The following is a 41,377-nucleotide window of genomic DNA, read 5'->3' on the forward strand; positions in this document are numbered from 1 at the left end:
CAGGAGTGAAATGGCTGGCGACGCGCTGGATACGCGCGCGTCCCTTTGACGTCTGGCAGGGGCCGGAAGCAGCCTAACGCCAGAGCCGCTCAGCGCGGCGCCCCCACCCGGTCAGCAGCTCATATTGCGAGACGCCCGATGCCTGCGAGGCCGCCGGCAGCGCGTAGTCGATCTCCAACCAGTCCCCTTCGGCCAGATGCGGACAGGCCGATACGTCGATCGCCACCAGATCCATCGACACCCGGCCCAGTTCGGGCAGCACCACATCGTCGTGCCTGGCCGCGCCCACGCCCGAAAAGGCACGGCGATAGCCATCGGCATAGCCCAGGTTGATGATCGCCACCTCCGTCTCGCCCGGGGCGATCCAGGTCGCGTTATATCCCACCGCTTCGCCCATCCGGACGCAGCGGCGCTGAAGGATCTGCGCTTGCGGATACACCACCTGCCGGATCAGCCCGCCCATCTTGGCACGCGGCACCCCGCCATACAGCGCCAGGCCCGGCCGTGTCAGGTCGAACGCATAGTCCTCGCCCAGCCCGATGCCCGCCGAATTGGCCAGGCTCAAACGCCGGGCCGCCGTCATGCCCCTGAGCGCCGCGAAACGCTGCCGCTGCGCCTCATTCATCGCGCTGTCCTCGTCCGCGCAGGCGAGATGGCTCATCAGCGTCTCGATTGTCAGCCCGTCCAGCAGGCCGCCCGCAATCGCCTCGGCGGATACACCCAGCCGGTTCATGCCGGTATCGACCATCACGTCGCAGGCACCACCCCCGGCACCGCGCCAGCGGACGACCTGCGCTTCCGTATTGAGCACCGGCCTCGCAAAGCCGCCACGCGCGGCCTCCATGTCCTCCGCCCGTACCCCGTGCAGTACCGAGAGGGTCAGCCCCAGCGGCGCCAGCGCCTGCGCCTCGGCCCAGGTGGCAACGAAGAAGTCGCGGCACCCTGCCGCTGCCAGTCGCCGGGCGACCTCGGTCGAACCCAGGCCATAGCCATTCGCCTTCACCGCTGCACCGCACGCAGCCGCGCCGCTCATCCGGTCAAGCTGTCGCCAGTTGTGAACCAGCGCGTCTCCATCGAGACGCAGGCGAAGGGGCGCGGGGATTTCGATCACCCGTCGTCCCTTACGCCGCTCGCCCGCGTCAGGCCAAGGTGCGAATGATCCCGGAGAAATCGGTGGTGGCCTGCCCGTCGCGCTCGACGAACGCTTCGTAAAGTTCGGTGGCACGCGCGCCCATCGGCACCGGCGCCCCCGCCTCGCCCGCCGCGGCCATGGCCAGCCGCAGGTCCTTCAGCATCAGCGCGGCAGCGAATCCGCCCTGGAAATCCCGATCGGCCGGACTGACCGGGCCGACCCCGGCAACCGGGCAATAGGTCGTCATCGACCAGCTCTGCCCCGACGACACGCTGGCGATATCGTAGAATGTCTGGGCATCGACACCCAGCCGGTCGGCCAGTGCAAAGGCCTCGCACGTTGCGATCATCGTCGCGCCCAAGATCATGTTGTTGCACATCTTGGCGGCCTGCCCCGCGCCGCTCGCTCCTGCATGGATCACCGCCTTGCCCATCGCGTCCAGGATTGGCTGCGCGGCGGCGAATGCCTGCTCGGTGCCGCCCACCATGAAGGTCAGCGTGCCGCCGGTCGCCGCGGCGATCCCGCCCGACACCGGCGCATCGACCGCCAGGAAGCCCCGGTCGACCGCGATCTCCGCCAGCCGCCGCGCTGTCGCCACGTCGATCGTCGAACAGTCGATCAACACGGCGCCCGCGCCGGCATGCGGTAGCACCGCCTCGGTATAGACACGCTCGACATGGCTGCCGGCGGGCAGCATGGTGACGATCGCCTCCGCCCCGTCGACCGCCTCTGCGGCGCTCTCCGCGGCCAGGCACCCGGCCTCGCCGGCCCGTGCCAGCGCATCGGCTGACAGGTCGAACGCGCGGACGTCATGCCCGGCCTTGGCCAGATTCGCGGCCATGCCGCCGCCCATATTGCCCAGTCCGATAAAGGCGATGCGTGCCATTGCTAAAGCTCCTCTCCAGATCCCCCGCTGTGCGGGTGGATGTACGTGTCAGCGGCCCTGCCAGTTGCCGGGGCGTTTCTCCACAAAGGCGGTCATCCCTTCCTTCTGGTCGGCGGTGCCGAACAGACCGTGGAACAGCCGGCGCTCGAACTGCACGCCCTGGGTCAGCCCCATGTCGAAGGCGGCGTTGACCATCTCCTTGTTCGCCTTGACCGCCAGCGGTGCCATGCCGGCGATGGTGGCGGCGGTCTTCACCGCCTCCTCGACCAGATCGGCGGCGGGAACGATCCGCGCGACCAGGCCGGCACGCTCGGCCTCCTCGGCATCCATCATCCGGCCCGTCAGGCACATCTCCATCGCCTTGGCCTTGCCCACCGCATGCGCCAGCCGCTGCGATCCGCCCATGCCGGGGGTCACCGCCAGCTTGATCTCGGGCTGACCGAATTTGGCGGTGTCGGCGGCCAGAATGAAATCGCACATCATCGCCAGCTCGCACCCGCCACCCAGCGCATACCCCGCCACCGCCGCGATCACCGGCTTGCGCGTCCGCGTGAACACGTCCCACCCGGCAAAATGATCGCTGCCATACATGGCGGCGAAATCCATCGCCTGCATCTCCTTGATGTCGGCGCCGGCCGCGAATGCCTTTGCACTGCCGGTGATGACGGCGCAGCCCTGGCTGTCATCGGCATCAAAGGCGCGCATCGCCGCCAGCAGGTCGGCCAATATCTGGGCATTGAGCGCGTTGAGCGCTTCCGGCCGGTTCAGCGTCACCAGCGTGACGGCGCCACGCTGCTCGACGATAAGGGTCTGGTATTGGGACATGGGCGATACTCCGTCAGGCGGGGGTCCATGCCTCTGCCGGGGGCAGCGGCGCGAAGATCTGGTCGATCACATGGTCGGTCACGGCATCGGGCGTGGCGGGATTCCAGCGCGGCGCATGATCCTTGTCGACGATCACCGCGCGCACGCCCTCCAGAAAGTCGTGCCGCTGCACCACCCGCGTCGCCACCGCATATTCCTGCACCATCTCGTCGGCGAAACTCGCCATGTCGGCACCACTGCGCAGCAGCCGCAGCGAGACCTTCATCGCCTGGGGCGACTTGGTCGCCAGCGTATCGCGCTGCTGCTGCGCCCATTCGCCGCCGTCCGCCTCCAGCGCCGCCAGTATCTCCTCCAGCGTGTCCGCGGCGAACAGCCGGTCGATATCGTCGCGATGCGCCAGGATCGCCGCCTCCGGCGCGGGCACCGCCAGATCGGACAGGATCGCGTCCAGCGCATTCGGATCGGCCAGGATATGCCGCTTGGCCTCGTCCAGATCGGCTGCGGGCACATAATGGGTGGCGATGCCCAACGCGCAGCATTCCGCACCGTTCAGCCGGTGCCCGGTCAGCGCCAGAAACTGGCCGATCCGCCCCGGCAGGCGCGACAGATACCAGCCCGCCCCGACATCCGGGAACAGCCCGATCCCGGTTTCGGGCATGGCAAGGCGCGTATTCTCCGTCGCGATCCGCTTGCTGCACGGAAGCGCCACGCCGACGCCGCCGCCCATGGTGATGCCGTCCATCACCGCGACGATCGGCTTGGCATAGGTGAACAGCCGGTGGTTCATCCGATACTCGGTATGGAAGAACGCCCGCGCCGCCGCGCCGTCCCCGGCACCGCTCTCGCTGAGCAGCCGGATGTCGCCGCCTGCGCAAAAGCCCCTGCCCTCGGCATGGTCAATCAGTACCGCACGGATGCTGGCATCGCCGCGCCAGTCCTCCAGCGCGTCCAATATGCCCTGGCACATCTCGGCGTTCAGCGCGTGAAGGGCCTTGGGCCGGTTCAGTCGCAGGCGGCCGACGGCGCCGCTTGTCTGGGCGATCAGGTCGGTGGTCATGCGGACGCTGCTACTCCTCTCATGGTCTTTCCCCGTCCAACGCCCGATCTAGGGTCGGTATCATCGGCCGGGGAAACAATCTTGCGCTCCCTTGGCACAGATGGTCGCGCTGCGTAACCTCCGCCGATCACGCACCGCATCACGGGAGTGCCGCATGACCGATCTTCGCGACCGCGCCGTCCAGATCTACGACGCCTTCACGCACGAGCATCATGACCGCCGCACGCTGCTGCGCCAGATGACGCTGCTCGCCGGATCGGCGGCTGCGGCAGAGGCGCTGATCCTGTCGATCGCCGCCAGCCCTGCCGCCGCGGCGCAGATCGATCCCAGGGATCCGCGCCTCGTCACCGATCGTAGCGTCGGCGCGGAAGGCGGCGCCCCCTCGATCGCCTACTTCGCCGCCCCCCGCCAACCCAGGGCGAAACTCGGCTACGTCCTCGTCATCCACGAAAACCGCGGACTGACCCCGCACATCCAGGACGTCGCGCGCCGGCTCGCCCTGGCCGGCTTCCGCGTAATCGCCCCCGACTTCCTCGCACCGCAAGGCGGCACCCCCGCCGACGAGGACAAGGCCCGCGCGCTGATCGGCACGCTCGACTATGATCTTGCGCTGAAACAGGCTCGCGCCTTTATCGCGCGCGCAGCGACGCAGCGAACCGGCACGGGCAAGGTCGGCGCCGTCGGCTTTTGCTGGGGCGGCGCGTTCGTGAACCGGCTGGCGGTCGCGGCGGGACCAGCCCTGGCCGCCGGCGTCGCCTATTACGGTCCTGCGCCCGATCCGGCGGAGGCTGTGCGCGTGTCTGCACCGCTGATGCTGCATTATGCCGGCAAGGATGCGCGGGTGAACGCAACCGGCGAACCCTGGGTCGCGGCGTTGAAGGCCGCCGGCAAATCGGTAGAGGCGTTCACCTATCCGGGCGTAGACCATGCGTTCAATAACGACACGTCCGCGCAGCGTTATGACGCGCAGGCGGCACGGCTGGCCTGGGACCGGACGACGCGGTTCCTGCACGCCCGGCTTGACCGATAACGGCTGGAATGTTCCACTCTTGTTCCACCGAATCAGGAGCAGAAGCAATGGCCGCCGATCTCACGCTCTACACCAACCCCATGTCGCGGGGGCGTATCGCCCGGTGGATGCTCGAGGAGGTCGGTGCGCCCTATGACACGGTGGTGCTGGACTACGGCACGACGATGAAGGACGAGGCTTACCGCGCGATCAACCCGATGATGAAGGTACCGGCGATCGTCCACAAAGGCGCGGTGGTGACCGAGGTGGCGGCGATCTGCGCCTATCTGGCGGATGCCTTCCCACAGGCCGCGCTGGCGCCCGCACCGGCGGAGCGCGCCGATTATTACCGGTGGCTGTTCTTCGGTGCCGGTCCGCTGGAGGCAGCGATCACCAATCGTTCGCTGGGTGTCGAGCCGGATGCGCAGCAGCAGCAGATGGCCGGTTACGGCACGCTCGACCTGACCGCGGGGACACTGGAGTCGATGCTGAAGGACCGGGACTATATTGCCGGCAGCCGCTTCAGCGCGGCCGACGTGTATGTCGGGTCGGGTCTGATGTGGTACACCGAGTTCGGCCTGCTGCCCAAATCGGCCCCCTTCATGGCCTATATCGGCCGGCTCGCGGACCGACCGGCCCACCGCCGCGCGACCGAGATCGACGATGCCCTGATGCCGGCAAAGGCCGACGCCGGCTGAGATCGTATCAGGATGCCTTCACGCGAGCGGCCAACGCCGCCTTGCGTGGGGGCAGCGTGGCCAGAATCGCCCGGCGTTCCTCCGCCGGCTTGGCGCTCCAGTTCGAGATTTCGCGGATCGTTCGCGCGCATCCCACGCACCACCCGGTATCGCGGTCCATCCGGCATATATTGACGCACGGCGAAGCGAGGCTGACCGGCTGCGGCGCGGTGAAGCTGATGATGTCGTCCAGCGGCACGAAACGCCTCGAAATCGCCTAACGGTTGAGCGAGACCATCAGGAATTCCGGAATCGGCCCGTTCCAACCGACATCGGGTCCATCATCGCGGTCATCGCGGCGCGGACGACGATCACGCCGCTCGTCACGCGGCGGGCGCCGGTCTTCCCGCTCGCGATAGCCAGGCGCCTCTGCTGCAGGACGCTCGTTTTCCGTCGGCCGATCGTCGCGCACCGGACGCTCTTCGCGAACAGGCCGCTCACGCCGGGCGCGGCGCGGGCGATCCTCTTCCTCGGCGGCTGCCGGCAGGTCGAGCGGCGCGATCTTCTGGCCGGTCAGCTTTTCGATGTTGGCGATGTTCTCGGCATCGTCGGGCGTCACGAAGGTGAAGGCGATGCCCGTCGCGCCGCCGCGACCGGTACGGCCGATGCGGTGGACATAATCGTCCGGATGCCATGGCGCATCGAAATTGATGACATGGCTGACACCCTTGATGTCCAGTCCGCGTGCCGCGACGTCGGAGGCGACCAGGATGTTGATGTCACCGCGCTTGAACAGGTCCAGCTCGGCGAGCCGCTGCGGCTGCTCCATGTCGCCATGGATTTCGCCGGAGCGGAAGCCGTGCCGCTTCAGCGACTTGTTCAGCTCGCGCACCGTCGTCTTGCGGTTGCAGAAGATGATCGCGGTACGCATCCCCTCCTGCTGCAGCACCTGGCGCAAACGCTTGCGCTTCTCGGACGCTTGCGCTGCGACCGGTACTACCCACTGGGTGATGTTTGCATTGGTGGTCGCCGCGCGCGCGACCTCGATCGTCTTCGGGTTTTCCAGGAACTTGTCGGCCAGCTTCTTGATCGGCGGCGGCATCGTCGCGGAAAAGAGCAAGGTCTGGCGCTGCTTGGGCAGCTTGGTGCAGATGTCCTCGATATCGGGAATGAACCCCATGTCGAGCATCCGGTCCGCCTCGTCGATGACCAGCATCGAACAGCCGGTGAGCAGGATATTGCCGCGCCCGAACAGGTCCATCAACCGGCCCGGCGTCGCGATCAACACGTCGACGCCCTTTTCCAGCGCCTTGATCTGGTCGCCCATCGACACGCCGCCGATCAGCAACGCCATGGAAAGCTTGTGGTTTGCGCCGTACTTCTCGAAATTCTCGGCGACCTGCGCGGCCAGCTCGCGCGTCGGCTCCAGGATCAGCGAGCGCGGCATGCGTGCCCGGCTGCGTCCTTGTGCCAGGATGTCGATCATCGGCAGCACGAACGACGCCGTCTTGCCCGTCCCCGTCTGGGCGATGCCGATAATGTCGCGCATCATCAGCACCGAGGGGATGGCGGACGCCTGGATCGGCGTCGGCTCGGTATAACCCGCATCCGTCACCGTTTTCAGAAGTTCGTCGGAAAGGCCGAGATCGGCAAAGCTCATGCAGGGGTCCGGAAATAATGGCGCTGGGGGACGACACGGCCCCATGCACACGTTCGTCGCCCGCTCGCGGATTTCAGCCGATTTGTCAAGCTTTGCTGCCGTGCGGCACGGCTCACTTGGCGGGCACGAGCGTCCGGAACCGGTCGATCTCGCAGGCCGCACCCGATCGCATCCGGATCGCGTCCCGATCGGCACAGACACGCCCGTCCGGCGCCGGACGCAGATAGAAGCCGGAATAGAAATCAAGCTGCCGGCATTCCCCGCTCAACTTGGCGCGCACCCTGTTGCCCCCCGCCAATACCAGGTCGACCGAACCCGCCTCGCTGACCAGCGCTCCGGCCAGTGCCGAAGCCGCTATGCATTTCGGCCCCTTGCGCTCCTTCCACTTGGTTGGCGCCATCGGCTGGCGCGCAGCCATGGCGACACGCGGCACGCGCACCACGATACGCTCGCGCACCGTCATCTGCGTCACCCGCACATGCGGACCATCCGCCGCCCCGATCAGGGCGGGCGTCGCAAGCGCGGCGAGAAGGCGAATCGGCGGTCGAATCATGACAGGAAGCCCCCGCATAAGCCCGATCGTTGAACGTCTCATGAACTTCACCTAAGCCCCGGCCGTCATGACCCCTGCGCAAACCAGCCTGATCGACGCACTCCGCCCGCTGCTGGATTCCGGGTCGATCATTACCGATCGTGACGCCGTCAGCCCGTGGGAAACCGACTGGCGCCGCCGTTTCCATGGCCATGCGCCCGCGATCCTTGCCCCGACCACGCGTGAGGAGGTTGCGGCGATCCTGGCCGCTGCAACGGCGCACGGCGTGCCGCTCGTCCCGCAAGGCGGCAACAGCTCGATGGTCGGTGGCGCGACGCCCCCGGCGGACGGCAGCGCGCTGATCCTGTCCCTGCGCCGGATGAACCGTATCCGCCACATCGATCCTGCCGCCGGGCTGGCCGTGGTCGAAGCCGGTGTGATCCTGGCCGATCTTCACGACGCAGCGCTCGCGAAAGGCCGCCGCTTTCCGCTGACCCTCGGCGCGCGCGGCAGTGCCACGATCGGGGGGCTGGTTTCGACCAATGCGGGGGGGACGCAGGTTCTGCGGTTCGGGACGATGCGCGGACTGGTCGCCGGGGTGGAGGCGGTGCTACCGGACGGGTCGATCCATAACGGGCTGTCGGCACTGAAGAAGGATAATCGCGGCTACGATCTCAACCAGTTGTTGATCGGAGCGGAGGGGACGCTGGGCATCGTCACCGCCGCGACGCTGCATCTCGTTCCCGCGATCGCGCAGGCCGCGACCGCCTGGGTCGGCGTGGCGAGCCCGGCGGACGGGCTGGCGCTGCTCCGCCGCCTTCAGGCCGCGACCGACGCGATCGAAAGTTTCGAGATCATGCCCGCCGAAACCCTGGCGGCGGCCGTTGCGCATGTCCCCGGCGCCCGCCCGCCTCTGGCCGGTCAGCACGCCTGGCATGTGCTGATCGAGGCGACTGCCGCCGACCACCAGGGGGAGGCGCCGTCGCATCTGCTGGAGACACTGCTCGGCCGCGCGCTCGAGGCCAATGTCATCGCCGATGCGGTGATCGCCGCCAGCGAGGCGCAGGCGCAAGCATTCTGGCGGCTGCGCGACTCGCTGTCCGATGCGGAACGCGCGCTGGGGCCGGCGACGCAGCACGACCTGTCCGTCCCCGTCGAGGCGATGCCACGCTTCATGATCGAGGCGGCCGCGGCCTGCGATGCGCGCTTCCCCGGCACCCATGCGTCGGGCTTCGGCCATCTGGGCGACGGCAACATCCATTTTCACGTCCGCAGCGCCCCCGGTACCGATCGGGCGCTATTCTATGCGGAGCAGGCACCAGCGATCACCCGGTTCGTCCACGATCTGGTGGTAGCCTGGGGCGGGTCGATCTCGGCCGAACACGGCATCGGCCAGATGAAGCGCGACGAACTGGCCCGGCTGTCGCCCGCGCGTGCCGCGACGCTGGCGGCGATTAAGCGCGCGATCGACCCGGCCGGGCTGCTGAACCCCGGCAAACTGGTCGCGCTTGCGCCTGCGCCCAAGGCCCCATAGACACCGGCGAGCCGCGCGCGGCTCGCCGCCGCCGTTTCATCTTCTGGAGAGTTTTCATGGCCAGCGCGCCGTCGCTTCCGCTTTTCTACAATGGGCTCGAACCGCTTTCGAGCGAGGTGCATGCCAATTACAAGGTGCGCCCGCAGGATACCGCGCCCTTCCTGGTCGGCCAGCACGCGATCCCCGTGACCGTGGACGAGTTCCCGCTGGTACAGCGCTTCATGCCGATCGTCTTCTCGGTCGGGCCGGAGGCGATCCCGCTGGCGCTGATGGGCCTGAACGAAGGCGTGAACGTCTTCGTCGATGAGGACGGCAAGCTGAACGAGACCAGCTTCTACGTTCCCGCCTATGTCCGCCGTTATCCGTACATGCTGGCCCGTCTGCGCCCCGAGGCGGAGGAGCTGTCGCTGTGCTTTGACCCGACCTCGCCGACGATCGGTGCGTTCGACGAGGGCGAGGCACTGTTCGAGGGCAACCAGCCGTCGCAGTTGACGCAGAACATCCTGCAATTCGCCGAGTCGTTCGAGCAGGCGGGTGCCCGCACGCAGAACTTCATGAAGGAACTGCAGGAAATGGACCTGCTGATGGATGGCGAAGTCTCCATCCAGCCGGACGGTGCGGCCCAGCCCTTCGTCTATCGCGGCTTCCAGATGATCAATGAAGAGAAGCTGGTCGACATGCGCGGCGATCAGTTGCGCAAGATGAGCCAGTCGGGCATGCTGCCGCTGCTTTATGCACATCTGTTCTCGCTGTCCCTGATGCGCGACATCTTCGCGCGCCAGGTGCAACAGGGCAAGCAGCCGCAGCCGCAATTCCAGCCTGCCCAGTAAAGGCGGGTCTACCGGATAAGGACATCGAAGATGCCGATCGCCAGATTCAGTCGCTACTCCACGGTCGCGATTGGATTTCATTGGACGATCGCTGCACTGGTGATCGCCAATCTGGCGATCGGCTTCTTCCACGATGCGCTGGCCGGCACGCTTCCCGGCGGCGGCATGCCGATGCACAAGGCGATCGGCATGACCGTCCTTGCCCTGTCGATCGCGCGCGTCGCCTGGCGGATGAGCCACCGCCCGCCGCCCCTGCCCGCCGATACCGCCGGATGGGAAAAGGGCATGGCCCATGCCACGCACTGGACGCTGTACCTGCTGCTGCTCGCCCTGCCCCTCACCGGCTGGCTGATGGTCTCGGGTGCGGAGATGCGCCGGCCGCTCACCTGGTTCGGCCTGTTCGACATGCCCTATCTGCCCGTCGGTACGCAGGCGGGCGCCCTAGGCGGCGGCGCGCATGGGCTGCTGGGGCTAACCATGGCCGCGCTGGTCGCGCTCCACATCGCGGCTGCGCTGCGCCATCACCTGATCCTGCGCGACGATATCATGGCCCGCATGGTGCCGGCGTTGATGCGTGACGGAAAAATGACGGATGGTGTGCGGCGGGGTTGAACCAAAAGCCGGCTCGCCTATTTATACCCTGTACGACGCCGTGTCCCCCCTTTCGCGGTGTCGTATGACACGCTTTCAGCGTGTCTCCTCCCTGAACCTTGGCCACCTCGCGCATCGATGCGCGGGGTGGTTTTTTTTATTCGGCGGCCATCGGGAGAGCGGCCGACAAGGCCTCGTCCGCCAGCGCGGACAACAGGCGCGCGACGAGCGCCACGGTTTCGCCGAACCCCGAACCCGGCTGGTCCAGTGCGGCGTCCAGATACAGGCTGCGATCCAGTTCCAGTTGAATGGCATGGATGCCGCGCGGTGGCGCGCCATGCCGCTCCAGGACATGGGCGCCGGCATAGGGCGTGTTCACCGCCACCGGAATGCCGAAGCGCCGTATCTCGGCCTCGGCCCGTGCCATGAAGCGTGCGCCGGCCGCCTTGCCGAACCGGTCGCCGAGCACGATGCGCGCGGCACCCTCGCCCCCAAGCGGCGGCATCGAGTGCAGATCGAGCAGCACCGCCACACCAAAGCGCGCGCGCGCCGCCGCCAGCAGTTCGGCAAGCGCGGCATGATAGGGCCGGTGATCCCCCTCGATGCGCGCGCGCACCTCCGCATCGGAGAAGCGCCGCCGCCACAGGTCTCCCGCGGCAGTGGTCCGCCGCGGAACCAGTCCCAGCCCGCTGCGCAACTTGGCCGAGGCGCGCGGCTGCGTGCTCCAGTCCGCGCCCGCATCCACCTTCGGATCGCGTTCCTGCTCGCTGCGGTTCAGGTCGATCCAGGCGCGCGGCGCCCTTTGGATCAGCGTCGGCTGCGTGTCGCGCGCCGCGCGCGCCACCATGTCGACGAAACGATCTTCCAGCAGGTGCAGGGCCGCAGGCGGTACGCGCAGTGCATCGACCAGTGCGGGCGGATAGTCGCGCCCGGCATGGGGCACCGACAGGATCACCGGCCCCCCGCGCACCGCGCCCCGATCGCCCGGCATCGCATCAAGGCGCTCGAAGGAAGGGCTCGCCATCGTCTCCCACGCTAGGCGCGACCGTACGCTGCCGCAATCGCTCTGGAATTATTAAGGGCCCCTCCCCTAAGAGGGACGCAGTTACACCGGGGCCCAATGATGATCCGAATCCTGCTGGCCGAAGACGACCAGATCATGCGCGAATATCTGACCCGCGCGCTTCAGAAGTCGGGCTATGCGGTCACCGCGGTGGATCGCGGTACCGCCGCCATCCCGCTGTTGCAGACCGAACGGTTCGACCTGCTGCTGACCGACATCGTGATGCCGGAGATGGACGGCATCGAACTGGCCCAGCGCGCGGGCGAAATGGTGCCGGATCTGCGCGTGATGTTCATCACCGGCTTTGCCGCGGTCACGCTGAAGGCCGGCCAGGCGATGCCCAATGCCCGCGTCCTGTCCAAGCCCTTCCACCTGCGCGACCTGGTGATGGAGGTGGACCGGCTTTTTGAACATGATCATGCCGGCGGTACGATTTAGGGCTTGCGCACCCGAAACACCCCGGCTAATGCGCCACCTCCGGCGGGCGTGTAGCTCAGTGGTAGAGCACTGTGTTGACATCGCAGGGGTCGCAAGTTCAATCCTTGCCACGCCCACCACTTAAAAAGCCTCGGATGTCTTCGGACTTCCGGGGCTTTTTAGTGTCTCCGAAAGCCTGCAGTCCGCGTCTTTGGTAAAATGTGGACCGGATTGCTCTCCCCCGTTCCATCGTTAAGCTGTCCCTGAACTGGGGGGATGGAAAAATGGTCATTCGTGCCATGCGGGCTGGCGCATCGGCAGCCGCGATGCTTGCGGTTGCGGCGGGAAGTATGGCGCTCGCCACCAAGGGGGCGCAGACAGCGCAGACAGCCAAACCCGAAAATATACGCGGCCGCGCGGTTCTTTACGCGCCGGCGCCCGACTGGGTGATCGCACCGCCGGCGACAACCGATGCGCCGCTGCCGCCGGGTGCGCCGGTCCGCGTGCTATATGTCGATCAGCAGGTCCGCGTCACGGCCGACGGGCAGGAGGATTATCAGACCTCGCGCATCAAATTGCTGTCGCCGGAGGGGCTTGGCGCGGGCAATCTGGCGGTCGCATGGTCGCCGGCAAGTGAAGAGATGATCGTCCACCGCCTCGCGGTCATCCGTGGCGGACAGATCATCGACATTCTCGCGAGCCAGAAGTTCACCGTCATCCAGCGGGAGAACAATCTGGAACAGTCGATGCTCCACGGCGATCTGACCGCCACCTTGCAGACCGCAGGGCTGCAGGTCGGTGACGAGATCGTGTTCGCGGCAACCAAACGGCACCGTGACACCGGCCTTGGCGAACGACCGGAGGGATTCCTTCAATTGCCGGTCACCGGCATGCGGGGCGCCTATCGGGTGCGCCTGCTGACCCCCAGGGAAAGCAGCGTCGCCTACCGCGCGACCGCCGATACGCCGCAGCCGGCGGTCCGTGCGTTGGGCAACGAGACCGAGCGGCAATATGTGCTGACCGATCCCGATACGCCAACGGTGCCGGAGGATGCGCCACTCCGCTACCGGATCGCGCGGCTGGTGCAGTTCAGCGGCTATGGCGACTGGGCCGCCGTGTCGCGGGGCTTCGACCCGCTTTACGTCCGTGCAGGCGTGCTGGCCGCCGACTCACCCGTCAAGGCCGAGGCGGTGCGGATCGCCGCGACGACCACCGACCCTGCCCGCCGGGTGGAGGCGGCCCTGCGCGTCGTCCAGGATCAGATCCGCTATGTCTATGTCGGACTGGACGGGGGCAATTACCGTCCGGCCGCAGCGGATGAAACGTGGAAGCGGCGCTTTGGCGACTGCAAGGCCAAGACGGTGCTGCTGATCGCCCTGCTGCGGGAAATGGGGATCGCAGCCGAGCCGGTACTCGTCGCCAGCAAGGGCGGCGACGGCATCGACCAGCGCCTGCCGACGCCCAGCGTGTTCGATCATGTCGTCGTACGCGCGACCGTTGCCGGCAAGCCGGTATGGCTGGACGGAACCCGGCTCGGCGACCGGGGACTCGCAACGCTCGATCCGCCGGGGTCGCGCTGGGCGCTACCGCTGCGCACCGGTGGGGCTGCGCTGGAGCCGATCGCGCCGCGCCCGCCCCGCGTGCCGACGCGCATCGATGCGGTCGAGATCGATGCGTCGGCCGGCTTCGACAAGCCGGGCAAATACCGGCTCCAGCAGACGCTGCGCGGCGACGAGATCTTTGCGATGCGGGCGCAACTGGCCGGGGTCGCGGCCTCCGATGCCAACAAGCTTCTTGCCGCCTATTGGCGCCAGCAGATGCCGGATGTGGAGCCGAGCCGGACAGGCTGGCGCTTCGACGAGGATAACCGCCTGCTGGTGCTCGACATGGAAGGCGAAGGAAAGGTCGACTGGGACGGCGACGAAAAGGACGGCCACATCCATTATCTGTTCGCCGGCGGCTTTACGCCCCCCAGCGAACGCAAACGGCCAAAGGACCAGCCGCAGGACGCGCCCTTCGCCAATGACTATCCGGCCTTCACCTGCTCGTCGACGACGGTAAAGGTTCCGCCCGCGGGCAAGGGCCTGCACTGGACCTTCTCGTCCGGGCCGATGGACCGCAGCCTGGGCGGCGTCGCCTATTGGCGGATCGCATCGTTCGACGGTCAGACCGCGCGCATGGTCAGAAGCTACCGGGTCGACGTGCCGGAGATCAGCGCGGCCGATGCGGCTGCCCTCAATGCGGCGATCCCCGGCTTTGACAACAACAAGTCCTATGTCTGGGAAACAAAGGGCAAGCCCGGCCTTGCAGGGCAGATCGATGCCGCCGATCATTTCGGCAGCTTCGCGGAATTCGCCGGCGCCACACCGCCATGCCAGAGCGATATCGGGCGGGCCAGGACATCCTGATCATCGGAAAAGGGCGGGGTCTTCGGACCCTGCCGAACCGCACCGCGCGATCTTCGCCAGCGGCTTGCGGATAAGATTGGTCGGGGCGACAGGATTCGAACCTGCGACCCCCACACCCCCAGTGTGATGCGCTACCAGGCTGCGCTACGCCCCGACCAGAGCCGGCGCCTCTAGGCCCAGTTTTCGTGCAACGCAAGCCCCAAGCGCGTCAGGGGCCGCAACCGTCGATCGAACGCCCCGCCCGCGCGGCCGTCCATTGCGCGTTCGCCCCGGCAATGGTAGCGGGCACCGCTTAATCGCCTGGCCGTTTCGCGACGTCCATGCCCACCAGTCACGAACGGGTCCGATGTTCATTTCCACCGCATTCGCACAGGCCGCTGCCGGCGCAGGATCACCGGGCGGGTTCGCCTCGTTCCTCAGCCTTGCGCCGCTGCTCCTCGTCTTCGTCGTCTTCTACTTCCTGATGATCCGCCCGCAGCAACGCCGGATGAAGCAGCTTCAGGCCGCCGTGGAGGGCGTGAAGAAGGGCGATTCGGTCACCACCGCCGGCGGCATCGTCGGCCGCGTGACCCGCGTCGAGGACAAGCTGGTCGAGGTGGAGATCGCCCCCAATGTCCGCGTCCGCGTGGTCAAGGCGACGCTGACCGACGTTGCCAATCCGCTCGCCAAGCCCGCGAACGACTGATCCCATGCTGGACTTCCCCCGCTGGAAGGTCACCTCGATCGTCGCCCTGATCGCGGTCCTGTGTGCGCTTTCCATTCCGAGCTTCCTGCCCGAGCGCATCACCAACGGGTGGGGCGCGTTCCCACATCCGAAGGTCAATTTCGGCCTCGACCTCGCCGGCGGCAGCTATCTGCTGCTGGAGGCGGACACGCAGGATCTGGCCAATTCGCGGCTGGAGACGATGCGCGACCAGGTGGCGACCGAAATGCGCCGCCAGAATCCGCGCATCGCGATCGGCGACATCTCCACCCGCGGCGGGCAGCTCAGCTTCATGCTGCGCGATGCGTCTCAGGTCGATGCCGCGCGCGAGCGGCTGCTGGCGATCACCGGCGGCGGCGCGGGGATGACCGGCCAGCGTGAATGGGACATCCAGGTCGTCGACACCAGCCGCTTCGTGCTGAAGCCGACCCAGGCCGGGCTCAATCAGGCGGTCAACACCGCAATGGGCGACGCGACCGAGGTCGTACGCCGCCGTATCGATGAACTCGGCACGCGCGAGCCGACGATCGTGCGTCAGGGCGCCAACCGCATCGTCGTGCAGGTACCGGGGCTTCAGGATCCGCAGGCGCTGAAGGATCTGCTCGGCAAGACCGCGCGGCTGGAGTTCAAGCTGGTCGACACGACCGCGAACCCGGCCGAGCTGCTGAAGGGCAATGCCCCTCCCGGCAGCCAGATCCTGCCCTATCCGGACAATCCCCTGGGCGTGCCGGTGATCGCGGTGACGCGGCCCGTCATCATTTCCGGCGACCAGTTGGTCGATGCCCAACAGACCTTCGACCAGCAGACCAACGCGCCGCAGGTGGCGATCACCTTCGACAGCCAGGGCGGCCGCAAGTTCGCCCGCGTGACGCAGGAGAACACGAACAAGCCGTTCGCGATCATCCTCGACAACAAGGTGATCTCCGCCCCCAACATCAACGAGCCGATCCTGGGCGGCCGTGCATCGATCTCGGGCAACTTCACCGTGCAGACCGCGAACGAACTCGCCATCGCGCTGCGCTCGGGCAAGCTGCCGATCGCGCTCAAGGTGATCGAGGAGCGGACCGTCGGCGCCGAACTCGGCAACGACTCGATCCGTGCGGGCGTGCTCGCCTCGATCGTCGCGGTCGTCGCGGTCGTCATCTTCATGCTGGTGACCTATGGCCGCTTCGGTTTCTATGCGAACCTGGCCGTGGTCATCAACGTCCTCATCATCCTGGCGGTGATGGCGATGATCGGCGCGACGCTGACCCTGCCCGGCATCGCCGGCTTCGTGCTGACCATCGGCACCGCGGTCGATGCCAACGTGCTGATCAACGAGCGTATTCGTGAGGAGCGACGACGCGGGCGCAACGTCGTCCAGGCGGTCGAGCTTGGCTACAAGGAAGCCAGCCGCACGATCTTCGAGGCGAACACGACCCACGCGATCTCCGGCGTCATCATGCTGATGCTGGGCTCCGGCCCGGTGAAGGGCTTCGCGGTCGTGCTGCTGATCGGCATCGTCACCAGCGTGTTCACCGCCGTCACCTTCACCCGCATGCTTGTGGCTTTGTGGCTCCGCCGCACCAAGCCCAAGACGATCAACATTTGAGGCGGGAGAAGAACCCATGCGTCTCCTGAAACTCGTCCGCGACGACACCAACATCGATTTCGTCCGCCTGCGCGGCTGGGCGTTCGGCCTCACCCTGTTGCTGACCGTGCTCGCGGTCGGCGTCACCTTCGCCAAGGGCCTCAATCTGGGCGTCGACTTCGTCGGCGGCCTGATGATCGAGGAAACTTTCCCAACCAAGCCTTCCATGGATCGTCTGCGTAGCGTTATCGACGACCTAGGCGTAGGCGAAGCCAATCTGCAGACGGTGGGCGATGGCCGTACGGTCACTATTCGCCTGCCCGTCCCTACCTCTAACGACGAGGGCGCCACCAACGCGGTCGTGCGCAAAGTTGAGGCCGGGGTAGGCAAGGCTTTCCCTGGTGCCACTTTCTCCCGCTATGACACGGTAACCGGCAAGGTTTCGGGCGAGTTGATCCGCAACGGCCTGCTCGCGGTGGTGCTGGCGGTCCTGGGCATCGGCCTGTTCGCCATCTTCCGCTTCGAATGGCAGTTCGGCATCTCGACCATCGTCGCGATCGTCCACGACCTGCTCGTCACCCTCGGCTTCTTCGCGATCACCCAGTTCGAACTCGACCTGACGATCATCGCCGCCTTCCTCACCATCATCGGCTATTCGATCAACGACAAGATCGTGATCGACGATCGTATCCGCGAGAATATGCGCCGCTATCGCAAGATGGAGATGCGCGACATCATCAACCTGTCGGTCAATGAAACGCTGCCGCGCACGGTGATGACCTCGGTCACCATTTTGCTGGCGCTGTTCGCGCTGCTGATGCTGGGCGGCCATGTGCTGCGCGGCTTCACCGCGGCGATGATCCTGGGCATCGTGGTCGGCACCTATTCGTCGATCTACGTCTCGTCCTCGCTGCTCATCACGCTGGGTCTGCGCGCCGAGCCCAACCGCGAGAAGCCCGGCACCACCGACAAGCGTCCCGTGCCGGAGGCGGAGCGCATCACCCCGCGGGAGGGCTGATGCGCGTTACCCGCGATCCGCTGGCGCCCGGCCCGATCGTCGCGGGCTTTTTGGGCAACGGCTTCCGGGTGGGCGAAATCGCTTACCCGGCGCTGCTCCTCAGCCCGGACTGGCATGAGGACTGGGCGCCGCCGCCGCTGGACGCGCTCACCATCGAAGCGCTGGCGGGACTGACCGCCGAGCGGCCCGAGTTCATCCTGATCGGTACCGGCGCGACCCTGCGCCGCCCGCCCCAGGCGCTGGTCCGCGCGCTCGAGGCATCGAACATCGGCGTCGAGGTGCTGAGCAGCCGCACCGCCGCGCGTGACTGGGGAGTACTGCGCGGCGAGGGCCGCCAGATCGGTGCCGCGCTCTATCCGCTGGACGCCTGACGCCGCGCCACCAGCCCGGCCAGATGCGCGTACAGCGTTGCGGCATTGGTTTCCCAACTGAACCCCGCGACGCTGGCGCGCACCGCTGCCGGATCGGGCGCCTCGGCCAACACCGCGGCGATCCCCGCCGCAAACGCCGCGGAATCCCGCGCCACGACGCGACCGGACGTCGGGCCGGTTACCACCTCCCCCGCCCCACCCGCATCGGTGATGACGATCGGCGTCCCGCAGGCCAGCGCCTCCACCCAGGCATTGGCCAGTCCTTCGGACGAGGAAGCCAGCGCCATCACGTCCGCCATCGCCAGCAGCTGCGGCATGGCCTCATGCGCCACACTGCCCAGCAGCCTTGCCCGGTCGCCGATCCCCAGCGCGGCAATCCGTTCGGTCAGCCTTGCGCGCTCCGGACCCTCGCCCGCGATCCACACGCTGACGCCCGGCAGCCGCGCCACCGCATCCAGCACGATGTCATGGCCCTTGCGCGGGATCAGCGCTCCCAGCGAAACGACCAGCGGGCCGGCGACGCCCGCCGCCCGCTTTGCCGCGGCGCGGGCTCGCGGGCGAAAGCGATCATGGTCGATGCCCGTGTGGTGTACCGCGATCCGCTCCCCCGGCATGCCGAGTACGATCATGTCGCCCCGCATCGCGCCACTGACCGCCAGCATGCCGTCCGCCCCCCGCGCAGCGGCCAGCACCTGCCCTGCGGTAGCGGGCGCGCGACCCCATAGGTGAATATCCGCCCCCCGCGCCTTGATCGACACCGGCACGCCGTAGCGGCGCCCCAGCGCAACCGCCGCCGGCCCGTCGGGGAAGAAGAAGGACGCATCGATGACATCGAAGGGCCGCTCCGCATGAAGCCGGTCCATCAGCGGGATCAACGCCGCGACCAGCGCGCGGACATGCCAGCGCCCGCCCGTTCCCGGCACGGTCGTGAAGCGCGGCCGATGCACCTTCAGACTGCGCCAGGTCTCGTAGCTGGGCAGCGCCGCCATCGCCGCGAAGCGCGTAGACCGTCGCAGCGGCCAGACCGGCAGTCCGATCGGCGCGATGACGCGCACGTCAACGCCCGCACGCCGCGCCAGCCCTGCCGTCTGCCGCTCCACGAAAATGCCGAAGTTGGGCCGTGTCGCGTCGGGAAACAGCGAAGACAAGGTCAGGACGTGCAGCATCACCGCCAGCGTAGCGGGAAAGCGTTAACCGCGCCTACCGTACAGACGTTCACGGGTGGGCAAGTTTCCACCTGACAGAGTGAAGTCGCGGCCATATCGTGGTCCGCAACATACGGGGGATATGTTGCATGAAGTTTCATAAATGGGGTGCGGCGATCGCGATCGCCGCCATGGTGTCGGCCTGTGGCGGTGATGACGGCGGCAGCGGGGCGGGAACGTCCGCAGGCGGCACCGCCTCCGGCACGACGGTCAACGGCTGCTCGTTGGCGGCGCGTCAGCAATGGGCCGCGCAACAGTTGCGCGAATGGTATCTCTTCCCGGAAACGCTACCGGCCAGTCTGAACCAGGGCGCCTACACCACCGTCGAAGAATATATCGATGCGCTGACCGCCACTGCCCGCAGCCAGAGCAAGGACCGCTACTTCACCCACATCACCTCGATCCGCGAGGAAAATGCCTATTACGAATCGGGTGCCAGTGCCGGTTTCGGCCTGCGGTTCACGCTGGATGCCAGCCGGACGCGCCTGATGATCGCCGAGGCGTTCGAGGGCGGGCCGGGGCTGGCCGCCGGCATTGATCGCGGCGCGGAACTGATCGGCATCGGCACCACCACCGGCAATGTGCGCAGCATCCAGGATATCGTCACCGCCAATCGGCAGACCGGACTGGAGGATGCGCTGGGTCCGGACACCGCCGGCACCGCGCGCGTCCTGCGCATCGTCGCCAACGGCGCGACCCGCGACATCAGCGTCACCAAGGCCGATTTCGCGCTTCAGCCCGTATCGTCGCGCTATGGCACGCAGATCATCAACGATGAGGGACGGCGCGTCGGCTATCTGAACCTACGCACCTTTATCAACACCGCCGACCCGCAACTGCGCGCCGCCTTTGCGACGTTCAAGCAGCAGGGCGTCACCGACGTGGTGATCGACCTGCGCTACAATGGCGGCGGCCTGATCGACACCGCAGAACTGTTCAGCGACCTGCTGGCGGGCGCTCGCCAGCCGAGCGAGGTGCAAAGCTACACCAGCTATCGCCCCGACAAGGCGAGCCGCAACACGACGCGCCTGTTCCGGCCCCAGCCCGAATCGATCGCGCCCACGCGAATCGCCTTTATCGGCACCGGCGGCACGGCATCGGCCAGCGAACTGGTGATCAATGCCGCGATCCCCTATTTCAAGGCCAATGCCGCACTGATCGGCACGAACACCTATGGCAAGCCGGTGGGGCAGATCGCGCTCGACCGTGCCGAGTGCGACGATCGCCTCCGCGTGGTCGCGCTGGCGACGCAGAATGCTGATCGCCAGGGTGAGTATTACACCGGCCTCGCTGGCTTCGTGAAGGCGAGTTGCCAGGCCGGCGACGACCTGTCCCGCCCGATGGGCGACCCGCAGGAGGCCTCCACTCGGGCCGCGCTGAATTTCCTGGCCGGCCGCACCTGCACGCCGATCAACACGTCCGGCAGCGCCAGCGCGCGCAGCGTATCGGCATCATCCTATCGCCTGCTGACGCCGACGCGGCCCACGACCCCGCAACGCGAGGTGCCCGGCCTGTTCTGACCCGGCAACCCGGCCCTCCCCTGTCGGGAGGGCCGGACCTCTGCGCGATTACAGCCGTGTGGTGCCTGGATAGGCGAACAGCGCATCGCCGCCCTCGCGCAGCGTCACCGTTTCGCTGCCCGTCACCGTCACGCATTGGCCCGCCGCGAACGCTACGCCCGCGACCTCGCCCGCGCCGGTGATCGGCACCAGCCAGCCGGTCCGCCCTTGCGGCAGCGCCGCCGCGTGATCGCCCGCCGACCAGCGCTCCAGCACGAATTTCGGCCCCTCGACCAGAATGGTGCGCCCCTCGCCCACCGGGCCGGGCGAGGTGATCGGCTGGTACGGCTCCAGATGCGCGACATCGACGCCGTCTTCCAGATGCAGCTCGCGGTCGCTGCCATAATCGTACAGGCGATAGGTCGTCTCCGAATTCTGCTGCACCTCGATCAGGGTCAGCCCGCCGCCGATGGCATGCACCGTACCGGACGGCGCGTAATAGAAATCGCCCGCCTTGACCGGCACCCAGTCCAGATCCTCCTCGATCGACCCGTCCTGCGCATCGGCGCGGAGCTGATCCTTGCTGATCGGCTGCTTCGGCCCCAGGGCGATCGTCGAATCGGGCTCCGCCGCCAGGATCGTCCAGCATTCGTCCTTGCCGCGCGGCAGGCCGCGGGCCTGCGCCTGCGCATCGTCAGGGTGGACCTGCACCGACAGCTTCTCGCTGGTGAACAGATATTTGATCAGCAGATCGGGCGTGGTGTCGCCCGGCTGCTGGAACCACACCTCGCCGATCGGCGCGCCGTCTGCTGGTGCATCCTCGAAACCGGGATACAAGGTATGGCGGCCCCAGGGCTTTTCGACGCGGTGGGTGTGGAGCAGCGTGGCCGGCATGGCGAACATCCTTTGCGGGTAGACGATAGAACGTGGGGCATCGCATTGCCCTGATCCCGCGGTCATGCAAGGGGACTGTTCGGCTCGCCAACGCTCGGCTAAGGAAATCCCCGCAATGCGTATCCCCCAGTCCCGAGCGCTGTCGCTGGCGCTGATCGCCGCCCTGGCTCTTCCCATCGCCGGTTGCGCCCGCAACCGTGCCCGGACCGACCTGCCCTATGTCGCGCGCGACGTCGGCACGCTCTACACCACCGCCAAGAACCGGCTGGACCAGGGGCGCTTCAAGGAAGCGGCGCTGCTGTTCGACGAGGTGGAGCGCCAGCATCCCTACTCGATCTGGGCACGCCGCGCGCAGTTGATGAGCGCGTTCAGCTATTATCTGTCGCGCGACTATACGCAGGCGATCCAGTCGGCGCAGCGTTTCCTGTCGGTCCATCCCGGCAACCGCGATGCACCCTATGCCTATTATCTGATCGCGCTCAGCTATTACGAGCAGATCACCGATGTGACGCGCGATCAGAAGATCACCCGCCAGGCGCTGGACGCGCTGGGCGAGTTGATGCGCCGCTATCCCAACACGCGCTACGCCGCCGATGCCCGCCTGAAGGTCGATCTGGTCAACGACCATCTCGCCGGCAAGGAAATGGAGATCGGCCGCTTCTACGAAGGGCGCGGCCAATGGCTCGCCGCCTCCATGCGGTTCCGCACCGTGATCGACCAGTATCAGACGACGACGCACGCCCCCGAGGCGCTGATGCGCCTGACCGAGACCTATCTGGCGCTGGGCGTGCCGCAGGAGGCGCAGCGGTCCGCCGCCGTGCTGGGCGCCAATTATCCGGGGTCCGACTGGTACAAGCGTGCCTATCGCCTGATGGAGCAGCATCCCGCCAAGCCGCTCCCGCCGGTCGCGCCCGGCCAGCCGGTGGTGCCGGACGGCACGCCCGGATCGGTCAACACCGGCCTGCCTGGTGAAAGCGGCAGCGGCACGCCGACCACCGGCCCCGCCACGCAACCCTCCACCGTCGGCCCCAACAGCAGCCCCAACACCGGCGGCCGCACCAACTGATCCCGGTGCCGTGCCCCTCTCGATCAGGGGGGCACGGCATCGCCATTCCGGCCGATCGCGAACAAATCGTGACCATGGATGCGCAAAAGGGATAACGGCGCTCGCGAAAATCGCCTATATCGCGCACCATGCTGATTGCGCTGTCCATTCGCGACGTGGTATTGATCGAGGCACTCGATCTCGATTTCGGCTCCGGCCTGGGCGTGCTGACCGGGGAAACCGGGGCGGGCAAGTCGATCCTGCTCGATGCACTGGGTCTGGCGCTCGGCGGGCGGGGCGAAAGCGGCCTGGTCCGCCACGGCGCCGCGCAGGCGGTGGTGACCGCCACCTTCGAGCCGCCTGCCCCCGGCAGCCGCCTTGCCGCGATCCTGGAAGACGCCGGCGTTGAGATCGAACCGGGCGAGCCGCTGTTCGTCCGCCGTCTCGTCAAGGCCGATGGCGGCAGCCGCGGCTTCGTCAACGATCAGCCGGCGTCGGCCGCCTTGCTGCGCGAGCTGGCGCCTTTTCTGGTCGAGGTGCATGGCCAGCATGACGATCGCGGCCTGCTGAACCCACGCGGCCACCGTGCGCTGCTCGACAGCTTCGGACGTATCGACACCGGCGGCGCCGCGGCCGCCTGGCGGACATGGCGCGCGGCGGAGGCCGAATTGGACGCCGCGCGCGCCGAGATCGAGACCGCCGCCCGCGACCGCGAATGGCTGGAACATGCCGTTGCCGAGTTGACAAAACTGGCCCCCGAACCCGGCGAGGAAGAGGCGCTGGCCGACAAGCGTCGCACCATGCAACGCTCCGAGAAGATCGCCGGAGAACTCGCCGCGATCGACGAATATCTGGAAGGATCGGACGGCGGCCTCACCCGTCTGCGTCAGGCCGCCCGCGTGCTGGAGCGCATTGCCGAGGATCATCCGGCACTCGGCGATGCGCTCGCGGCCGTCGACCGTGCGGTGATCGAGGCATCGGTGGCCGAGGAACGGCTGGCCGAGGCACGGCTGTCGCTCGCCTATGATCCGCGTACGCTGGAAGATGACGAGGCGCGATTGTTCGAATTGCGCGGCATGGCCCGCAAGCACCGCGTCCAGCCCGACGATCTGGCCGCGCTTGCCGACGATCTGCGCGGCCGGCTGGAACGGCTGGAGGCGGGCGAAGGCGGCATCGCCAAGCTGGAGAAACGCGCCCAGTCCGCCCGTGCCGCTTATGACAGCGCTGCCGCAACCCTGTCCAAGCAACGCCATGCCGCCGCCGGGCGCCTCGACGCCGCGGTAAAGGGCGAGTTGGCCCCGCTGAAGCTGGACGCCGCCCGCTTCCGCACCATCGTCGTTCCGCTGGAGGAGACCGGTTGGTCGGGTGCAGGCAAGGACCGGGTCGAATTCGAGATTGCGACCAATCCCGGCGCGCCCTTCGCCCCCCTGGTCAAGATCGCCAGCGGCGGCGAATTGTCGCGCTTCATCCTCGCGCTGAAGGTGGCGCTGGCCGAGGAAGGCGGTGCGGCCACGATGGTGTTCGACGAAATCGATCGCGGCGTCGGCGGCGCGGTGGCGTCCGCGATCGGCGAGCGCCTGCACCGGCTGGCGACGCGCACGCAGTTGCTGGTCGTCACCCACAGCCCGCAGGTCGCGGCGCGTGGGGCGGCGCACCTGTTGATCGCCAAGGCGCATGACGGCACGGTGACGCGCACCGGCGTGCGTGCGCTCACCGACGCCGAACGCCGCGAGGAGATCGCCCGCATGCTCTCCGGCGCGACGATCACCGACGAGGCACGCGCACAGGCCGAACGCCTGCTGGAAACCGCCTGACCGAATGGTGGTGACGCTGGCGGCTTGATCGCCGGGTATCGACTGGCCTAGCAGCTATCCAGTGACCAAAGCTCCCCCGCCCGCCACGGACCTGCCCGCCACCGACCTTCTGGCCGCCGCCGAGCTCGGATCGCTCAGCCAGACGATCGCGCATCACAATCGGCTCTACCATACCGACGACGCGCCGGAGATTTCCGACGCGGACTATGACGCGCTGGTCCGTCGCAATGCCGCGCTGGAAGCCGCCTTCCCGCATCTGGTGCGCGCCGATTCGCCCAGCCGCCAGGTCGGCGCCGCGCCTGCCGGACATCTCGCCAAGGTCGCCCATGCCCGGCCGATGATGAGCCTGGACAATGCCTTTGCCGATGACGAGGTGGTCGAGTTCGTCGCCCGCGTCCGCCGCTATCTGAAGCTGGCCGCGGATACGCCCGTCGCGCTCACCGCCGAGCCGAAGATCGATGGCCTGTCCTGCTCGCTACGGTACGAGCGTGGCCGGCTGGTCCAGGCGCTGACCCGCGGCGACGGCACGGTGGGCGAGGATGTCACCGCCAATGTCCGCACCATCGCCGACATTCCCGCCACCTTCCACGGCGATGCGCCCGACATTTTCGAGATCCGTGGCGAGGTCTATATGGCCAAGGCCGACTTCGCCGCGCTCAACGCCCGTTTGCTTGCCGAGGCGGACAGCCCCGAAAAGGCGCGCCAGTTCGCCAATCCGCGCAACGCCGCCGCCGGCTCGCTGCGCCAGAAGGATGCCGCGATCACCGCCACTCGCCCGTTGCGCTTCCTGGCGCATGGCTGGGGAGAGGCCAGCGCGATGCCCGCCGATACCCAGAGCGGCGTCGTTGCGGCGATCCGCGACTGGGGCTTTCCGGTCGCCGGTGATTTCGCCCGGTGCGAAGGAGTGGACGATGCGCTCGCCCGGTACCGCGCGATCGAGGCCAAGCGCGCCGACCTGCCCTTCGATATCGACGGCGTCGTCTACAAGGTCGACCGCCTCGACTGGCAGCAGCGGCTGGGCCAGGTCGCGCGCGCGCCGCGCTGGGCTTTGGCGCACAAATTTCCCGCCGAACGCGCGCAGACCACGCTCAACGCGATCGATATCCAGGTCGGTCGCACCGGCAAGCTGACCCCCGTCGCCCGGCTGGAGCCGGTGACGGTGGGCGGTGTCGTCGTCACCAACGCGACGCTGCACAATGCGGACGAGGTCGGCCGGCTGGGCGTCCATCCCGGTGACCGCGTCGTTCTGCAGCGCGCCGGCGACGTCATCCCGCAGATCGTCGAGAACCTGTCGCGCGACGATGCGCGCGCGCCCTGGCCTTTTCCCACCCATTGTCCCGAATGCGGATCGGCGGCCGAGCGCGCCCCGGGCGAGGTCGACTGGCGCTGCTCGGGCGGTCTGGTCTGCCCTGCGCAGCGTGTCGAACGGCTCCGCCATTTCGTGTCCCGCCACGCCCTCGACATCGACGGCATGGGGATCACTACGATCGAGGCGTTTTTCCGCGATGGCCTGATCCAGACCCCCGCCGACATTTTCCGCCTGACCGAAGAGATATTGCTCGGCCGCGAGCGCTGGGCCGAGATATCCGCACGCAACCTGATCGCGGCGATCGACGCACGCCGCGCCCCTCCCCTCGACCGCTTCCTCTTCGCACTCGGCATCCGCCACGTCGGCGAAGTCACCGCCCGTGACCTCGCCCGCCGCTGGAGCAGTTGGACCAACCTCACCGACATGATCGCCCGCGCCCTCTCCGAGCGCGATGCCATCCCACCCGCCCTCGGCGAGCCGGATGACAAGCACCTCGCCCGCGTCGCCAAGGCCCTGGCCGCCGTGGTCGACACCAAGCAGGTCGGCCCGGAGGTCGCACTCGCCCTCGTCGATTTCTTCGCCGAGCCCCACAACCAGGACGCCGTACAGGACCTGCTCACCCAGGTCGCCCCCGCCGACATCCTCTGGCAAACCCGCTCCTCCGACGTCAGCGGCAAAACGCTGGTCTTCACCGGCACCCTCGAAACCCTGTCCCGCGACGAAGCCAAGGCGCAGGCCGAGGCACTGGGCGCCCGCGTGTCCGGCTCGGTCAGCGCCAAGACGGATCTGGTGATCGCCGGTCCGGGCGCCGGATCGAAGCTGAAGAAAGCCAGCGACTTGGGGGTCAAGGTGATCGACGAGGCGGAATGGAACGCCCTGGTGGCGGCAAGCGGCTGACGCCGATTAAATCCGCCGCAAAAAGGTCATAATTCGTGGCTTTTTTGCAACGCAGCACAGCCGATTTTCGCGAGTGTTACAGTGCCATAGCGACTGTAACAGAAACGCAATACTCGGGCGGCAGGGGCACGCCTAACCGGTCCTTCAGACCACCGGTCGGCGCGCTGCGCAAAGGGGTATAATTCAATGCGAACCAATTTGTTCCTGGGTGTGGCTGCGGTCGCGCTCGTGATGCCGGTGGCGGCCACCGCACAGGAAACGACGTCGGCGATCCGCGGCACCGTGACGGCAGGCGGCACCCCCGTCGCCGGCGCGACCGTGACGATCGTCAACGTTCCCACCGGAACCACCACCACCACGACCACCGATGCGAACGGCGGCTTCTCGTCGACCGGCCTGCGTCCAGGCGGTCCCTACACCGTGTCGGTCGCTGCCGCCGGCTATCAGGGTGCGCAGGTCACCGACATCCAGACCGTGGTCGCCCAGTCGTTCGAACTGCCGATCGAACTGACCGCCGCCGGAACCGCCGACGCGGGTGAGGGCGAAGAGATCGTCATCAGCGCCTCGCGCCTGCCCAATGCGCGCACGGTGTCGCAGGGTCCTGCAACCGTTCTGAACGCTGACGACATCGCCAACATCGCCAGCCTCAACCGCGACATTCGCGACCTGTCGCGCCGCGATCCGTTCGCCCGCCTGGACGACACGCCGACCGGCGGCCGCGCCATCTCGTTCGCCGGCCAGAACGCCCGCTACAACCGCTTCACCGTGGACGGCGTGCCAATCACCGACAATTTCGGCCTCAACGCCGATGGCCTTCCGAGCCGCCGCTCGCCGATCCCGTTCGACGCAATTGGTCAGTTCCAGGCACAGGTCGCCCCCTATGACGTCCGCCAGGGCAACTTTCAGGGCGGCGCGATCAACATCATCCTGAAGTCGGGCACCAACGACTTCCATGGCACCGGCTTCTACGCGCGTTCGGGCGACGAGTTCGTCGGCAAGCGCACCAAGCCTGGCCCGGGCATCCCGACCGGCCGCGCCGCAGTGCCGAACTTCAAGATCGATAATTTCGGCGCCGAACTTTCCGGTCCGATCATCCGCGACAAGCTGTTCTTCATGGTGGCGGGCGAGCGTCTGCGCGGCGGCCGTCCGATCCCGGAAGGTCCCACCGACAACAATGCCGGCACCGCGATCCCCAACCTGACGCAAGCGCAGGTCGATCAGGTGTCGGATATCGCGCAACGCATCTATGGCTATGACACGGGCGGCGTGCAGCGCAGCCTGAACGACAAGGACGACCGCGTCGTTGCCCGCATCGATGCGAACCTTTCCGATACGCAGCGCCTGGCGCTGACCTATACCTATGCCGATGACGGCATCACGCTGCTGAACAACACCTTCAGCACGATCACCACCGGCAGCCCGGGCCTGGGCCTGGCGTCGAACGCCTACACGCAGGGCAACCGCCTGCACACCGGCGTGGTGCAGTTGAACTCCGACTGGTCGGACACCTTCTCGACCGAGGCGCGCGGCTTCTACAAGCACTATACGCGTATCCAGGAGCCGCTGCTCGGCCGTGGCTTCGCGCAGATGCGCGTCTGCACCAACCCCGTTTCGCAAGGGTCGCTGACGGGTTGCGAAGGCCGCACCGGCCAGACCGGCACCGACGCCGTCGTGGCCTTTGGTCCGGACAGCTCGCGCCAGACCAACCAGCTCTATACCGAAACCTGGGGTGGCCTGCTCCAAGCGCGCCTGACGATGAACGACCACGACGTCCGCGTCTTCACCGAAATCCAGGACGTGTCGGTCTTCAACTCGTTCCTGCAGAACAGCGCCGGCGCCTATTATTTCGACTCGATCGCCGACTTCGAGGCGCGTCGTGCCAATACCTTCCAGTACGGCAACGCGATTCGCGACAATAATGGCCTGCCCGCCTTCAACCCGGACGCAGCCGCGGCAAGCTTCGGCTACCAGAGCTACACGTTCGGCGTCATGGACAACTGGCGCGTCACGCCCACGCTGACCTTCAGCTACGGCGCGCGCTACGACCTGTATGCGATGCACGACCGCCCCGCGCTCAGCACCGCGTACCTCGCCCGCTATGCCAATGGTGCGATCGTCAATGGCGAGCGCAAGACGATCGCCGGCAACACCACCAACATCTCGGGCTTCAACCTCTTCCAGCCGCGCATCGGCTTCGACTGGAAGCCTGCACGCCGGCTCTCGATCCGCGGTGGCGGCGGCATCTTCGGCGGCGGCACCCCCGACGTCTATGTGTCGAACAGCTTCTCCAACACCGGCGTGCTGACCAACTCGCTGTCGATCAATCGCACCGCGACCGGCTTCACCGGATTCCCCGGCGGCACCGACGCGGCAACGCAGATCGCGGTTGGCAATGCGGCGCTGAACGGCGTCACCGGCAACTCGATCCCTGGTTCGGTGAACACCACGCTGGGCAATGCTGCCATCGCCACCAGTGCCACGGTCAACGCGCTCGACCCGAACTTCAAGGTGCCGTCGCAGTGGCGTACCACGCTGTCGGGCGAGTATAACGCCAATCTGGGCCCGCTGGGTGACAACTGGATCTTCGGCGCCGACTTCCTGTATTCGCGCGTTCGCAACCAGGTGTATTTCACCGACATCCGCTCGCAGCCGATCGCTGGATCGCTGACGCCGGATGGCCGCCAGCGTTACCAGAACATCATCGACGGCGCGGCCAGCACCAACACCAACACCGACATCCTGCTGACCAACACCACCCGGGGCCGGTCGTACATCGCGGTCGCGCGCTTCGAAAAGGCGTGGGATCTCGGCCTGACCATCAACGGCAGCTTCACTTACGCCGATGTGAAGGATCAGGCGCCGGCGACCTCGTCGACCGCGGGTTCGAACTACAGCAACGGTGCGTTCGTCGATCCGAACAACGTCGCCTACGGCATCTCGAACGATCAGGTGAAGTACTTCTTCAAGTACGGCGTCAACTTCGATCATGCCTTCTTCGGCGATTACAAGACGCAGATCGGCCTGTTCGGCGAGACGCGCATCGGTCACCCGTTCAGCTACACCTTCCAGGACTATCAGCCCTCGGGTGGCACGCCGCGTTCGGCGATCTTCGGCACCACCGGCCGCAGCACGGCGACCGGCACCGGCGGCAACCGCTACCTGATGTACGTGCCGACGGTGAACGATCCGCTCGTGTCGTACAGCAGCGTCGAGTACCAGAATGCGCTCAATGCGTTCATCGACGCATCGGGCCTGAGCAAGTATCGTGGCAAGATCGCGCCGCGTAACGCGTTCAACTCGCGCTGGTTCACGCGTCTCGACCTGCACGTCTCGCAGGAAATCCCGACCGGCTTCGGCGGCTCGCGCCTCCAGGTCTTCGCGGACATCGAGAACTTCACCAACTTCATCAACAAGAAGTGGGGCCAGCTCCGCGAGTACACCTTCCCGTACAACGCAGCGGTCACGCAGGTGCAGTGCCTGACAACGCCGGTTGCCACCGGCACCGCGCTTACGCCTGCCCAGACCACGGCCAACGCAAGCCAGGCCTGCGCGCAGTATCGCTACTCGCCGCTCGGTGGCACGACCAGCTTCACGACCCCGACCGACCAGGTCTATGTGAACCAGTCGCTCTACTCGATCCGCGTCGGTGCGCGCTTCACCTTCTGATCCGCGTCACCACCCAAACCGAAGGCCGTCGCTCCCTTGCCGGAGCGGCGGCCTTCGTCGTTTTGCACCGGCGCCCCGGTGCGTGTAGAGCCCGCATTGCAATGGCCACGTCTTCGCTCGCTGCTCCTTCGCGCCCGCCGCTGTCCGCGCGGCCGTTTTTCGAGAACAAGGCGCGTGCCTTCTGGATTTTGCAGGCCGCCGGGTGGAGCGGCTATCTGGTCCTGCGCAGCGTCGTGGCGATCTCGAACGGCTTCTCGCTCGAAAAGATCATCCCGGTCATCATCGAGGCGATCCTGGGCTATTGCATCACGCTGCTGCTCTCGACGCTGTACGGCTATTACCGGCGCATCCCGCGCATCGCGGGTGTGTTCCTGACGCTGGCGACGCTGAGCGCCGCGACCTTCCTCTACGCCTCGCTCAATGCCTTTTCCTTCTCGTTCATCACCACCTCCACCCCCGGCGTCAGCCTGATCCTGCTGCTCGGCACGCTGTTCCTGAACCTGGTGGTGCTCGCCGGCTGGTCGGCGCTCTATTTCGCGATCAACTATTATCTGATCGTCGAGGACCAGATGGACGAGATGCGCGCGCTGGAGCTGCAGGCGTCGTCCGCGCAACTGGCGATGCTACGCTACCAGTTGAACCCGCATTTCCTGTTCAACACGCTCAATTCCATCTCCACGCTGGTGCTGCTGAAACAGACCGAGCGGGCGAACGCGATGCTCAGCCGGCTGTCCTCCTTCCTGCGCTACACCCTTGCCAACGAGCCTACCGCGCACGTCACCGTCGCGCAGGAAGTGGAGACGCTGAAGCTGTACCTCGAAATTGAAAAGATGCGTTTCGAGGAGCGGCTGCGCCCCAGCTTCGAGATCGATCCCCGCGCCGAACGCGCTCGCCTGCCCTCGCTGCTGCTCCAGCCACTCGTTGAAAATGCGATCAAATATGCTGTCACTCCGCAGGAGGAAGGCGCCGAGATCGCGGTCAGCGTGCGGCTCGCCGGGCAATGGGTGCAGATCGGCGTATCGGACAGCGGTCCCGGCTTGCACGAGGTGCGGCATTCGCCAAGCCTTTCAACCGGTGTGGGGCTCTCCAATATCCGGGAGCGGCTGGCGCAGGCTTATGGCCTGCACCATCGCTTCGAGACGCGCTCCGCGCCCGCTGGCGGGTTTTCGGTTCATATCGAGATCCCGTTCCAGCTCGAGACTGTGAATAGAGAGGCCGCATGACCATCCGTACCATCCTCGTCGACGACGAGCCCCTGGCGATCCAGGGACTGGAGCTTCGCCTCCAGGCGCACGACGACGTCGAGATCATCGAGAAATGCATGAACGGGCGCGAGGCGATCCGCGCGATCAAGACGCACAAGCCCGATCTGGTCTTTCTCGACATCCAGATGCCCGGTTTCGACGGCTTTTCGGTCGTCCAGGGGCTGATGGAGGTAGAGCCGCCGCTGTTCGTCTTCTGCACCGCCTATTCCGATCACGCCCTGCGCGCGTTCGAGGCGCAGGCGGTCGATTACCTGATGAAGCCGGTGGACGAATCGCGGCTGGGCGACACGCTCGATCGCGTCCGCCAGCGCCTGGCCGAGAAGCGCGGTGCCAACGAAACCGAAAAGCTGAAGGAAGCGCTGGCCGAACACGCCCCCGAGGCGGCGGCCGACCTGACCGCCGATGGCGCCGGCAGCGGCGAACACGCATCCAACCGCTTTGAAAAGCTCATCAACATCAAGGATCGCGGCCAGATCTTCCGCGTCGATGTCGACACGATCGAGCTGATCGAGGCGGCGGGCGATTACATGGTCATCAAGACCGGCGACAATTCGCTGGTCCTGCGTGAAACCATGAAGGATCTGGAGAAGCGCCTCGACCCCCGCCGCTTCCAGCGCGTCCATCGCTCGACGATCGTCAATCTCGATCTGGTCAAGCAGGTGAAGCCGCACACCAACGGCGAATGCTTCCTGGTGCTCGACTCGGGCGCGCAGGTGAAGGTCTCGCGATCCTACCGCGATGTGGTGGCGCGCTTCGTTCACTGATCGCAGGGTGCGCCGAAGCATCCATCCTCTCGACATGCGGGTCGGCCGGCAACGGCCGGCCCGTTTTGCATGGAGGCTTCCCCCGTGACGCCGGCCCCGCAAAATGCTAACGGCGCGCCCATGCTCAATCTCAACGGCATCACCGTGCGGCTCGGCGGCCGCACGATCCTCGACCGCGCATCGGCGGCACTTCCTCCCGGCAGCCGCGTCGGCCTGATCGGCCGCAACGGCGCGGGCAAGTCGACGCTCGTCCGCGTCATCGCCAAGCAGTTGGAGGCCGACGAGGGCGCCGCCGAGATGCCGCGCGGCAGCCGCCTCGGCTATATCGCGCAGGAGGCCCCTTCGGGCACCTCCACGCCGTTCGACACGGTGCTGGAAGCCGATACCGAGCGCGCCACGCTGATGGTCGCGTCCGAGACGGAGACCGATCCTGACAAGCTGGGCGACATCTACGAACGCCTGATCGCGATCGACGCCTATACCGCGCCCGCGCGCGCCGCGACGATCCTGAAGGGTCTGGGCTTCGACGAGGAGATGCAGGGCCGCCCGCTCGACAGCTTCTCGGGCGGGTGGAAGATGCGCGTCGCGCTCGCCGCCCTGCTCTTCTCCGCGCCGGACGTGCTGCTGCTCGACGAGCCGTCGAACCACCTCGATCTCGAAGCGGTGATGTGGCTGGAGGATTTCCTCAAATCCTACCGCGCCACCATCCTGCTGGTCAGCCACGAGCGCGACTTCCTCAACAACGTCGTCGACCACATCCTGCATCTGCAGGGTGGCAAGGTGACGCTCTATGTCGGCGGCTACGACTCGTTCGAGCGCCAGCGTGCCGAACGCATGGCGCAGTTGGCGGCCGCCAAGGCGAACCAAGACGTGCAGCGCGCCAAGTTGCAGGACTATATCGCCCGCAACTCGGCCCGCGCCTCCACCGCCAAGCAGGCGCAGAGCCGGCAGAAGATGCTCGCCAAGATGCAGCCGATCGCCGAGCTGGCGAACGACCCATCGCTGTCCTTCGACTTCCCCGATCCCGACGAGTTGCGCCCGCCGCTCATCACGCTCGACATGGCGACGGTCGGCTATGCCGAAACCCCGATCCTGAAGCGGCTGAACCTGCGTCTCGACCCCGATGACCGGATCGCGCTGCTCGGCCGCAACGGCAACGGCAAGACGACGCTGGCGCGCCTGCTCGCCGCGCAACTGGCGCCGATGGACGGCGAGATGAACGCGTCGGGCAAGATGCGCGTCGGCTATTTCACCCAGTATCAGGTGGAGGAACTCGACGCGACCGATACGCCGCTCGAACACATGACCCGCATCATGAAGGGCGCCAGCCCGGCGGCGGTACGCGCACAACTCGGTCGCTTCGGCTTTTCGGGCGACAAGGCGACGACTTTGGTCGGCAAGCTGTCGGGCGGCGAGCGTGCGCGCCTGGCGCTCGCGCTCATCACCCGCGATGCGCCGCACATGCTGATCCTCGACGAGCCGACCAACCACCTCGACGTCGACGCACGCGAGGCGCTGGTCCAGGCGCTGAACGGCTATAAGGGCGCGGTCGTCCTCGTCAGCCACGATCGCCACATGCTGGAAATGACCGCGGACCGGCTGGTGCTGGTCGATCAGGGCACCGCGCGCGAATTCGATGGGACGCTGGACGATTACATCGCCTTCGTGCTGTCCGGCGACAGCAAGCCTGCCGAACCCAAATCCGCCAATAAGTCGGATCGCAAAGCGTCCGCGGCGTACAAGGAAGCGGAAAAGGCCCGCAAGAAACTGATCCGCGAGGCGGAGGCGGAGACCACGAAGCTGACCGCCGAACTGACCGAGATCGATCGCGCGATGTTCGATCCCTCGACCGCCACACCCGCGCTGGCGAAACTGACGATGACGGACCTGATGAAGCGCCGCGCGGCGCTACAGGATCAGCTGGAGGCCGCCGAAACCCGCTGGATGGAAGCCAGCGAAGCCCTGGAAGCGGCCTGACCCTTACCCCCTCTCCCCTCCGGGGAGAGGGAGGGGCCTGCGGCCGAAGGCCGTGGGAGGGTGAGGGGCAGCCCAGCAGTGCGACGCTGCTTGCAGGCCCCTCACCCTCCAAAGAAGATTACGCCTCCTCCGCGTCACCCGCCGCGGGATTCTCGATCCAGGCCTCGACCGGCCCGGTCAACTTGATCGTCAGCGGCCGGCCATGCCGGTCCATCTTCTTGCCCAGCGCGACCCGGATCCAGCCCTCGGAAATCGAGTATTCCTCGACATCGCGGCGTTCCTGCCCCTTGAAGCGGATGCCAACCCCGCGCTGGAGCAGGTCCTGGTCGAAATACGGGCTGTCGGGGCTCGTCGAAAGACGATCGGGAGGCGTATCGGTCATGCGCCGCGCTTAGCCTTGCGGCCATCGGCTTGCCAAGCAAAAGCGGCGCCGGATCACGCCGACGCCGCTCCGTTGGATCAGTCGCAGATCCGCACGCGGACGTTGCGACCCCAATAGGGGTCCCACCGCCAGTCGTTCCAGCAGCGCGGCTGGTAATAGGCGCGCGGCGGCGGCGCGTAGTAGGGATCATAGGCATAGCCACGATCCGCATAATAACCGCGGTCATAATAACCACGGTCATAATAGCCGCGATCATAATAGCGGTTGCGGTTGTTGGACGCGATCGCCGCGCCCACGCCCAGCCCCAATATGCCGCCCAGCAACGCACCCGCCGCGACGTCCCCGCCGCGATCCCGGTGGTGCCAGCCGCCACCATAGCCTCGGCCGCGCCATCGCTGCGCATCGGCCGGGGCCGCCGCGGTGAAGACCGTCGCGGCAAGGGTCAGTCCCAAACCTGCCTTCTTCCATCCATGGATCATCTCGAACCTCCGATACTGACACGCCCGGTCCGCTGGAGACAAAAACGCGTAAAGGTGCGAGCGTGTTGCCTGTCCTGCCCGTTTCGGGCTGAATGGCGGCGGAATGCGGTGTTTAGATGGGGTTCAGGCGATGGGGTACTGGCTGCTGAAGTCCGAGCCGGACAGCTATGGCTGGGACGATCTGGTCCAGGGTGGCGGCACCGAATGGGACGGCGTCCGCAACGCCGCCGCCGCGAAGCACCTGCGCGCCATGGCGGTGGGGGACGACGTGCTGATCTATCACAGCGGCCGGGACAAGGCGGCGGTCGGCCTTGCCCGCATCGCCCGAACCGCCCGCCCCGACGGCGAGGGTGATCGCTGGGTATCGGTGCGCGTTGAACCCGTACGCCCCCTCACCCACCCCGTCACCCTCGCCGCGATGAAGGCCGAGCCTGCGCTCACCGACATGGCGATGCTGCGCCAGTCGCGGCTCTCCGTGTCACCGATCGGCGACGCCGAATGGCAAGTGCTGATGCGGATGGCAGGTTAGCCCCGCGCGAACGCCGCCGCTTCTTCCACCTGCGCTTCCGTCGGGCGCACACCGGTATAGAGCACGAACTGCTCCAGCGCCTGCAACGTCGCGACCTCGGTGCCGGTGATCACCCGCTTGCCCGCTTCACGCGCCGCGCGCAGGAACGGCGTCTCGGGCGGGTATTGCACCACGTCGAAGGCGATATCCGCCAGTGCGATGCTTGGTTCCGGGAAGGCCAGCGCGTCGGCATCCGCCCCCGTCATGCCCAGCGGCGTCACGTTGACCAGGATCGGCGCCGTCACATCCGCATCGACAGACCAGGCAAAGCCATACAGATCGGCCAGCGCGCGTCCCGCCGCAGCGTTGCGGGCCACGATCGTGCCATGCGCGAACCCCGCATCGCGAAACGCCGCCGCGACCGCCTTGGCCATCCCGCCCGATCCGCGCAGCACGAAGGGCGTGGCCGGATCGATATCGGCGATCAGCGCCCGCACCGCGCCGTAATCCGTATTGTGTCCGGTCAGGCGTCCGTCATCGTTGACGATCGTGTTCACGCTGTCGATCGCCGCCGCGCTCGGCGCCAGCCCATCGATCAGCGCAATGACGGCCTCCTTGAACGGCATGGAGATCGCGCAGCCGCGGATATCCAGCGCGCGTATCCCCCCGATCGCGGCAGCCAGGTCGGTCGTGCTGAACGACTTGTAGACATAATCCAGCCCGGTCAGTTCATACAGCCGGTTATGGAAGCGTGACCCGTAATTGCCCGGCCGTGCGGACAGCGACATGCACAGACGCGTATCGCGCCCGATCGGAGGTTTCTGCGTCATGCTCCGCCGTTTAGCGGATCGTGGGCGGTGGGGGAAATCTGGTTCACGCGAAGACGCGAAGACGTTTTGGTTCACGCGGAGGCGCGGAGGCGCGGAGAGGATGCGCCCGGCATCGCCGTTGCGGATCATCTCGACCGGGAGACATGCCGCGTCCGTGATGGAAAGGGAGCCTTCGGCTCGCGCATCCCCTCCGCGCCTCCGCGCCTCCGCGTGAACTCCTCTTCTTCGCGCCTTCGCGTCTTCGCGTGAACAAAAAAGGCCGGACGTTTCCGCCCGGCCCCTTCGTCTTATGCCGCTTCCTTCGACCGCGCCGCGCGCTTGCGCTCGTTCGGGTCCAGGTGGCGCTTGCGCAGGCGGATCGACTTGGGCGTCACCTCCACCATCTCGTCATCGTCGATATAGGCGATGGCCTGTTCCAGCGTCATCTTCTTCGGCGGAGTCAGGCGGATGGCGTCGTCCTTGCCGCCCGACGCACGGAAGTTCGTCAGCTGCTTCGCCTTCATCGGATTGACCTCCAGGTCATCCGTCTTGGCGTTCTCGCCGATGATCATGCCCTCGTACAGCGCCTCGCCGTGACCGACGAACAGGATGCCGCGATCCTCGAGCGGCCCCAGGGCATAGGACTGCGCCTCGCCCGCACCGTTCGAGATCAGAACGCCGTTCTTGCGGCCCTCGATATTGCCCTTGTGCGGGCCATAGCGCTCGAACAGCCGGTTCATGATGCCGGTGCCGCGCGTGTCCGACAGGAACTCGCCGTGATAGCCGATCATGCCGCGGCTGGGTGCCGAGAAGGTGATGCGCGTCTTGCCGCCGGTCGACGGACGCATGTCGGTCAGCTCGGCTTTGCGCAGGTTCATCTTCTCGACGACGGTGCCCGAATGCTCCTCGTCCACGTCGATGATGACGGTCTCGTACGGCTCGGTACGCTTGCCGTTCTCGTCCTCGCCGAACAGCACGCGCGGGCGGCTGATGCCCAGCTCGAAGCCCTCGCGGCGCATCGTCTCGATCAGCACGCCGAGCTGAAGCTCGCCGCGGCCCGCGACTTCGTAGCTGTCGCGGTCGGCGGCTTCCGTCACCTTCACGGCGACGTTCGACTCGGCCTCGCGGAACAGGCGGTCGCGGATCATGCGGCTCGTCACCTTGCTGCCCTCGCGGCCCGCCATCGGCGAGTCATTCACCGCAAAACGCATCGACAGCGTCGGCGGATCGATCGGCTGCGCGTGCAGCGCCTCGGTCACGCTCGTATCGGCGATCGTGTTCGCGACGGTCGCGACGGTCAGGCCGGCCAGCGAGATGATGTCGCCCGCCTTCGCCTCGTCCACCGGCACGCGGTCCAAACCACGGAACGACAGGATCTTGGACGCACGACCGGTCTCGACGACGTTGCCGTCGTTATCCAGCGCATGGATCGGCTGGTTGGTCTTCACCGTGCCCGAATTGACGCGGCCGGTCAGGATGCGGCCCAGGAAGTTGTCGCGGTCCAGCAGCGTGACCAGGAAGGTGAACGGCGCATCCACGTCCAGGTTGGGCGGCGGCACATGGTTCACGATCGTCTCGAACATCGGGATCAGCGTGCCTTCACGCGCGTCCATGTCGGTCGACGCATAGCCGTTACGGCCCGAAGCATAGAGCACCGGGAAGTCGAGCTGCTCGTCATTCGCGTCCAGCGACACGAACAGGTCGAACACCTCGTCCAGCACTTCCTGGATGCGCGCGTCGGGGCGGTCGACCTTGTTGACGACCACGATCGGCTTCAGGCCCAGCGCCAGCGCCTTGCCGGTCACGAACTTCGTCTGCGGCATCGCGCCTTCCGACGAGTCGACCAGCAGGACGACGCCGTCGACCATCGACAAGATGCGCTCCACCTCGCCGCCGAAGTCGGCGTGGCCGGGCGTGTCGACGATGTTGATCCGCACGCTCTCGCCGCCGTTCGGCGGGGTCCAGTCGACCGAGGTCGGCTTGGCCAGAATGGTGATGCCACGCTCTTTTTCGAGGTCGTTGGAATCCATCGCACGTTCTTCGACGCGCTGGTTGTCGCGGAAAGTGCCCGACTGGCGGAACAACTGATCGACCAGCGTCGTCTTGCCGTGATCGACGTGCGCGATGATCGCCACGTTGCGGAGGCTCATAAGGTTCTCTTGTTCGGAAAAGGGATGTTGCGCGCGCCCATAGCCGAAATGCCCGCCCGCGGGAAGGGCAGTCGATCGATACACGGCGATATATTCAAGCAACACACTTGAAGCGCGCGCCGTTCCTCGCCAGACTCGCATCGAAGGCACTGGAGATGCAAAGCAGATGGCGACCACCCCCGAAACCGTGCAGGAGCTGAAGCTTACCCCGCCCGATCCGGTGCCGACCGTCGCACCGGCCAAGGCCGCCGGGCTGGTCCCCGTCGATGAGAAGACGCGCAGCCAGTTGAACACCCGCGTCGACGGCTTCGTCGCCGAACTGGTCGCGCAGGACGTGAACAGTCCCGAATTCGGCCGCCGCGTCGATGCGATCACCGCCATGGGGCAAAAGGAAATTCGCGAGGCGGCGGGCCAGTCGAACCGCTTCCTCGACCGGCCGGTCCGCGCGATGGATCAGGAATCGGGCGTCGGCAAGGATCTGACCGAACTCCGCCGTCTGGTCGAAAGCCTCGATCCCGGCCGCCAGGGCAATCTCTCCGCGCCCAAGAAGCTGCTCGGCATCCTGCCCTTCGGCAACAAGATGCGCGATTATTTTGACGGCTATCGCTCGTCGCAGACGCATATCGCCGCGATCCTGAAGAGCCTGTCGTCGGGCCGCGACGAACTGCTGATGGACAATGCCGCGATCGATACCGAGCGGGCGAACCTGTGGGCCGCGATGGGCCGTCTCGAACAGATGATCCACCTGTCGCAGACCATGGACCAGAAACTGGAAGATACCGCCAACGACCTGGACCATAGCGATCCGGCCAAGGCCAAGGCGATCCGCGAGACCGCACTCTTCTACACCCGCCAGCGGACGCAGGACCTGCTTACCCAGATGGCGGTGACGGTGCAGGGCTATCTGGCGCTCGATCTGGTCAAGAAGAACAATGTCGAGCTGGTAAAGGGCGTCGACCGCGCCTCCACCACCACCGTCTCGGCGCTGCGCACCGCGGTCACGGTGGCGCAGGCCCTCGCCAACCAGAAGCTGGTGCTCGATCAGATCACCGCGCTGAACACCACGACGGCCAACATCATCGATTCGACCGGTAAGCTGCTGCGCAGCCAGACCGCGCAGATCCACGAGCAGGCCGCCGCCTCGACGATCCCGCTGGAAACGCTGCAACGCGCCTTCCAGAACATCTACGACACGATGGACGCCATCGACACCTTCAAGCTGAAGGCGCTCGATTCGATGAAGACCACGGTCACCGCGCTCGGTTCGGAGGTGGAGAAGTCGAAAGGCTATATCGCCCGGGCGGAGGGTGCGCAGCAGGGCAACCGCCTTTCCGGCCCCGGCGCGACATCCTCGTCGTCATCGTTCAAGCTGGAGGCGCTGTAAGCCGACATGCCCACGCCCCGCTCCCAGGAAGTCGATGCGCAGATCGAGCGTGCCCGCGAGGTGATGGCGCGCATCTCGCAGGATTATCGCGGCGCGGGGCGGCGCGTGCGGCGCAAGGCGACGTCGCTGCTCCGCCGGCTGATCGCGATCGCGCTCGCCAATGCGGCACTGTTGATCGCGGCAATCGTCGCCGGGCTGATCCTGCCCGGCGGCATCGGCCTGTTCGGCGCGCTGGCGGTGATGTTCCTGATGGTCGCGGTGACGCTCGGCATCGCGCTCGCCCCCGCCGGCCGCGCCCCCTCCCCGGCCAAGCTGGCGCAGGTCGATATCAAGGCATTGCCCGCGCAGACCGAACGCTGGCTGGAGGCGCAGCGCCCGATGCTGCCCGCCCCCGCCGCGACGCTGATCGACCGCATCGGCCTACGTCTGGAAACGCTGTCGCCGCAACTCGCCGCGGTGCCCAACGACAGCGAGGAAGCGCATGAAGTCCGCCGCCTGATCGGCGAGCAACTCCCCGCCTTCGTCCGCGATTACGAACGCGTGCCCGATCCGCTGCGCCGTGTAGAGCGCAACGGCCGGACGCCGGACGCGCAACTGGTCGATGGCCTGCGCCTGATCGAACAGGAAATCGCCGACATGACCGGGCGGCTGGCCCAAACCGACCTCGACAGCCTGTCAACCCGCGGCCGCTTCCTCGAAATGAAATACCGCGAAGGCGAGACCGAAGGCCCCGCCTGAGGATCAGGCGCCGCCGATCCCCTCGATCACGGTGCCGCTACCGCCACAATCCGGACAATCGCCATCGTCGATCGTCCCGCTACCACCGCATCGCGGACAGACATTTTCGCCGGTGCCGGGCGTCCCCTCGGGCGCGACGTCACCCGGATTGATCGGTTGCTGAGCCATCAACAGTCTCCTCGCCCGATCAACGCATTACCAGCCCACCCGCTCCCCTTTTTCCCTCTCCCCTTGTGGGAGAGGGAGGGGCCCGCCGCGAAGCGGTGGGAGGGTGAGGGGCCGCCCAGCAATGCAACGGCAACCCCGAAC

The 41,377-nt window shown here is 66.8% G+C and carries 37 protein-coding genes and 2 tRNA genes; 23 read left to right on the plus strand and 16 right to left on the minus strand.

The window, feature by feature from the left end; translation table 11 throughout:
* Positions 1 to 73: 73 nt before the first annotated feature.
* The 4 genes from Q0U08_RS01885 to Q0U08_RS01900 are packed head-to-tail and all read right to left on the minus strand — an operon-like array spanning position 74 to position 3,900.
* A complete protein-coding gene (locus Q0U08_RS01885) occupies positions 74 to 1,102 on the minus strand; it encodes an alanine racemase (RefSeq protein WP_298089453.1) in 1,029 nt (342 codons plus the stop codon).
* 37 nt (positions 1,103 to 1,139) lie between these two features.
* Positions 1,140 to 2,018 (minus strand): 3-hydroxyisobutyrate dehydrogenase, encoded by an 879-nt coding sequence (gene mmsB / locus Q0U08_RS01890; RefSeq protein WP_298089407.1) that lies wholly within the window; start codon positions 2,016 to 2,018, stop codon positions 1,140 to 1,142.
* Between the two features lie 48 nt (positions 2,019 to 2,066).
* Entirely contained in the window at positions 2,067 to 2,843 is a 777-nt protein-coding gene (locus Q0U08_RS01895) for an enoyl-CoA hydratase (protein WP_298089408.1), read from the minus strand.
* Positions 2,844 to 2,856: 13 nt separating this feature from the next.
* Positions 2,857 to 3,900, minus strand: a complete 1,044-nt coding sequence (locus Q0U08_RS01900; RefSeq protein WP_298089410.1) for an enoyl-CoA hydratase/isomerase family protein — start codon at positions 3,898 to 3,900, stop codon at positions 2,857 to 2,859.
* Positions 3,901 to 4,054: 154 nt separating this feature from the next.
* On the opposite strand from Q0U08_RS01900, the gene Q0U08_RS01905 reads away from it, so the two are divergent.
* Positions 4,055 to 4,930, plus strand: coding sequence for a dienelactone hydrolase family protein (locus Q0U08_RS01905; protein WP_298089411.1), 876 nt, complete (start codon positions 4,055 to 4,057; stop codon positions 4,928 to 4,930).
* A gap of 47 nt (positions 4,931 to 4,977) precedes the next feature.
* Positions 4,978 to 5,607 (plus strand): glutathione S-transferase family protein, encoded by a 630-nt coding sequence (locus Q0U08_RS01910; RefSeq protein ID WP_298089412.1) that lies wholly within the window; start codon positions 4,978 to 4,980, stop codon positions 5,605 to 5,607.
* Between the two features lie 7 nt (positions 5,608 to 5,614).
* On the opposite strand, the gene Q0U08_RS01915 is transcribed toward Q0U08_RS01910, so the two are convergent.
* The 3 genes from Q0U08_RS01915 to Q0U08_RS01925 all read right to left on the minus strand — a co-directional run bounded on the left by Q0U08_RS01915 (position 5,615) and on the right by Q0U08_RS01925 (position 7,799).
* Complete coding sequence (locus Q0U08_RS01915) at positions 5,615 to 5,845, minus strand: DUF1289 domain-containing protein (RefSeq protein WP_298089413.1); 231 nt, start codon at positions 5,843 to 5,845, stop codon at positions 5,615 to 5,617.
* Between the two features lie 18 nt (positions 5,846 to 5,863).
* Complete coding sequence (locus Q0U08_RS01920) at positions 5,864 to 7,246, minus strand: DEAD/DEAH box helicase (protein WP_298089414.1); 1,383 nt, start codon at positions 7,244 to 7,246, stop codon at positions 5,864 to 5,866.
* 112 nt (positions 7,247 to 7,358) lie between these two features.
* On the minus strand, positions 7,359 to 7,799 hold the full coding sequence (locus Q0U08_RS01925; protein ID WP_298089415.1) for a hypothetical protein: 441 nt from the start codon (positions 7,797 to 7,799) through the stop codon (positions 7,359 to 7,361).
* A gap of 67 nt (positions 7,800 to 7,866) precedes the next feature.
* Here Q0U08_RS01925 and Q0U08_RS01930 point away from each other — a divergent pair, with 67 nt between their 5' ends.
* Genes Q0U08_RS01930 through Q0U08_RS01940 form a run of 3 tightly spaced genes read left to right on the plus strand, consistent with a single transcriptional unit; the run spans position 7,867 to position 10,754 of the window.
* Positions 7,867 to 9,312, plus strand: coding sequence for an FAD-binding oxidoreductase (locus tag Q0U08_RS01930; RefSeq protein WP_298089416.1), 1,446 nt, complete (start codon positions 7,867 to 7,869; stop codon positions 9,310 to 9,312).
* 56 nt (positions 9,313 to 9,368) lie between these two features.
* Complete coding sequence (locus Q0U08_RS01935; protein WP_298089417.1) at positions 9,369 to 10,142, plus strand: SapC family protein; 774 nt, start codon at positions 9,369 to 9,371, stop codon at positions 10,140 to 10,142.
* Between the two features lie 30 nt (positions 10,143 to 10,172).
* Positions 10,173 to 10,754, plus strand: a complete 582-nt coding sequence (locus Q0U08_RS01940; RefSeq protein WP_298089419.1) for a cytochrome b — start codon at positions 10,173 to 10,175, stop codon at positions 10,752 to 10,754.
* A gap of 136 nt (positions 10,755 to 10,890) precedes the next feature.
* Here the strand turns inward: Q0U08_RS01940 and Q0U08_RS01945 are convergent, their stop codons facing one another.
* Positions 10,891 to 11,724 carry an N-formylglutamate amidohydrolase gene (locus Q0U08_RS01945; protein ID WP_298089455.1) on the minus strand — a complete coding sequence of 278 codons (834 nt, stop codon included), beginning with the start codon at positions 11,722 to 11,724 and terminating at the stop codon, positions 10,891 to 10,893.
* Positions 11,725 to 11,856: 132 nt separating this feature from the next.
* Between Q0U08_RS01945 and cpdR the strand changes: the two genes are divergently transcribed.
* The 3 genes from cpdR to Q0U08_RS01960 all read left to right on the plus strand — a co-directional run bounded on the left by cpdR (position 11,857) and on the right by Q0U08_RS01960 (position 14,621).
* Entirely contained in the window at positions 11,857 to 12,234 is a 378-nt protein-coding gene (gene cpdR / locus Q0U08_RS01950; RefSeq protein WP_298089421.1) for a cell cycle two-component system response regulator CpdR, read from the plus strand.
* 44 nt (positions 12,235 to 12,278) lie between these two features.
* Positions 12,279 to 12,353: transfer RNA gene (locus tag Q0U08_RS01955), tRNA-Val, on the plus strand.
* Between the two features lie 144 nt (positions 12,354 to 12,497).
* Positions 12,498 to 14,621, plus strand: a complete 2,124-nt coding sequence (locus Q0U08_RS01960; protein WP_298089422.1) for a DUF3857 domain-containing transglutaminase family protein — start codon at positions 12,498 to 12,500, stop codon at positions 14,619 to 14,621.
* Between the two features lie 77 nt (positions 14,622 to 14,698).
* Here the strand turns inward: Q0U08_RS01960 and Q0U08_RS01965 are convergent.
* A tRNA-Pro gene (locus tag Q0U08_RS01965) sits at positions 14,699 to 14,775 on the minus strand.
* A gap of 192 nt (positions 14,776 to 14,967) precedes the next feature.
* Here Q0U08_RS01965 and yajC point away from each other — a divergent pair.
* From yajC to Q0U08_RS01985, 4 genes are read left to right on the plus strand one after another with little or no spacing between them, the layout of a single operon-like run.
* The gene (yajC, locus tag Q0U08_RS01970) at positions 14,968 to 15,306 is read left to right on the plus strand and encodes a preprotein translocase subunit YajC (RefSeq protein WP_298089423.1); all 339 of its coding nucleotides are present in this window, start codon (positions 14,968 to 14,970) and stop codon (positions 15,304 to 15,306) included.
* Positions 15,307 to 15,310: 4 nt separating this feature from the next.
* Entirely contained in the window at positions 15,311 to 16,915 is a 1,605-nt protein-coding gene (secD, locus tag Q0U08_RS01975; protein ID WP_298089425.1) for a protein translocase subunit SecD, read from the plus strand.
* 16 nt (positions 16,916 to 16,931) lie between these two features.
* On the plus strand, positions 16,932 to 17,912 hold the full coding sequence (gene secF, locus Q0U08_RS01980; protein ID WP_298089426.1) for a protein translocase subunit SecF: 981 nt from the start codon (positions 16,932 to 16,934) through the stop codon (positions 17,910 to 17,912).
* Positions 17,912 to 18,283 carry an Mth938-like domain-containing protein gene (locus Q0U08_RS01985; RefSeq protein ID WP_298089427.1) on the plus strand — a complete coding sequence of 124 codons (372 nt, stop codon included), beginning with the start codon at positions 17,912 to 17,914 and terminating at the stop codon, positions 18,281 to 18,283. Before secF ends, Q0U08_RS01985 begins: the two co-directional genes overlap by 1 nt.
* Here Q0U08_RS01985 and Q0U08_RS01990 read toward each other — a convergent pair.
* The gene (locus Q0U08_RS01990; RefSeq protein ID WP_298089428.1) at positions 18,265 to 19,449 is read right to left on the minus strand and encodes a glycosyltransferase; all 1,185 of its coding nucleotides are present in this window, start codon (positions 19,447 to 19,449) and stop codon (positions 18,265 to 18,267) included. The two genes, Q0U08_RS01985 and Q0U08_RS01990, sit on opposite strands and share 19 nt — an antisense overlap.
* A 128-nt stretch (positions 19,450 to 19,577) precedes the next feature.
* Here Q0U08_RS01990 and Q0U08_RS01995 point away from each other — a divergent pair, with 128 nt between their 5' ends.
* On the plus strand, positions 19,578 to 21,008 hold the full coding sequence (locus Q0U08_RS01995) for a S41 family peptidase (RefSeq protein WP_298089429.1): 1,431 nt from the start codon (positions 19,578 to 19,580) through the stop codon (positions 21,006 to 21,008).
* Positions 21,009 to 21,056: 48 nt separating this feature from the next.
* On the opposite strand, the gene Q0U08_RS02000 is transcribed toward Q0U08_RS01995, so the two are convergent.
* Positions 21,057 to 21,881, minus strand: a complete 825-nt coding sequence (locus Q0U08_RS02000; RefSeq protein ID WP_298089430.1) for a class I mannose-6-phosphate isomerase — start codon at positions 21,879 to 21,881, stop codon at positions 21,057 to 21,059.
* A 115-nt stretch (positions 21,882 to 21,996) separates the two neighbouring features.
* Between Q0U08_RS02000 and Q0U08_RS02005 the strand changes: the two genes are divergently transcribed.
* The 7 genes from Q0U08_RS02005 (at position 21,997) to Q0U08_RS02035 (ending at position 34,618) form a co-directional block, all read left to right on the plus strand.
* Complete coding sequence (locus Q0U08_RS02005) at positions 21,997 to 22,947, plus strand: outer membrane protein assembly factor BamD (protein WP_298089432.1); 951 nt, start codon at positions 21,997 to 21,999, stop codon at positions 22,945 to 22,947.
* Positions 22,948 to 23,075: 128 nt separating this feature from the next.
* Positions 23,076 to 24,740: a DNA repair protein RecN gene (recN, locus tag Q0U08_RS02010; protein ID WP_298089433.1), complete on the plus strand. Its 1,665-nt coding sequence runs from the start codon at positions 23,076 to 23,078 to the stop codon at positions 24,738 to 24,740.
* Between the two features lie 109 nt (positions 24,741 to 24,849).
* Complete coding sequence (ligA, locus tag Q0U08_RS02015) at positions 24,850 to 26,946, plus strand: NAD-dependent DNA ligase LigA (protein ID WP_298089457.1); 2,097 nt, start codon at positions 24,850 to 24,852, stop codon at positions 26,944 to 26,946.
* A 186-nt stretch (positions 26,947 to 27,132) separates the two neighbouring features.
* Complete coding sequence (locus Q0U08_RS02020; protein WP_298089435.1) at positions 27,133 to 30,612, plus strand: TonB-dependent receptor; 3,480 nt, start codon at positions 27,133 to 27,135, stop codon at positions 30,610 to 30,612.
* A 101-nt stretch (positions 30,613 to 30,713) separates the two neighbouring features.
* On the plus strand, positions 30,714 to 31,835 hold the full coding sequence (locus Q0U08_RS02025) for a sensor histidine kinase (RefSeq protein WP_298089437.1): 1,122 nt from the start codon (positions 30,714 to 30,716) through the stop codon (positions 31,833 to 31,835).
* Positions 31,832 to 32,641 carry a LytTR family DNA-binding domain-containing protein gene (locus tag Q0U08_RS02030; RefSeq protein ID WP_298089438.1) on the plus strand — a complete coding sequence of 270 codons (810 nt, stop codon included), beginning with the start codon at positions 31,832 to 31,834 and terminating at the stop codon, positions 32,639 to 32,641. Before Q0U08_RS02025 ends, Q0U08_RS02030 begins: the two co-directional genes overlap by 4 nt.
* Positions 32,642 to 32,761: 120 nt before the next feature.
* Positions 32,762 to 34,618 (plus strand): ABC-F family ATP-binding cassette domain-containing protein, encoded by a 1,857-nt coding sequence (locus Q0U08_RS02035; RefSeq protein ID WP_298089440.1) that lies wholly within the window; start codon positions 32,762 to 32,764, stop codon positions 34,616 to 34,618.
* Positions 34,619 to 34,736: 118 nt separating this feature from the next.
* Here Q0U08_RS02035 and Q0U08_RS02040 read toward each other — a convergent pair whose 3' ends face one another.
* Positions 34,737 to 35,000, minus strand: coding sequence for a DUF3297 family protein (locus Q0U08_RS02040; protein ID WP_298089442.1), 264 nt, complete (start codon positions 34,998 to 35,000; stop codon positions 34,737 to 34,739).
* Positions 35,001 to 35,077: 77 nt separating this feature from the next.
* Positions 35,078 to 35,479: a hypothetical protein gene (locus Q0U08_RS02045; protein ID WP_298089443.1), complete on the minus strand. Its 402-nt coding sequence runs from the start codon at positions 35,477 to 35,479 to the stop codon at positions 35,078 to 35,080.
* A 130-nt stretch (positions 35,480 to 35,609) separates the two neighbouring features.
* On the opposite strand from Q0U08_RS02045, the gene Q0U08_RS02050 reads away from it, so the two are divergent.
* Complete coding sequence (locus tag Q0U08_RS02050; RefSeq protein WP_298089444.1) at positions 35,610 to 36,008, plus strand: EVE domain-containing protein; 399 nt, start codon at positions 35,610 to 35,612, stop codon at positions 36,006 to 36,008.
* Here the strand turns inward: Q0U08_RS02050 and Q0U08_RS02055 are convergent.
* Entirely contained in the window at positions 36,005 to 36,817 is an 813-nt protein-coding gene (locus tag Q0U08_RS02055) for a shikimate 5-dehydrogenase (RefSeq protein WP_298089446.1), read from the minus strand. The genes Q0U08_RS02050 and Q0U08_RS02055 overlap by 4 nt on opposite strands.
* Positions 36,818 to 37,104: 287 nt before the next feature.
* Positions 37,105 to 38,946 carry a translational GTPase TypA gene (gene typA, locus Q0U08_RS02060; protein WP_298089448.1) on the minus strand — a complete coding sequence of 614 codons (1,842 nt, stop codon included), beginning with the start codon at positions 38,944 to 38,946 and terminating at the stop codon, positions 37,105 to 37,107.
* Positions 38,947 to 39,112: 166 nt separating this feature from the next.
* Between typA and Q0U08_RS02065 the strand changes: the two genes are divergently transcribed.
* Positions 39,113 to 40,330: a toxic anion resistance protein gene (locus Q0U08_RS02065; protein WP_298089450.1), complete on the plus strand. Its 1,218-nt coding sequence runs from the start codon at positions 39,113 to 39,115 to the stop codon at positions 40,328 to 40,330.
* Positions 40,331 to 40,336: 6 nt separating this feature from the next.
* Positions 40,337 to 41,068 (plus strand): hypothetical protein, encoded by a 732-nt coding sequence (locus tag Q0U08_RS02070; protein ID WP_298089451.1) that lies wholly within the window; start codon positions 40,337 to 40,339, stop codon positions 41,066 to 41,068.
* A gap of 3 nt (positions 41,069 to 41,071) precedes the next feature.
* Here the strand turns inward: Q0U08_RS02070 and Q0U08_RS02075 are convergent, their stop codons facing one another.
* Positions 41,072 to 41,236 carry a hypothetical protein gene (locus Q0U08_RS02075; RefSeq protein WP_298089452.1) on the minus strand — a complete coding sequence of 55 codons (165 nt, stop codon included), beginning with the start codon at positions 41,234 to 41,236 and terminating at the stop codon, positions 41,072 to 41,074.
* Positions 41,237 to 41,377: the final 141 nt, after the last annotated feature.

Origin of the sequence: uncultured Sphingomonas sp., assembly GCF_946477935.1 — a bacterium.
Lineage (GTDB): Bacteria > Pseudomonadota > Alphaproteobacteria > Sphingomonadales > Sphingomonadaceae > Sphingomonas.

Bases quoted from the DNA above. Each gene is read 5' to 3' on its own strand.
- mmsB (WP_298089407.1), bottom strand. From the start codon at position 2,018: ATGGCACGCATCGCCTTTATCGGACTGGGCAATATGGGCGGCGGCATG.
- Q0U08_RS01895 (WP_298089408.1), bottom strand. From the start codon at position 2,843: ATGTCCCAATACCAGACCCTTATCGTCGAGCAGCGTGGCGCCGTCACG.
- Q0U08_RS01900 (WP_298089410.1), bottom strand. From the start codon at position 3,900: ATGACCACCGACCTGATCGCCCAGACAAGCGGCGCCGTCGGCCGCCTG.
- Q0U08_RS01905 (WP_298089411.1), top strand. From the start codon at position 4,055: ATGACCGATCTTCGCGACCGCGCCGTCCAGATCTACGACGCCTTCACG.
- Q0U08_RS01910 (WP_298089412.1), top strand. From the start codon at position 4,978: ATGGCCGCCGATCTCACGCTCTACACCAACCCCATGTCGCGGGGGCGT.
- Q0U08_RS01920 (WP_298089414.1), bottom strand. From the start codon at position 7,246: ATGAGCTTTGCCGATCTCGGCCTTTCCGACGAACTTCTGAAAACGGTG.
- Q0U08_RS01925 (WP_298089415.1), bottom strand. From the start codon at position 7,799: ATGATTCGACCGCCGATTCGCCTTCTCGCCGCGCTTGCGACGCCCGCC.
- Q0U08_RS01930 (WP_298089416.1), top strand. From the start codon at position 7,867: ATGACCCCTGCGCAAACCAGCCTGATCGACGCACTCCGCCCGCTGCTG.
- Q0U08_RS01935 (WP_298089417.1), top strand. From the start codon at position 9,369: ATGGCCAGCGCGCCGTCGCTTCCGCTTTTCTACAATGGGCTCGAACCG.
- Q0U08_RS01940 (WP_298089419.1), top strand. From the start codon at position 10,173: ATGCCGATCGCCAGATTCAGTCGCTACTCCACGGTCGCGATTGGATTT.
- Q0U08_RS01945 (WP_298089455.1), bottom strand. From the start codon at position 11,724: ATGCCGGGCGATCGGGGCGCGGTGCGCGGGGGGCCGGTGATCCTGTCG.
- cpdR (WP_298089421.1), top strand. From the start codon at position 11,857: ATGATCCGAATCCTGCTGGCCGAAGACGACCAGATCATGCGCGAATAT.
- Q0U08_RS01960 (WP_298089422.1), top strand. From the start codon at position 12,498: ATGGTCATTCGTGCCATGCGGGCTGGCGCATCGGCAGCCGCGATGCTT.
- yajC (WP_298089423.1), top strand. From the start codon at position 14,968: ATGTTCATTTCCACCGCATTCGCACAGGCCGCTGCCGGCGCAGGATCA.
- secD (WP_298089425.1), top strand. From the start codon at position 15,311: ATGCTGGACTTCCCCCGCTGGAAGGTCACCTCGATCGTCGCCCTGATC.
- secF (WP_298089426.1), top strand. From the start codon at position 16,932: ATGCGTCTCCTGAAACTCGTCCGCGACGACACCAACATCGATTTCGTC.
- Q0U08_RS01985 (WP_298089427.1), top strand. From the start codon at position 17,912: ATGCGCGTTACCCGCGATCCGCTGGCGCCCGGCCCGATCGTCGCGGGC.
- Q0U08_RS01990 (WP_298089428.1), bottom strand. From the start codon at position 19,449: ATGCTGCACGTCCTGACCTTGTCTTCGCTGTTTCCCGACGCGACACGG.
- Q0U08_RS01995 (WP_298089429.1), top strand. From the start codon at position 19,578: ATGAAGTTTCATAAATGGGGTGCGGCGATCGCGATCGCCGCCATGGTG.
- Q0U08_RS02000 (WP_298089430.1), bottom strand. From the start codon at position 21,881: ATGCCGGCCACGCTGCTCCACACCCACCGCGTCGAAAAGCCCTGGGGC.
- Q0U08_RS02005 (WP_298089432.1), top strand. From the start codon at position 21,997: ATGCGTATCCCCCAGTCCCGAGCGCTGTCGCTGGCGCTGATCGCCGCC.
- recN (WP_298089433.1), top strand. From the start codon at position 23,076: ATGCTGATTGCGCTGTCCATTCGCGACGTGGTATTGATCGAGGCACTC.
- Q0U08_RS02020 (WP_298089435.1), top strand. From the start codon at position 27,133: ATGCGAACCAATTTGTTCCTGGGTGTGGCTGCGGTCGCGCTCGTGATG.
- Q0U08_RS02025 (WP_298089437.1), top strand. From the start codon at position 30,714: ATGGCCACGTCTTCGCTCGCTGCTCCTTCGCGCCCGCCGCTGTCCGCG.
- Q0U08_RS02030 (WP_298089438.1), top strand. From the start codon at position 31,832: ATGACCATCCGTACCATCCTCGTCGACGACGAGCCCCTGGCGATCCAG.
- Q0U08_RS02035 (WP_298089440.1), top strand. From the start codon at position 32,762: ATGCTCAATCTCAACGGCATCACCGTGCGGCTCGGCGGCCGCACGATC.
- Q0U08_RS02040 (WP_298089442.1), bottom strand. From the start codon at position 35,000: ATGACCGATACGCCTCCCGATCGTCTTTCGACGAGCCCCGACAGCCCG.
- Q0U08_RS02045 (WP_298089443.1), bottom strand. From the start codon at position 35,479: ATGATCCATGGATGGAAGAAGGCAGGTTTGGGACTGACCCTTGCCGCG.
- Q0U08_RS02050 (WP_298089444.1), top strand. From the start codon at position 35,610: ATGGGGTACTGGCTGCTGAAGTCCGAGCCGGACAGCTATGGCTGGGAC.
- Q0U08_RS02055 (WP_298089446.1), bottom strand. From the start codon at position 36,817: ATGACGCAGAAACCTCCGATCGGGCGCGATACGCGTCTGTGCATGTCG.
- typA (WP_298089448.1), bottom strand. From the start codon at position 38,946: ATGAGCCTCCGCAACGTGGCGATCATCGCGCACGTCGATCACGGCAAG.
- Q0U08_RS02065 (WP_298089450.1), top strand. From the start codon at position 39,113: ATGGCGACCACCCCCGAAACCGTGCAGGAGCTGAAGCTTACCCCGCCC.
- Q0U08_RS02070 (WP_298089451.1), top strand. From the start codon at position 40,337: ATGCCCACGCCCCGCTCCCAGGAAGTCGATGCGCAGATCGAGCGTGCC.
- Q0U08_RS02075 (WP_298089452.1), bottom strand. From the start codon at position 41,236: ATGGCTCAGCAACCGATCAATCCGGGTGACGTCGCGCCCGAGGGGACG.